55 protein-coding genes, 1 riboswitch and 1 other annotated feature (2 of these 57 running past the window's edge) are annotated in these 57,671 nt (G+C 49.5%); of the genes, 44 read left to right on the top strand and 11 right to left on the bottom strand.

Going from position 1 to position 57,671, the window contains the following annotated elements:
- Window positions 1-190, bottom strand: the 5' portion of a protein-coding gene (locus MHI45_RS06915; protein WP_076108981.1) for an MBOAT family O-acyltransferase. Its footprint begins 1,175 nt before the window's first position; the window shows 190 of its 1,365 coding nt (coding positions 1-190); its start codon is at window positions 188-190; its stop codon lies off the left edge, out of view.
- A gap of 191 nt (window positions 191-381) precedes the next feature.
- Between MHI45_RS06915 and mscL the strand changes: the two genes are divergently transcribed.
- The 12 genes from mscL to MHI45_RS06855 all read left to right on the top strand — a co-directional run bounded on the left by mscL (window position 382) and on the right by MHI45_RS06855 (window position 10,512).
- Window positions 382-780 carry a large conductance mechanosensitive channel protein MscL gene (gene mscL, locus MHI45_RS06910; protein WP_076108982.1) on the top strand — a complete coding sequence of 133 codons (399 nt, stop codon included), beginning with the start codon at window positions 382-384 and terminating at the stop codon, window positions 778-780.
- A gap of 101 nt (window positions 781-881) precedes the next feature.
- A riboswitch (FMN riboswitch) is annotated at window positions 882-1,051 on the top strand.
- A gap of 223 nt (window positions 1,052-1,274) precedes the next feature.
- Window positions 1,275-2,375 carry a bifunctional diaminohydroxyphosphoribosylaminopyrimidine deaminase/5-amino-6-(5-phosphoribosylamino)uracil reductase RibD gene (gene ribD / locus MHI45_RS06905; protein ID WP_076108983.1) on the top strand — a complete coding sequence of 367 codons (1,101 nt, stop codon included), beginning with the start codon at window positions 1,275-1,277 and terminating at the stop codon, window positions 2,373-2,375.
- Window positions 2,376-2,447: 72 nt separating this feature from the next.
- On the top strand, window positions 2,448-3,116 hold the full coding sequence (locus MHI45_RS06900) for a riboflavin synthase (RefSeq protein WP_038594610.1): 669 nt from the start codon (window positions 2,448-2,450) through the stop codon (window positions 3,114-3,116).
- A gap of 61 nt (window positions 3,117-3,177) precedes the next feature.
- Entirely contained in the window at window positions 3,178-4,431 is a 1,254-nt protein-coding gene (locus MHI45_RS06895; RefSeq protein ID WP_076108984.1) for a bifunctional 3,4-dihydroxy-2-butanone-4-phosphate synthase/GTP cyclohydrolase II, read from the top strand.
- 39 nt (window positions 4,432-4,470) lie between these two features.
- A complete protein-coding gene (ribH, locus tag MHI45_RS06890) occupies window positions 4,471-4,938 on the top strand; it encodes a 6,7-dimethyl-8-ribityllumazine synthase (RefSeq protein ID WP_038600255.1) in 468 nt (155 codons plus the stop codon).
- A 141-nt stretch (window positions 4,939-5,079) separates the two neighbouring features.
- Entirely contained in the window at window positions 5,080-5,871 is a 792-nt protein-coding gene (locus MHI45_RS06885) for a segregation and condensation protein A (protein ID WP_038594609.1), read from the top strand.
- Window positions 5,840-6,457, top strand: coding sequence for an SMC-Scp complex subunit ScpB (scpB, locus tag MHI45_RS06880; protein WP_076108985.1), 618 nt, complete (start codon window positions 5,840-5,842; stop codon window positions 6,455-6,457). Before MHI45_RS06885 ends, scpB begins: the two co-directional genes overlap by 32 nt.
- Window positions 6,458-6,620: 163 nt before the next feature.
- Window positions 6,621-7,307, top strand: a complete 687-nt coding sequence (locus MHI45_RS06875) for a DUF2953 domain-containing protein (protein ID WP_076108986.1) — start codon at window positions 6,621-6,623, stop codon at window positions 7,305-7,307.
- A 117-nt stretch (window positions 7,308-7,424) separates the two neighbouring features.
- Window positions 7,425-7,913, top strand: coding sequence for a GerW family sporulation protein (gene ytfJ / locus MHI45_RS06870; protein WP_076108987.1), 489 nt, complete (start codon window positions 7,425-7,427; stop codon window positions 7,911-7,913).
- Between the two features lie 195 nt (window positions 7,914-8,108).
- The gene (locus tag MHI45_RS06865; RefSeq protein WP_341118930.1) at window positions 8,109-9,314 is read left to right on the top strand and encodes a D-alanyl-D-alanine carboxypeptidase family protein; all 1,206 of its coding nucleotides are present in this window, start codon (window positions 8,109-8,111) and stop codon (window positions 9,312-9,314) included.
- The gene (locus MHI45_RS06860; protein ID WP_038594599.1) at window positions 9,307-9,972 is read left to right on the top strand and encodes a nucleoside recognition domain-containing protein; all 666 of its coding nucleotides are present in this window, start codon (window positions 9,307-9,309) and stop codon (window positions 9,970-9,972) included. The genes MHI45_RS06865 and MHI45_RS06860 overlap by 8 nt, the downstream gene beginning before the upstream one ends.
- 51 nt (window positions 9,973-10,023) lie before the next feature.
- Window positions 10,024-10,512, top strand: coding sequence for a spore maturation protein (locus MHI45_RS06855; protein ID WP_052092630.1), 489 nt, complete (start codon window positions 10,024-10,026; stop codon window positions 10,510-10,512).
- Between the two features lie 30 nt (window positions 10,513-10,542).
- Here the strand turns inward: MHI45_RS06855 and MHI45_RS06850 are convergent, their stop codons facing one another.
- Window positions 10,543-11,907 (bottom strand): erythromycin esterase family protein, encoded by a 1,365-nt coding sequence (locus MHI45_RS06850; protein ID WP_341118929.1) that lies wholly within the window; start codon window positions 11,905-11,907, stop codon window positions 10,543-10,545.
- 241 nt (window positions 11,908-12,148) lie between these two features.
- Between MHI45_RS06850 and MHI45_RS06845 the strand changes: the two genes are divergently transcribed.
- From MHI45_RS06845 to glpK, 8 genes are all read left to right on the top strand, one after another.
- Window positions 12,149-12,493 (top strand): hypothetical protein, encoded by a 345-nt coding sequence (locus MHI45_RS06845; RefSeq protein WP_038594593.1) that lies wholly within the window; start codon window positions 12,149-12,151, stop codon window positions 12,491-12,493.
- Window positions 12,494-12,513: 20 nt separating this feature from the next.
- A complete protein-coding gene (locus tag MHI45_RS06840) occupies window positions 12,514-13,272 on the top strand; it encodes a pseudouridine synthase (protein WP_038594591.1) in 759 nt (252 codons plus the stop codon).
- Between the two features lie 110 nt (window positions 13,273-13,382).
- Window positions 13,383-13,907: a redoxin domain-containing protein gene (locus tag MHI45_RS06835; protein WP_341118927.1), complete on the top strand. Its 525-nt coding sequence runs from the start codon at window positions 13,383-13,385 to the stop codon at window positions 13,905-13,907.
- Entirely contained in the window at window positions 13,904-15,592 is a 1,689-nt protein-coding gene (gene resB / locus MHI45_RS06830; protein ID WP_341118926.1) for a cytochrome c biogenesis protein ResB, read from the top strand. Before MHI45_RS06835 ends, resB begins: the two co-directional genes overlap by 4 nt.
- A complete protein-coding gene (ccsA, locus tag MHI45_RS06825) occupies window positions 15,589-16,851 on the top strand; it encodes a cytochrome c biogenesis protein CcsA (protein WP_038594585.1) in 1,263 nt (420 codons plus the stop codon). The genes resB and ccsA overlap by 4 nt, the downstream gene beginning before the upstream one ends.
- 75 nt (window positions 16,852-16,926) lie before the next feature.
- Complete coding sequence (locus MHI45_RS06820) at window positions 16,927-17,643, top strand: response regulator transcription factor (protein ID WP_020427515.1); 717 nt, start codon at window positions 16,927-16,929, stop codon at window positions 17,641-17,643.
- Window positions 17,644-19,083, top strand: a complete 1,440-nt coding sequence (locus tag MHI45_RS06815; protein ID WP_341118925.1) for an ATP-binding protein — start codon at window positions 17,644-17,646, stop codon at window positions 19,081-19,083. It abuts the gene before it with no gap.
- 114 nt (window positions 19,084-19,197) lie between these two features.
- On the top strand, window positions 19,198-20,691 hold the full coding sequence (glpK, locus tag MHI45_RS06810) for a glycerol kinase GlpK (RefSeq protein WP_341118924.1): 1,494 nt from the start codon (window positions 19,198-19,200) through the stop codon (window positions 20,689-20,691).
- A gap of 141 nt (window positions 20,692-20,832) precedes the next feature.
- Here the strand turns inward: glpK and MHI45_RS06805 are convergent, their stop codons facing one another.
- From MHI45_RS06805 to MHI45_RS06795, 3 genes are all read right to left on the bottom strand, one after another.
- Window positions 20,833-21,705, bottom strand: coding sequence for a GNAT family N-acetyltransferase (locus MHI45_RS06805; RefSeq protein ID WP_076108997.1), 873 nt, complete (start codon window positions 21,703-21,705; stop codon window positions 20,833-20,835).
- Between the two features lie 8 nt (window positions 21,706-21,713).
- On the bottom strand, window positions 21,714-22,064 hold the full coding sequence (locus MHI45_RS06800) for a hypothetical protein (protein ID WP_076108998.1): 351 nt from the start codon (window positions 22,062-22,064) through the stop codon (window positions 21,714-21,716).
- A 297-nt stretch (window positions 22,065-22,361) separates the two neighbouring features.
- Window positions 22,362-23,612: a methyl-accepting chemotaxis protein gene (locus MHI45_RS06795; RefSeq protein WP_076108999.1), complete on the bottom strand. Its 1,251-nt coding sequence runs from the start codon at window positions 23,610-23,612 to the stop codon at window positions 22,362-22,364.
- 286 nt (window positions 23,613-23,898) lie between these two features.
- Here MHI45_RS06795 and MHI45_RS06790 point away from each other — a divergent pair, with 286 nt between their 5' ends.
- Complete coding sequence (locus MHI45_RS06790; protein ID WP_076109000.1) at window positions 23,899-30,546, top strand: glycoside hydrolase family 3 N-terminal domain-containing protein; 6,648 nt, start codon at window positions 23,899-23,901, stop codon at window positions 30,544-30,546.
- Between the two features lie 88 nt (window positions 30,547-30,634).
- Here the strand turns inward: MHI45_RS06790 and MHI45_RS06785 are convergent, their stop codons facing one another.
- The gene (locus MHI45_RS06785; RefSeq protein ID WP_076109001.1) at window positions 30,635-32,275 is read right to left on the bottom strand and encodes a helix-turn-helix domain-containing protein; all 1,641 of its coding nucleotides are present in this window, start codon (window positions 32,273-32,275) and stop codon (window positions 30,635-30,637) included.
- Between the two features lie 3 nt (window positions 32,276-32,278).
- A complete protein-coding gene (locus tag MHI45_RS06780) occupies window positions 32,279-34,057 on the bottom strand; it encodes a sensor histidine kinase (RefSeq protein ID WP_076109002.1) in 1,779 nt (592 codons plus the stop codon).
- Between the two features lie 128 nt (window positions 34,058-34,185).
- On the opposite strand from MHI45_RS06780, the gene MHI45_RS06775 reads away from it, so the two are divergent.
- Window positions 34,186-35,520, top strand: coding sequence for an ABC transporter substrate-binding protein (locus MHI45_RS06775; protein WP_076109003.1), 1,335 nt, complete (start codon window positions 34,186-34,188; stop codon window positions 35,518-35,520).
- Here the strand turns inward: MHI45_RS06775 and MHI45_RS06770 are convergent.
- Window positions 35,504-36,487, bottom strand: a complete 984-nt coding sequence (locus MHI45_RS06770; RefSeq protein ID WP_076109004.1) for a helix-turn-helix transcriptional regulator — start codon at window positions 36,485-36,487, stop codon at window positions 35,504-35,506. The two genes, MHI45_RS06775 and MHI45_RS06770, sit on opposite strands and share 17 nt — an antisense overlap.
- 369 nt (window positions 36,488-36,856) lie before the next feature.
- Between MHI45_RS06770 and MHI45_RS06765 the strand changes: the two genes are divergently transcribed.
- Window positions 36,857-37,702, top strand: coding sequence for an SDR family NAD(P)-dependent oxidoreductase (locus MHI45_RS06765; protein WP_076109876.1), 846 nt, complete (start codon window positions 36,857-36,859; stop codon window positions 37,700-37,702).
- A gap of 99 nt (window positions 37,703-37,801) precedes the next feature.
- Here MHI45_RS06765 and serA read toward each other — a convergent pair whose 3' ends face one another.
- Together serA and MHI45_RS06755 are read right to left on the bottom strand one after the other, a co-directional pair.
- The gene (gene serA, locus MHI45_RS06760) at window positions 37,802-39,394 is read right to left on the bottom strand and encodes a phosphoglycerate dehydrogenase (protein ID WP_076109875.1); all 1,593 of its coding nucleotides are present in this window, start codon (window positions 39,392-39,394) and stop codon (window positions 37,802-37,804) included.
- 238 nt (window positions 39,395-39,632) lie between these two features.
- Window positions 39,633-39,859, bottom strand: a binding site (T-box leader).
- Window positions 39,860-39,973: 114 nt separating this feature from the next.
- Window positions 39,974-40,882, bottom strand: a complete 909-nt coding sequence (locus MHI45_RS06755) for a hypothetical protein (protein WP_076109874.1) — start codon at window positions 40,880-40,882, stop codon at window positions 39,974-39,976.
- A 65-nt stretch (window positions 40,883-40,947) separates the two neighbouring features.
- On the opposite strand from MHI45_RS06755, the gene MHI45_RS06750 reads away from it, so the two are divergent.
- The 3 genes from MHI45_RS06750 to MHI45_RS06740 all read left to right on the top strand — a co-directional run bounded on the left by MHI45_RS06750 (window position 40,948) and on the right by MHI45_RS06740 (window position 42,760).
- Entirely contained in the window at window positions 40,948-41,541 is a 594-nt protein-coding gene (locus MHI45_RS06750) for a CPBP family intramembrane glutamic endopeptidase (protein WP_038594558.1), read from the top strand.
- Window positions 41,538-41,912 carry a hypothetical protein gene (locus MHI45_RS06745; RefSeq protein WP_076109873.1) on the top strand — a complete coding sequence of 125 codons (375 nt, stop codon included), beginning with the start codon at window positions 41,538-41,540 and terminating at the stop codon, window positions 41,910-41,912. Before MHI45_RS06750 ends, MHI45_RS06745 begins: the two co-directional genes overlap by 4 nt.
- Window positions 41,913-41,974: 62 nt before the next feature.
- Complete coding sequence (locus MHI45_RS06740) at window positions 41,975-42,760, top strand: metallophosphoesterase (protein ID WP_179091703.1); 786 nt, start codon at window positions 41,975-41,977, stop codon at window positions 42,758-42,760.
- Between the two features lie 134 nt (window positions 42,761-42,894).
- Here the strand turns inward: MHI45_RS06740 and MHI45_RS06735 are convergent, their stop codons facing one another.
- The gene (locus MHI45_RS06735) at window positions 42,895-43,812 is read right to left on the bottom strand and encodes a polysaccharide deacetylase family protein (protein ID WP_076109872.1); all 918 of its coding nucleotides are present in this window, start codon (window positions 43,810-43,812) and stop codon (window positions 42,895-42,897) included.
- A gap of 85 nt (window positions 43,813-43,897) precedes the next feature.
- Between MHI45_RS06735 and MHI45_RS06730 the strand changes: the two genes are divergently transcribed.
- The 18 genes from MHI45_RS06730 to spoIVA form a co-directional block, all read left to right on the top strand.
- Entirely contained in the window at window positions 43,898-44,269 is a 372-nt protein-coding gene (locus tag MHI45_RS06730) for a hypothetical protein (protein ID WP_076109871.1), read from the top strand.
- Window positions 44,270-44,490: 221 nt separating this feature from the next.
- Complete coding sequence (locus MHI45_RS06725; protein WP_038594550.1) at window positions 44,491-45,105, top strand: genetic competence negative regulator; 615 nt, start codon at window positions 44,491-44,493, stop codon at window positions 45,103-45,105.
- A gap of 99 nt (window positions 45,106-45,204) precedes the next feature.
- Window positions 45,205-45,900, top strand: coding sequence for a glutamic-type intramembrane protease PrsW (prsW, locus tag MHI45_RS06720; RefSeq protein WP_076109870.1), 696 nt, complete (start codon window positions 45,205-45,207; stop codon window positions 45,898-45,900).
- A 77-nt stretch (window positions 45,901-45,977) separates the two neighbouring features.
- Window positions 45,978-46,124, top strand: coding sequence for a hypothetical protein (locus MHI45_RS06715; RefSeq protein ID WP_179091702.1), 147 nt, complete (start codon window positions 45,978-45,980; stop codon window positions 46,122-46,124).
- Window positions 46,125-46,235: 111 nt separating this feature from the next.
- Window positions 46,236-47,594, top strand: a complete 1,359-nt coding sequence (ypeB, locus tag MHI45_RS06710) for a germination protein YpeB (protein ID WP_076109869.1) — start codon at window positions 46,236-46,238, stop codon at window positions 47,592-47,594.
- Window positions 47,595-47,756: 162 nt separating this feature from the next.
- Window positions 47,757-48,410, top strand: coding sequence for a flagellar brake protein (locus MHI45_RS06705; RefSeq protein WP_038594544.1), 654 nt, complete (start codon window positions 47,757-47,759; stop codon window positions 48,408-48,410).
- A 213-nt stretch (window positions 48,411-48,623) separates the two neighbouring features.
- On the top strand, window positions 48,624-49,334 hold the full coding sequence (cmk, locus tag MHI45_RS06700; RefSeq protein ID WP_038594542.1) for a (d)CMP kinase: 711 nt from the start codon (window positions 48,624-48,626) through the stop codon (window positions 49,332-49,334).
- Window positions 49,331-49,918, top strand: coding sequence for a lysophospholipid acyltransferase family protein (locus MHI45_RS06695; RefSeq protein WP_076109868.1), 588 nt, complete (start codon window positions 49,331-49,333; stop codon window positions 49,916-49,918). Before cmk ends, MHI45_RS06695 begins: the two co-directional genes overlap by 4 nt.
- Window positions 49,919-50,086: 168 nt before the next feature.
- On the top strand, window positions 50,087-51,391 hold the full coding sequence (gene rpsA / locus MHI45_RS06690) for a 30S ribosomal protein S1 (RefSeq protein WP_076109867.1): 1,305 nt from the start codon (window positions 50,087-50,089) through the stop codon (window positions 51,389-51,391).
- 171 nt (window positions 51,392-51,562) lie between these two features.
- Window positions 51,563-52,888 carry a ribosome biogenesis GTPase Der gene (gene der / locus MHI45_RS06685; protein ID WP_076109866.1) on the top strand — a complete coding sequence of 442 codons (1,326 nt, stop codon included), beginning with the start codon at window positions 51,563-51,565 and terminating at the stop codon, window positions 52,886-52,888.
- A gap of 12 nt (window positions 52,889-52,900) precedes the next feature.
- Window positions 52,901-53,518, top strand: coding sequence for a glycerol-3-phosphate 1-O-acyltransferase PlsY (plsY, locus tag MHI45_RS06680; protein WP_076109865.1), 618 nt, complete (start codon window positions 52,901-52,903; stop codon window positions 53,516-53,518).
- Window positions 53,511-54,551, top strand: a complete 1,041-nt coding sequence (locus tag MHI45_RS06675) for an NAD(P)H-dependent glycerol-3-phosphate dehydrogenase (RefSeq protein WP_076109864.1) — start codon at window positions 53,511-53,513, stop codon at window positions 54,549-54,551. Before plsY ends, MHI45_RS06675 begins: the two co-directional genes overlap by 8 nt.
- Before the next feature lie 66 nt (window positions 54,552-54,617).
- Window positions 54,618-54,893, top strand: a complete 276-nt coding sequence (locus MHI45_RS06670; RefSeq protein WP_038594530.1) for a stage VI sporulation protein F — start codon at window positions 54,618-54,620, stop codon at window positions 54,891-54,893.
- Between the two features lie 161 nt (window positions 54,894-55,054).
- On the top strand, window positions 55,055-55,234 hold the full coding sequence (locus MHI45_RS06665; protein WP_038594528.1) for a DUF2768 family protein: 180 nt from the start codon (window positions 55,055-55,057) through the stop codon (window positions 55,232-55,234).
- 76 nt (window positions 55,235-55,310) lie between these two features.
- Window positions 55,311-55,931 (top strand): hypothetical protein, encoded by a 621-nt coding sequence (locus MHI45_RS06660; protein WP_076109863.1) that lies wholly within the window; start codon window positions 55,311-55,313, stop codon window positions 55,929-55,931.
- A 28-nt stretch (window positions 55,932-55,959) separates the two neighbouring features.
- Window positions 55,960-56,328, top strand: a complete 369-nt coding sequence (locus tag MHI45_RS06655; RefSeq protein ID WP_076109862.1) for a 2Fe-2S iron-sulfur cluster-binding protein — start codon at window positions 55,960-55,962, stop codon at window positions 56,326-56,328.
- A gap of 23 nt (window positions 56,329-56,351) precedes the next feature.
- Entirely contained in the window at window positions 56,352-57,131 is a 780-nt protein-coding gene (locus MHI45_RS06650; RefSeq protein WP_256718061.1) for a DUF3939 domain-containing protein, read from the top strand.
- Between the two features lie 444 nt (window positions 57,132-57,575).
- Window positions 57,576-57,671, top strand: the 5' end (the start) of a protein-coding gene (gene spoIVA, locus MHI45_RS06645; protein ID WP_038594524.1) for a stage IV sporulation protein A. It continues 1,383 nt past the right edge of the window; only the first 96 of its 1,479 coding nucleotides appear in the window; the start codon lies at window positions 57,576-57,578; its stop codon lies off the right edge, out of view.

Raw genomic sequence — 57,671 nt, 5'->3', positions numbered from 1 at the left:
TATAGTTGAACAGAATGGACAAGAGGATCAGCGGGATGTAGCGGATATTCCACCAGCCATAGAAGACCAGAGAGGACAGCGCAAGCCACAACTTGGCGTACTTAAACAGGCGGATGCGGTTTAGTGCAAAGTAGCCGGCCAGCACAACAGGCAGGAAGCCGAACATAAAGATGTACGAATTAAATAACATATGACCCCTCGCTTATAACAGATTTGGTATAACAATCACTTTAAGACTCAGTTCTAAAGACTTACCGGCACTAAATCTAATGATTTTCTTAAGAAAATTCTCCTTTTCGTGAGAACAAGGCCGGAGATTTATTGTCATCCGCAGGGGAAATGCTATAATAGTTTAAATTCGGAGTTTTGGAGGGAATCGCAATGTGGAAGGAATTCAAAAGTTTTGCCATGAAAGGAAATGTGCTTGATCTCGCTGTTGCTGTCGTCATCGGGGCAGCTTTCGGTAAAATCGTTACCTCTCTGGTCGCCGACATTATTATGCCACTGGTGGGGATGCTTAGCGGAGGGATTGACCCTTTGAAGAAGCTTAGCTTCACTTTCCGAGAGGCAACGGTGAACTACGGCTTGTTCCTGCAGGCAGTGGTAGATTTCTTTATTATTTCTTTCTCCATCTTTTTGGTGATTAAGCTGGTAGGCAAATTTAAACGCAAGGAAGTCGTTAAAGTCGAAGTGGTCGAAACCCCGGCACCAGATCCGGAAATTGCCCTGCTGACAGAAATCCGCGATTTGCTGCGGGCGGAAAAACAGAGTGAAAGCTAGAAGTAAGTTACATAAATAAAGTAAATATATTAAATGCACTTGCTTTTCCTGCCGCTAAGTGATAATTTTGTTGTAGGCAAAACTTAATTTAATTGAATATATCAATCCTTCAGGGCAGGGTGTAATTCCCTACCGGCGGTGATGCTGCTGTATATGGCCGAAATGCCAATATCAGCGCTTAGTCCGCTACCCGCTTCGTATGTTGCATACGGACGGTGGACCCGGTGTAATTCCGGGACCGACAGTATAGTCTGGATGGAAGAGGGAGAGATTGACGTTCTGTGCTTTGTATAGGCAGGCGTACTGCAGTGTTTTCGAATATTATGTGCGAACTTTCACAATGCCATGTTAGTGGCGTTTATTTACGCACCATTTTATTGGACTGCCGGTAAACTCTCGTATAACCCGTCTTGAACTCCTCCTGGAGATTGAGGCGGGTTTTTCTGTTTTGGACTGGAAGCATGAATACAAGGCATTGGGATTGGAGGCAAGGCATGGATACAATGAACGACCAGTTTTATATGGCGCTGGCACTGGATATGGCGGAAAGAGCACAGGGACAGACAGGCATCAACCCGGTGGTGGGCTGTGTTGTAGTGAAGGACGGCGCGGTGATCGGCCTCGGCACTCATTTGCAGCGCGGAACAGGGCATGCCGAGGTGCATGCGCTGAATATGGCGGCCGGCAAGGCGCAGGGAAGTACAGCGTATGTGACCCTTGAGCCGTGCAGCCATTACGGCAAGACGCCGCCCTGCAGCCAAAGACTGATTGATGAAGGCGTAGCTCGTGTAGTGGTAGCGTGTGAAGATCCCAATCCGCAGGTAGCAGGCCGGGGCATAGCCATGCTGCGCGATCAAGGGATCGAAGTTGAAGTGGGGCTGCTGCGCAGCCGTGCCCTGCGGCTGAACGAGAAGTTCATCAAGTACATTCTGACGAAGCGGCCTTTTGTCACGCTGAAGAGCGCCAGTACACTTGATGGCAAAATCTCTACCCGGACCGGGGACAGCAAGTGGATATCTAACGGGCAGGCACGGGAGATTGTACATACCCTGCGGCACCGTCATCAGGGGATTATGGTCGGCGTCAATACGGTTATTGCCGATAATCCTTCCCTGACCACAAGAATGGTGGTACCCGGACTCAACCCGGTCCGGATTGTGATCGATTCATCGCTGCGTATCCCGCTGGATTCCGCCGTTGTTACCGACGGGCAGGCACCTACAGTTGTGGTGACTACAGAAGCTGCCGATCCGGTCAAACATGAGGCGCTTGTGGCGGCAGGGGTTCAAGTCATTATCTGCGGCGCGGGGCCGCGCGTGGATCTGCAAAGTGCCATGACTAAGCTGGGCGAGATGGAGATCGGCTCCATACTGCTGGAAGGCGGAGGTACACTGAACGGCTCCATGCTGGAGAGCGGACTGGTTGACCGCGTAGTACTGTTCTTCGCTCCCAAGATCGTCGGCGGCGGGGCCGGAGCGGCCGGAACCTTCGAATTCCCGGGTGTCGAGCTGATGAAGGATGCTATCACGCTTGAGGGATTGGAAGTGGAAGTGCTCGGGGATAATGTGTGTATCAGCGGCACTCCAATCCGCTAAGTAACAGCAGATGCTAACAAAGCTTAAGCATATGCTTGCAGTGATCCTAACCAAACTTGTAGGAGGGGTTCTATGTTCACCGGCTTAATTGAGGAGATCGGCGTGCTGCGCAGCGTCTCCAGCGGAGGCGAGATGATGGTGCTGAATATCGGCGCTTCTCTCATTATGGATGACCTGAAGATCGGCGACAGTGTATCTGTCAACGGGGTCTGCCTGACCGCAACGTCTTTAGGCGACCATTATTTTACCGTCGATGTGATGCCCCAGACCTACCGCAACAGCAACCTGAAAGAGCTGCGGACCGGCGGCAAAATGAATCTGGAACGGGCAATGGCCGCCGGAGGGCGTTTCGGCGGGCATATCGTTCAGGGGCATGTCGACGGCACCGGTGAAATCCGGAGCGTGAAGCGTGACCAGAATGCGGTTGTGTTCGAGATTGCACCGGACCGCAAATCGCTGTTCAAATACATTATTCCTAAAGGCTCCATCACGATTGACGGCATCAGCCTGACGGTCGTAAATACGACGGCTGCAGCGTTTACCGTGTCGATTATTCCGCACACGCTTGGAGAAACTGTACTTACGCACAAACGCTCAGGTGACAGCATCAACATTGAGTGTGACGTGCTTGGCAAGTATGTGGATCATCTCCTGCATTACAGTGCGGGCGCAGGACATGAGGAAGATGAGAACAGTTCCCGGATCAGCCGTGATTTTCTGGCGGCCAACGGGTTTGTATAAATAAGACTAAGCTTACGGATAGCCTGTGAAGGCAACGTAAAGTGATCAGGAGGACAGAAACATGAGCCAAGAATCCAAGCAAGACAGCGTCCTGGACCCGATTGAAGACGCTATTTATGATTTGATGCGCGGCAAGGTGATCATCGTAGTCGATGATGAGGACCGCGAGAATGAAGGGGACTTCATTGCTCTTGCCGAACGTGCTACACCGGAAGTAATCAATTTCATGATTAAGGAAGGCCGGGGGCTGGTCTGTCTGCCGATTACGGCGGAACGTGCGGAGGAGCTGGATCTGCAGCCGATGGTCAGCCAGAATACTGACAATCATGGTACTGCTTTTACCGTGTCCATCGACCACAAAGATACCACAACCGGTATTTCCGCAGGTGAAAGATCCATGACCATCAAAGCGATTATGGACCCCAACGCCAAACCGTCTGATTTCCGCAGACCGGGGCATATGTTCCCGCTGATTGCCAAGAAAGGCGGCGTACTGCGCCGTTCCGGCCACACTGAGGCTGCTGTTGACCTAGCCCGCATGTGCGGCGCATATCCGGCAAGCGTCATCTGTGAAGTGGTCAAAGAAGACGGAGAGATGGCCCGGCTGCCGGATCTGATCGAGATCGCCAAGAAACATGATCTGAAGCTGATCAGCATCAAGGACCTGATCCATTACCGCAACGAGAAGGAGCATTTAGTCACCCGTGAAGTTTCAGTGAATCTGCCTACGGATTTCGGTCTTTTCCAGACGATTGCCTACACGAACGAAGTGGATGACAAAGAGCATGTCGCGCTGGTCAAAGGCGATATTTCCGGCGGGGAGCCGGTGCTGGTCCGCGTGCATTCCGAATGTCTGACCGGTGATGTGTTCCATTCACACCGCTGTGACTGCGGGCCGCAATTTGAAGCAGCGCTGCGCCAGATTGAAGCGGCTGGCAGAGGAGTGCTGCTCTACATGCGCCAGGAAGGCAGAGGTATCGGCCTCATTAATAAGCTGCGTGCCTACAAGCTGCAGGAGGAAGGTCTGGATACAGTTGATGCCAACTTGAAGCTCGGCTTCCCGGCAGACCTGCGCGACTACGGTATAGGGGCACAGATTCTTAAAGATCTTGGCGTTCGACAGATCAAACTCCTGACCAACAACCCGCGCAAGATCAAGGGACTGGAAGGCTACGGCCTTGAGGTTGTGGAGCGTGTGCCGATTCAAATGCCGGAGAACAAGGACAACACGAATTATCTTCATACAAAGCAGGCCAAGCTGGGACATTTGCTGACTTTTGACAATATTGAACAAAATGAAGATTCCAAAATTTAACCATAAAATTAACTTACTAATGAAGGGTTGATGAGCACAATGCCGAATTATTTTGAAGGACATTTAGTATCCGAGGGTTTAAAATACGGGGTAGTCGTAGGACGTTTCAATGAGTTCATCACAAGCAAGCTGCTGTCCGGCGCTCTGGATGCGTTCAAACGCCACGGTGTTGCCGATGAAGAGGTGGATGTGGCATGGGTTCCAGGCGTTTTCGAAATTCCGCTGATTTGCCAAAAGATGGCCGAAAGCGGCAAATATGATGCCGTCATCGCGCTGGGTACCGTCATCCGTGGCTCCACTACGCATTATGATTATGTATGCAACGAAGTGGCTAAAGGGGTGGCCGCCATTAATCTTAAAACAGGTATTCCTACTATTTTCGGTGTTGTTACGACCGAGAATATTGAGCAGGCCATCGAGCGTTCCGGAACCAAAGCAGGCAACAAAGGCTGGGATGCTGCGACGTCGGCAATCGAAATGGCAAACCTTAACAAGCTCTTTAAGTAAGACAGCCTCTTGACGAATTGGCTATAATCGTGCTTATTTATAAGTATAAGAAGAAAGCATGGACTATAAAAACCCTTTCTACTTGTGTAGCGTCCCTATAGCGGCGCTGCACTTTACTTTTTTTTGGCGGGAGGAAACCGCGTGACTGTATTGTACAAGCTGGAGACGTTCGAAGGTCCGCTCGATCTGCTCTTGCATCTAATTGACAAAGCGGAAATCGACATCCAGGACATTCCGGTCAGCGTGATCACCGAACAGTACATGGATTACCTGCAAACGATGCAGGAGCTTGAACTGGATATCACCAGCGAATTTCTCGTTATGGCTGCAACCCTGTTGTCCATCAAGAGCAAGCTGCTGCTGCCGAAGCCGCCGGTCATTGAGATCGAGGATTTCGACTATTACGAGGATGATGGCTATGATCCGCGTGCAGAACTGGTTCAGCGGCTGATTGAATACCGTAAATTCAAGAACATCGCTGTACAGCTGCTGGATATGGAGAGCGAACGCAGTCTGATCTTTACGAAGGAGCCGGAGGATCTGGGCCCTTTCGTGCCGACGCAGATTGATAACACACTTAAAGGGTTACATACGTCTGACCTCATCGCCGCATTCCGTAAGGCGCTTAGCAAGGCGGCTCGAAGGTCCTCTTATCAGCGGATTACCCGCGATGAAATTTCAGTCAAGGACCGGATTCGGGATGTTTCAGAGGCGCTGCAGCGCAAAGGGGTAGGCGGCAGGCTGCGCTTCTCGGCGCTGCTGCATGATGAGATGGCCAGACATGAGATCGTGACTACCTTTCTGGCGATCCTGGAGCTGATGAAGATGAAGGCCATTTACTGTTATCAGGAAAAATTGTTTGAGGATATTGTGATGGAGTGGAGAGGAGGAGAGGAATTCAGTGGATTACAAAACGCTGAAATCGATTATTGAAGGGTTGCTGTTTCTGTCTGGCGACGAAGGGTTGTCGGCGCGTCAAATCGCCGAGATCACCGAGCAGCGTCCGGATCTGGCGACAAGTGCGCTGGAAGAGCTGAAAGACGACTACATCAACCAGGGCCGCGGGTTGCAGGTCGTGCAGATCGCCGGGAATTACCGGCTGGCTACGCTGCCGGAGCATGCGGCTTATTTTGAACGGCTGGCCTATTCGCCTTCAAGATCTTCTTTATCCCAGGCGGCGCTGGAGACGTTGGCCATTGTGGCCTACCGCCAGCCGATTACCCGGGTGGAGATTGAGGAGATCCGCGGAGTAAAGTCTGAACGGGCGATTCATACGCTGAACAATAAGGATCTCATTCATGAGGTCGGGCGTGCCGAGGCAGTAGGCCGTCCAATCCTTTACGGAACGACCAAATCGTTCCTTGACAGCTTTGGACTGGCCAGCCTGAAGGAGCTGCCGGAGCCGTCTAACTTCGATAACTCCGACGGGCTGGAAGAGGAGACACAGCTCCTTTTCAGCAAGCTGGACAGCCAAATGACGTTCGATGATGTTGAGCAGCCTCAGGGTATGGAGGAGTAAAGCATCTTCATCATACGGATCGGCTTGAGCTGTAAATTTATGTTGAAATGCCGTTGTCTCTTAGGAGAACAACGGTTTTTTTGCGTCCATCCGAATTTTTTCCAGCCAAGTTTGCCATACTAAACCAAAGGTTCCTATTATAAGGATGCTTGGAGGGTAATCCGTGACGTTATGGCTTGTTATACCTTTGGCTCTTCTGCTGGTTATCATTGTACTGGTCCTGTCTTCTTCCATACATTTTCACTTCCGATTGTGCAGACTTGGCAAGGATGACCGGGTGGAATTTGACATTAAGGCTTTATATGGGTTAGTTAAGTTTCATTATGAACTGCCAGCACTCGTATTTGAGGGTATGGAGCGGGGAGTGAGGGTGAAGCTGGAAGAAAGCGGGATCGCACCCGTGAAGAAGGACTCTGATAAAGAGGAGCAAATTGACAAGGAGGCTGTGTCAAGCTGGATCGATAATTTTAAGGCAGCGCTGCGGGCGACACGGGGATTGAAGAAGTGGCTGAAAGGACTGATGGCCCATGTCAAAATATCAAAGCTCGACTGGTCGACGGATTTCTCGCTTGGCGATGCAGCCTATACAGCGACAGCTGCGGGGGCGCTGTGGGGAATGAAATGGAGCCTTATTGGCTGGGTTTCACAATTCGTCCGGCTGCAGCACGCTCCGCGTCTGTTTGTCGCACCGGTGTTCCGCGATGAGCTGTGCTACTCCACAGAGGCAGTATGTGCCGGCAAACTGTCCTTAGCCTACACCCTTTACGCGGGGATACTGCTGCTGCGCCGGATCACCAAAGTGAAGGGGGGACTGGCCCGGTGGAAACAGCTATTGAGCCACAAGCAGTAAGGGAAGCTCCAACTGCCCGGAAGATAGAAACGACTTACATACAAATGTAGTGATATGGGAATGATATACGCTGTGGAAGAAAGAGTATTTCCCTAGAAGTTAAAGGAGGATAACAATATGAGTGACCATCCGATTCAAGGTCTGATGCAGACCGCGATGGAAAATATCAAAGGCATGGTGGATGTTAATACAATTGTCGGAGATCCTGTAGAGACACCGGATGGCAGCGTCATTCTGCCGATCAGCAAAGTGGCATTTGGTTTTGCCGCAGGGGGCAGCGACTTCCGGGTGGAGGATGATGCGCCGGGTGTGAACGGCAGCGGCTCCGGCGTTAAAATGCTTCCATTCGGAGGCGGTAGCGGGGGTGGCGTATCCATTCGCCCGATCGCTTTTCTAGTAGTGGGCAGGGAAGGTGTGCATATTGTGCCGCTTGATAATCAAACCCATCTGTTCGAGAAAATCATTGACGCCACTCCAGGGCTGATCGACAAAATCCAGAATATGTTCCAAAATGGTGCTCCTGTCGGGGCGGAAGTTGTGGGTGTCCCTGCTGCAAAGCCAGCAGTTAAAACAGATCCTGCAGCCAGCAACTCGTCGACACACTAGAGGAGAAATCAGGGATATCGCCTTACCGGGGCGGTATCCCTTTTTTTGAGATTTACGTAGTCGGTGTCCGATCCTCATACATAGAGAGGACTTAAGAGAGGGACATACCTGTCCGTCATGCTGCATACACTTGTACAACATAGCGTGATCCGAACCTTAACCTGACTTAAGAACTGAGAAGAAAGAAGCCGGAGGATGAACATGAAGAGATTAACTTTTAAATCGACTTTGATCCTGATATTGTGCCTGCTGCTAGTTGGGTTGCGTCCGTTGCCTGTACTCCGGGCCGAAAACAGCTCCATCTCCACCCATGCCAGGGCTGCGGCGCTGATTGACGTGGAATCCGGAAGGCTTCTGTACAGCAGCAGGGGAGATGAGCCTATGCTGATCGCCAGTCTGACCAAAATTATGACTGCCATAGTGGCTATAGAAAATGGGGATTTGACCTCCAAGGTCAAAGTAGGTAAAAACGCTTTTGCCAAGGAAGGATCTTCACTGTTTTTGAAGCAAGGGGAAGAAATGAAATTGGAGGATATGCTGTACGGGATGATGCTGCGTTCGGGAAATGATGCAGCAACAGCAATAGCCGAGCATGTCGGCGGTTCTGAACAGGGTTTTGTCTACCTGATGAATCAGAAGGCGGAGGAGCTCGGTTTAACCCACAGCCATTTTGCCAATCCGCATGGTCTGGATGCCGAAGGCCATTATTCCAGTGCCAATGATCTGGCAGTGTTGACCGCCTATGCGCTCCACAATCCTGTATTCAAGGAAATCGTGAAGACGCAGGAGAAGACGGCGGACAATCCTTATGAGAAATGGGACTACAAATGGAGCAACAAAAATAAAATGCTGCGGCTCTATGAAGGAGCAGACGGCGTAAAAACAGGCTATACCAAAAAAGCGCTGCGCTGCCTTGTCAGCTCTGCCACAAGAAACGGACAGCAGCTGGTTGCGGTCACAATCAACGACGGAAACGACTGGAATGACCATGCATCTCTGCTGAATTTCGGTTTCAATCATTATCCCCTCAAAACGTTAATCGAACGCGGTGAAGGGATCAGCGGATACAGCTACGTGACCAGCAAATCCTTTGCCTACCCGCTTGGACAGGGAGAAGAGGCGAGGCTGTTTACCAAGCTTGAGCTGAAACGGGAAGCAGCTGTGCCGAAACAGGCGCGCAGCAGCGATTTTGGCTTAAAAGGCGTGCTAGTCCTGCAGCTGGGCGGCCAGGAAATCGGCCGGGTGCCCGTTTATGAGCCGGAGCAGCTCCCCCCGGAACAATCGGCTTATACCAAGAAGTACAGCGCGGCCCTAGCCCCTGCTTATCCGGCGGGGAACTGGCTGCAGGCGCTTGGCAGCGCGCTTCGGGCACTTTTTCAGCGGGGGGATACACATGATTAATGGAATCTGGCTCGGAATGATCCTGATCGGCTTCGTATTTGCCGCTGTGAACGGGCGGATGGACGAGTTTACAGCTGCCGTGTTTGACGGTGCCAAAAGCGGGGTTACGGTAAGCTTCGGCCTAATCAGCGTGCTGGTCTTCTGGCTAGGAATTATGCGGGTGGCCGAGGATGCCGGATTGCTCAGGAAAATCGCCAAGGTACTCGGACCCGTAGTCTCCTTTCTATTTCCCGATGTTCCGAAAGGCCATCCTGCGATCGGCTATATCCTTTCCAATATGAGCGCCAATCTGCTTGGCCTTGGCAATGCCGCAACCCCTATGGGCATCAAGGCGATGCAGGAGCTGCAAACGCTGAATCCGGATAAGGAGACCGCCACCCCGGCGATGTGCACCCTGCTGGCGCTGAATACAGCAAGTATTACACTGATCCCGGCTACGCTGATAGCAATCCGGCTCAACTACGGTTCAGCCGACCCTGCCGGTATCGTCGGTACGACCCTGGCGGCGACCGCAGTGGCGACGATTGCTGCCATCGCCGCCGATAGGCTGTTCCGCCGGCTGACACTAATGCGCAGGCCGCCGAAACCGCCGGCGGTAAAGTCCGGCGATTCAGCCAGAGGCAGCACAGCGCTTCCGCATTCTTCACTGAAAGGGTGAGCTTCCGTGTTCCAGTTAATTAGCCTCATCTCGGCCTGGGCGATTCCGGTTATGATCACCTTTATCCCGCTATACGCCTATTCGCGCAAAATTCCAGTCTATGAGTCCTTTGTGGAAGGGGCCAAAGACGGTTTCGGCACGGCGATAGCCATTATCCCGCATCTTGTCGGCATGCTTGTCGCCATCAGCGTGTTCCGCGCCTCCGGTGCGCTGGATTTCTTCATGGGCTTCATCGCCCCAGCCCTCAAAGGCTTGGGCGTGCCGCCGGAAGTGCTGCCGCTTGGCCTGCTGCGTCCGCTGACCGGGACAGGCTCCCTCGCTTACACCACCGACCTGATCCGTGTCCATGGCCCGGACTCCCTGATCGGCATGATCGCCTCCACGATCCAGGGCAGCACAGATACCACCCTGTATGTCCTGACCGTCTACTTCGGCGCCGTGGGTGTCCGCAACGGCCGCTATGCCCTTAAAGTCGGTTTGTTCTCAGACGTCATTGGTTTTATCGCTGCCATCGCCGTATGCCTGCTGGTGTTTGGGTAGCAGGCAACCGGATCCCGCAGGATTGTCCGCTTAATAGGTACGGGTTGGCGGGGATACTTTATCAATGAGAATCAGGCCGTCGAACTGTTCCTTCGGAACGAATTTCATCACCATCGGAGCAATGAACGCACTGGTGAGCCCGTCCTCAGCAGCATATTGAGGTTGAAACATCCATTTGTTGTCTGCGTCTGCTTTGGTATGCTTGCTGAGGTCAACGAAGGTACGGGAGTATCCGCTTTGCAGGATTCTTCCTTCCAATGTGCCTTTTGGCATCGGTCCGATAGAGAATTCCTTCAATGTTATAAGATTAGTTGCTTTGCCCCTATTCATATAAAAGCCGACCACATACATCTTATCCTTCAACTTCTGATGCAGCAGTTCGCCCATGCTGGTAAAGCTATTCTGCCATTTCCCTTGCCCTAAGATGCGCATGTCCGAGGTGTTTTTAGCCAAATGGTCGTTGTGGGCCCACAAAATAATCTTTTTGCCGGGGTATCTGACCTTCATCAGCCATTCCACATGCTCAGCCATTATTCTGTCCCGGGCCTCGTAAACTTCCCGCACATTGGCTACCTGCCCTTGCGTGAAATATTGCACACGGTCTTCCAGTCCTTTCAGAATCGTATCTGCTGTGTGGGGCGCACCGGGATAAAAAGCGTCGAACTGTTGCCGGTGTTCCTGGATGTACCTGATGTATTCTTTATATTTAGGAACATACTTTTGAATGATTTTTCCTATTTGCTGCTGGTAAACTGGATTGCCTTTGTTCTCCAGGGCGTATTGTTCCGTTAGCCCAGAATATGTTTTATTGGCTTCATTATCCAAGTCCATAAAGGCTTTGCCATAGTCCTTATTCACCTTGGAAATGAAACTGCGCGTAGCCACTGCAAACAATGGGGAGGTATACTGCATATCATACCCGGCCAGCTGTAAAGGCCTGTCCGTCTGGCGCGATTGTTTGATGTAGTTGAACAGCTCCAGGGTTTCTGCGGATTTCCAGACGTCAAATATTGAATTATCCATCATCTCTGCTGCGGTTAATTCATCAGCAACATCGTTGACGACGGAAGCTTCAGCCAGACCTGATTCAAAAGCGATGACCTCAAATCCCAGTTCCTCATGCAAATATTTTACCAGCCTCGTCTTCATGCTGGCGTATTCGCCTACCCGGTGAAAGTTCTCGCCAAGGCTAACGACCGTCTTGTCCTTCAGCAGCGGCTTCAGGAAAGAAAGATCGCTGTAATCCCCGCTTGTCAGTGATTTAATCTCATGCGCGTATGGCAGCGGATTCGGCGCCGGCTGTGCGGCAGACACGGGAAGGGACACTCCAAGCAGCAGCCCAAGTACAGATGCAACCGTGAGCGTTCGGATTTTCCATGATCTTTTAATCAACATACGTATTCCTCCATTGCTAGATATAGTGTAATTGCTGTCCTTTTAAGCCTAAGGTGGCCAGGCCTTTGTAACAATCGATTTACATGACTAATTCCTTACATGCAAATCATGTTATGTTCGCATGCACTGTTCGCTATGAACGGACGATTTCTCTGCGGCGCGAAAATTAGCACCAATTTCTCACCCTGCTCTCCTCCACTTCATATGCTATTGCAGCAATACGGAGGGAGGCCACAATGGGATGGAATATAAAGGTTTTATTCTGCATCATTCCCGCTGTCCGTCCATTAACGGCAAGGGCTTTGACTTTTGGGTCGGGGCAGACGGGGGGATTTATGCCGCCCCGCTGCTGACAGATCCGGATTATATCCACGTCTGTCTCGAAGGGGATTTCGGAGCGGAAGACAGTGTTCCGCCGCTTCCGGGGCGCAAAGAGCAGTTGTTTGCAGCAGGGAAATTGATTCTGGAGCTGGCTGCCCGTTACCACATTTCCCCTTTGCTGGTGGAACCGCACAGCAATTCTTGTCCCGGAGCATTTTTTCCATGGAATGAACTTGTGATTTATGCCTCTGATGGTTATCATTAACCTGAGGTGAGTAGTCGAAAATGGAAAGATTACAGAAAATATTGGCGCAAGCAGGTGTTGCGTCCAGACGCAAGTGTGAAGAAATGATATTGGCCGGTAAAGTGGAAGTCAACGGGGAACTCGTAACTACGCTTGGCACGAAGGTGGACCCCGAACAAGATATTATTAAAGTTTCCGGGCGTTTGATCCGGGGAGAGAACAAGATTTACATTATGTTTAACAAGCCCAAAGGTGTCATTACAAGCGCATCTGATCCCAAGGGCCGCAAGGTGGTAACGGATTACCTGAAGGGCATTAACGAGCGCGTATACCCTGTAGGCCGCTTGGACTATGATACGGAAGGATTACTGCTGCTGACGAATGACGGAGAGTTTGCCAACTTGCTCACGCATCCGAAGCACCATGTACCGAAGACGTATTTGGCCACGGTCAAGGGTGTGCCGCATGGCACTGCACTGGACAAGCTGAAGGCAGGCATTAAGCTGGAGGACGGTATGACCGCTCCGGCGGAAGTCGAATACAAAGATGTGGATGAAGTCAACAAAGAAACCGTAATCAGCATTACGATTCATGAAGGGCGCAATCGTCAGGTCCGGCGGATGTTTGAAGCAATTTCTCATCCTGTAATCCGTCTGAAGCGGATTTCCTTCGGGGATATTTTGCTGCAAAATCTCAAACGCGGCTCTTATCGCCACCTGACCAAAGATGAAATCAATCATTTGCAGCAAATGGCCAAGGCTGGAGCGCTAAAAGCAAATACGACACGCAAGGACACATAAAGTTCACATTTCCCCCTCCTAAAACTGTGACAATATTCGGTATAATGTTCATAGGATGTTCACACCTAACAACTAAAGTATGAGTTGCGTCACAGAAGGGGGCTTCGCGTGTGGGCAAAGCGAGAAAGCCGATTCAAATCGTAATTCTGTTTTTGATACTTTTGCTTGGAGGTTATGCAATCGGTTCCTCCGTATTCGGAGGAGACGGAAAACCCCGGGAGGGCGGAAGGGCGCCGTCCTTTGAACTGTTGGGACTAGACGGTTTGACCCATACGCTCGAAGAGTACAAGGGCAACGCGGTTGTACTTAATTTTTGGGGCTCATGGTGCGGCCCTTGTGTGAAGGAAATGCCTGCTCTGCAGGCGCAGTGGGAGAAATGGAAAGATCAAGGTGTAGTGGTCGTGGGGGTTAACGTCGGCGAGGATCAGATGACAGTGGAGAATTTTGTTAAGCTTGTCGAAATTGATTTCCCGGTTGTCATGGACACCGGACGGGATGCCGTCCGCAGCTATGGCGTATCCCCATTGCCCACCACCTTCTTTATTGATAAGAAGGGCAAAGTGGACAGCATTCATATCGGACAGCTGGATCTGAACTCGCTGGAGTCCCAGATCGGAAAGCTGGTGAACGAATGAAGAAACGGACGCCGCTGATCAGCAATACCAAATGCGAATGCGGGCATCAGAATCCGGTAGGTACCGTTCTGTGCGAAGCCTGCGGCAAACCGCTGGAGGAGAAGGGAAGTTCCTCGGGAGAGAATCTTGAAATGCGCTACGATGGAGTTGCCCGCCGTTCACAGCGTGTGAATCCCGGAGTGATCGACCGTGTGTGGAACTTTTTTTCCTCTGTCAAAATAGCGATTTACCTGATTGTGCTGACGCTGCTGGGCTCCATGCTGGGTACGATTTTCCCGCAGGAGAGCACTTTTCTGAACATTGATGCCTCAACGTATTACAAAGAAACGTACGGAACAGCCGGGAATATTTATTATAGACTCGGCCTTTCGCACACCTATGAATCCTGGTGGTTCGTAACCCTGCTGGTAATGATCGGAGCTTCACTGGTGATCTGCAGCCTGGACCGCGTACTTCCGCTGTACAAGGCGCTGACCCGCCAGAAGATCCGCAAGCACCGGCAGTTTCTGACCCGCCAAAAGGCTGTTCTGGTCACTGATGTACAGGAAGATCCGGAGACTTGGGTGGCCGGAATTGTAGAGCCGCTTAAGAAAAAAGGCTACCGTGTAAGGACAGAGGGTGGCGCTCTGCTGGCAGAGAAGCACCGTTTCAGCCGCTGGGGACCCTATGTCATACATATCGGCCTGATTATTTTTTTGCTAGCCGTACTGGCGAGAGGACTGCCGGGACTGAATATGGATCAGCATCTCGCTTTTCCGCAAGGGGAAATGACTAGGATTCCGGATACCACTTATTATTTACTCAATGAGAAGTTTACAGTGGAATTTTACTCGGAAGCAGAAATGCCTGAGGAATTCCGCGGCAGGAAAGTGCTGCCGAAGCTGTATGAGACAAAGGCCAAGCTTTATGAATGCACCGCCGATTGTGTCGATCCTTCGAAGGAGCCGCAGCTCGCAGAGGTGACCTCCCATGATATCCGTGTGAATTCACCGCTCAGCTACAAAGGTTTGAAAGCGTATCAGTTTGATTATGACCTGACCCCTGTACTGCGCTCAGTACAGCCTGAGCTGGTGAATTCAGCTACGGGTGAGGCATTCGGCAAGTTCAAGCTGGAGATGAAGAACTCTCAGCGCATCTTTCAGGTCGGTCCCTACACCCTGGAGCTGAAAGAGAAATATATGGATTTCGGTCTGAACGAGGAGGGGCAGCCGGTATCCAAATCGCCTAATCCGAATGCGCCTGCATTCCTTTTTCTGATTACGGGGCCGGACCTGCCGGCGGAAGGGCAGCAATATTTCTATTTTCCGAAGGCGATTGACAAGGATCAGTTCCAGCAGCAGACGATCAACGATAAGCTGGGAGGCGGCAGCCGGTTTCTGGAGCTTGAAGTGAAGAGCATGAGCGATGTTGATTTTGCAGAGTCCACCTCCTTCCTCAATGTGCGTGTGGACCGTGCAATGCCCTTTGTCTGGATAGGTGCCGGGATCGTAATGCTTGGGCTCGTGCTTGGCTTCTACTGGCAGCATAGACGCATCTGGCTGACGCTGGAGAACGGAGAACTTGTACTGGGTGGCCATACGAACAAGAATTGGTTCGGCTTCCGCCGTGAGATCGTTTCTATTCTGAAGAAGATAGACATGACAGTCGATGAAAAATCATTGGACAACGGAGGAGGCATGGCATGAGCTTGCTCGATTTCAGCAGTGATGTCTTTATCATCGCATTTTTCTTATACAGCGGTGCGTTTATGTTGTTCACAATCGCTATTATGGGGCGCAGGTGGTCCGGCAGAAAACCGGAAGAGCATACCGCGCGCTGGGGCAGAATTGCGTTTATAATTTCCTCTTTGGGCCTCATTTGCCACATGGCTTATTTCATCACCCGCTGGATGGGATCGGGTCATATTCCGGTCAGCAATATGTATGAGTTCATGACCTTTTTATCCATGATGGTGATGGTTGCCTTCACAGTAATCTTCGCCATCTACCGCAAGATCATTCTCGGCGTCTTTGCGGTACCGATCTCCATCATCGTTATGGCTTATGCGGCAGTATTTCCGCAGGAGGTTCAGCCGCTGATACCTTCATTGAAATCCATCTATCTGAACATTCATGTTACCCTGGCCGCCTTGGGCGAATCATTCTTCGCAGTCGGCTTCGCAGCCGGTCTGATGTATCTGCTGCGCACAGTGAATTTCGACAGCGCGGAGCGGAGCGACCGCAAGCAGCAGCGGCTGGTCGAATTTACTCTCTTTTCGATCATTGTTATAATAGGGTTTCTCGGGAGCGTCTTTGCTTTTCGCGGCGCCGGATACGAAACTGTTTTCGTTCGTTCCAACGTTACGATTGACAGCCCTGGGCAGGAAGATAGTACAATAGAAAGAGTGAGCTATAAAATGCCGCCGATTGTGGCGCCGTATCATAGCGAAATTGAGCAATTTCAGTCGTTTCTTGGTATGAAGGAGCCTCTCTTCGAAGCGCCTTCATGGATGAATGGTGTCAATGCGGGACGGAAATTCAACACGGTTATCTGGTCGCTGATCTCCGGCGCGCTTATCTATGGACTCCTGCGCCTCATTGTCCGTAAGCCGCTAGGCAAGGCCATACACCCGGTACTGGACGGAATCGATGAGAATGACCTCGACGAAATTACGTACAGGGCTATAGCCATTGGATTCCCGATCTTTACACTGGGTGCGCTGATATTTGCCATGATCTGGGCTCAAGTGGCCTGGGGCAGATTCTGGGGCTGGGATCCCAAAGAAGTGTGGGCTCTCGTCACCTGGCTGTTCTACAGCGCCTATCTCCATTTGCGGCTGGCCCGCGGATGGCAAGGGCGCAAATCCGCGTGGCTCGCCGTACTCGGCTTTCTGGTCGTAATGTTCACCTTGGTGGGCGTTAATCTGGTCATCGCCGGGCTTCATTCTTATGCGGGGACGGACTGAGCAACTTTGTTTACTAACGCAGCACTTGGTTTTAAGATAACGTTCTACTGTATTTGATGAAGGGGTTGTTGTGAAATGGCAGAGCATTTGAATAGAATTCTGGTGGTGGATGACGAAGAGCGCATTCGCCGCCTGCTAAAGATGTACCTTGAAAAAGAAGGCTACGAAATCGACGAAGCGGAAGACGGTGAAATTGCTCTGCGCAAAGCAACGGCCAATGATTATGGCCTTATTTTGCTGGACGTCATGCTGCCGGGCATCGATGGGATTGAAGTGCTGACGAGACTCCGGGGGGTTAAATCTACTCCTGTTCTGATGCTGACCGCCAAGGGCGAGGAAATCAACCGGGTTCAGGGCTTTGAAATGGGTGCAGACGATTATGTGGTTAAACCGTTCAGCCCGCGAGAAGTGATCTACCGGGTCAAGGCCATTATGCGCCGTTCTTCGGCAACGGCCTTTTTATCCAAAGAGAGCAATTCCAGCAACAATATCGTTTTCCCGCATCTTATTATTGAGCATGATGCACACCGGGTAACTGCAGGCGGCCAGGAAGTAAGCCTGACCCCGAAGGAATATGAGCTGCTGCATTATTTGGCTATCTCGCCTGACAAGGTTTTCTCGCGCGAAGAGCTGCTTAAGGATGTGTGGAATTACGAGTTTTTCGGAGATTTACGTACAGTGGATACCCATGTCAAACGGCTTCGCGAGAAACTGAATAAAGTTTCACCGGAATCAGCAGCGATGATCACCACAGTATGGGGCGTTGGCTACAAGCTCGAGGTACCTAAATAAGTGAATTTCTGGAGAAGTCTTGTCGGCAAGCTGTGGATCACGATCATCTGTCTGGTTGCTGTCGTGCTCATTACGGTGGGGCTGTCTCTGCTGCCTTATATCGACAGCAACTTCGCCAATTCCGGGGCGATTAAACGTTTGTTCATGTATGCCTGTATGATCGGGTTCTCGTTGACGACATTTTTTGCCTTGTTTTTATTTACTAAGATTACCCAGCCGATGCAGCAGGTCATTGAAGCGGCCAACAATATCCGCAAGGGTGAATACGGGACAAGGCTGACACTTGTGACGAGCGACGAAATTGGTCAATTAGCCACTTCATTCAACCATATGGCTGAAGAGCTGGAGGAGAATATCCGCAGTTTGAACCATGAGAAGGGCCATCTGTCGAGTGTTCTGCGCAGCATGAGCGATGCTGTTATCACGTTTGACATCGAAGGCCGGATTATATTGACCAACCCGCACGGCCAAAAACTGCTTCATGCCTGGAAGGATTTAGACCACGAGCAGGAAAGCGATTCTGAGCTTGATCCTGATGCGGTTGCTTCAGGCGATGTGCCGCCGCCGCTACGCCCGCTGTTCTTCAGCACGCTGAAACAGGGAAGCGACGAGCGTTCTAATGTGCATGTCCGCCAGGGAGTCTGGTCGGTTCATATGGCTCCGCTCTATTCGGAAGGGAATATCCGCGGCGCTGTAGCGGTTCTGCGTGATGTGACTGAAGAGGTGCGCCTGGAGAAAATGCGCACGGACTTTGTGGCCAACGTATCGCATGAAATCCGTACACCGCTCTCGATGATGCAGGGCTACAGCGAGGCGCTGCTGGATGGTATGGCCTCCTCGCCGGAGGAGAGCAGCGAGCTGGTGCAGGTTATCCATGACGAATCGCTGCGTATGGGACGGCTGGTTAAGGATTTGCTGGATCTTGCCCGCATGGAGGCAGGACATACGGATATGGCCAAGGCGCAGGTGGATATGGATGAGCTGCTGGAACGCATATACCGCAAGTTTTCCGTACGGGCCAAGGAACGGGAGATACATCTGGAGCTGACCAAGTCTGGCGATATACCGCTCCTTAAGGCTGCCGACGAAGATAAGCTGGAGCAGGTTCTGACAAATCTGCTGGACAATGCATTCCGCCATACACCCGCAGGCAAGCACATTACCATTGTTACCAGCACGGTGATTCTGGAGGGCCGCCGTTACCTGGGGATTGAAGTCCGGGATGAAGGAGTCGGCATTGCGCCGGAGGATCTTCCTTATATTTTCGAACGTTTCTACAAGGCGGATAAAGCGCGTGTCCGGGGGGAATCCGGGGGAACGGGATTGGGACTGGCGATCGTTAAAAATATCGTCGAGTCGCATCAAGGGCAAATTACCGCGTACAGCAAGCTTGGCGAGGGGACAACCTTTACGCTGCGGCTTCCTGTCGAAAAACAGTAAACGCTTGACCCAGCATGACAGCGCCTCTGACAGCAGAGGTGCTTTTTGTTGAAACTAGCACTTTAATCTTGTTCATCGTGGAACATCTTGCAGCAAATCAAGGAGGCATCTATCATGATTTTATCGTTGGACCAAGGCACGACCAGCTCACGGGCGATTATGTTTGATCTGGAAGCGGGCATGCTCTCCCAGGGTCAGTATGATATTAAACAATCTTTCCCCCGTCCAGGCTGGGTTGAGCATGATCCGGAGCAAATCTGGGAAAGCCAGCTTGCTGCAGCCAGAGATGCTATCAGCGGAAGCCGGGTCCCGGCTGCGGAGATTTTGGCCATCGGCATCACCAATCAGCGGGAAACTGCGCTCATTTGGGACAGGGTTACAGGTGTGCCGATTTATCCGGCCATTGTCTGGCAGGACCGGCGCACGGCGGAGCAGTGTGAGGACATTAAGCGGCAAGGTCTTACCGCAGAGATTGCCGAGAAGACGGGACTTGTCGTCGATGCCTATTTCTCGGCAACAAAGCTGGCCTGGATTCTGGACCATGTGCCGGGCTCAAGGGAACGTGCCGAGCGGGGAGAACTGCTTGCCGGAACTATTGACAGCTGGCTGATCTGGAAGCTCACCGGAGGCGCTGTGCACGCCACGGACGTGACCAATGCTTCACGTACGATGCTGTTTAATCTGCATGAGCGCAAATGGGATGAGCGGCTTATCAAAGTTCTGCGCATCCCCCGCGCCATTCTCCCGGAGGTGCGGATGTCCGGTGGGGAATTCGGCGTAGCCCAGGCACAGTGGTTCGGTGCGGAAATTCCTATCCGCTCTGTCCTTGGCGATCAGCAGGCCGCATTGTTCGGCCATACCTGTCTGGATGCCGGCAGCGCCAAAAACACATACGGCACAGGCTGCTTTATTCTGATGAATACTGGTACGGAAGCAGTCGTCTCCACTCATGGGCTGCTGACCACAGTAGCCTGGGGTATGGGCGATGAATTGTATTATGCGCTCGAAGGCAGTGTCTTTGTGGCCGGTGCAGCCGTCCAGTGGCTGGAGGAAGGACTGGGGCTGATTACCGGCCCCTCGGACTCGGAGGACAAAGCAAGGGAAGTGGAGGACAGCGAGGGTGTCGTGGTTGTACCGGCCTTTACCGGCCTGGGGGCGCCTTATTGGGATATGTACGCCCGCGGCGCGGTGTTCGGACTGACCCGGGGGACTACGGCAGGTCACCTGGTGCGGGCCACGCTGGAGTCGCTGGCTTTTCAGTCCCGGGATGTGATTGGGGCGATGGAAAAAGACGCCGGCATGCCGCTGACCGGACTGCGCGTGGATGGCGGCGCTGTCCGCAATGATCTGCTGATGCAGTTTCAATCAGACATTCTAGGCAGTGAGGTGACCCGCACCACCTATGCGGAGACGACGGCTCTGGGTGCAGCGCTGCTGGCCGGACTCACCTCAGGGATTTGGTCAAGAGAAGAGCTGGAGAGCTTCAACAAGGCCGAGAAGGTGTTCTCGCCGCAGATGGAGCAGGAGGAACGGGAACGCCGCTACGGCGCCTGGAAAGATGCTGTAGCGCGTACCATGGGCTGGGAGAAGCATGAGGGGCGTCAGTAAGCAGGAATGTAATCATGTACCGATTTGGAAACGAGTTTCACGATCATCCTATCACGCAAACGGCGCTCAAGAAGAGTGAATTCTTCTTGAGCGCCGTATTTGTTCTGGCGGGCTTTAGCATTCCTATTTATAACTTTTGATTTACCGGCAAGACACCGGACCTGTGAAATATTGAAACTCGCCCATAACGGCAAAGCCGACGCTCAGGTAGAGGTCCAGAGCATGGGCATTCTCAGTGACGACACCTAGACGTATATGCGTATCGGGTTCCTGCAGCAGCAGGTCTTCCACTGCTGCTGCAAGGATATCGCGGCCAAGGCCTTTTCCCTGGCAAGACGGAAGGACGCAGAAATCGTGGATAACCGCTGTCCGGGAGTCAACTTTATTAACTCTTATCAGTCCAACCGGCATGTGATTATTCTTGGCAATATAGGTGATGCGCCCAGGCTGGCGGGTATGGGCCCAATAATCCCGTGTCCATGACTCTGAATCACCGAAAGCCTGCGATGAACACATCACCGTAAATTCATAATCATCCGGCTGCTCTACTTGCAACGTTAGTTCCGGGTAACGGGGCTCACGGGCGTGGTACTGCTTGAGACTCAGGGAATACTCGGAGCTGGTCAAGTTTGCTGCCAATTGTGCCGCACAACCAGCTCCTGAAAGAGACCCCGAAGGGATGCGGTAACGGAGCGTTTGGATGCCTTGTGCTTCCATCTCTTGCCTCGCGAGATCCAGCAGTCTGCGGAACACCTGCTGCAACCGGTATTCGGGATGCACCATTCCATTGATGTTGGCTTGTGTTCCGTCCGACGTATACCAGCTCAGAAAACCGATTAACTGTTCCCCGGCATGGCAGAGGAAAGCTGCATCACCGTTCTCAGGCCCCAGACTCTCAACGCCAACTCTCAGATTGCTCCCATCGGAATTTTTGCAGAGCAGCTCCAGCGACTTCACAGCCGCAATAGATCTCTCCGAGAAATCAGTCATTTTCTTAATTACATGTTCTCCCATAACTGCTGCTACACTTCAACCGCGGATATGATCTCTAAATTCTCAAGACCAGCCTTGCGGCCCAGCCGGGCCAGCTGCATTTTAAGGATCGGATTGTTTTCCAGCGTCAGCTTGACCTTCACAAATCCGTCGCTCTTGAACATCACGAAGCAGCTTTCCAGCAGAGGCACCACATCTGGAGCGGTTACATTCAACTTTATACAATCAATTTTCAGTTCATAGTCGGCTGGGTTAATAGGATTGATCGTTTGCTGATAAGCTTGGATGGACCGGAGACCGTCCTCTTCAGAGAAGGTGCCTTCCAATTCGATTTCGATTACTTTCTGTTCCACATCTGTCTTTAAAATAAATTTCCCCATCTGTACATCTCTCCCGTTAGTGGATTGCTGAACATGAGGGGGCAGCTAAGCTTGCCTCTGTGGTCCTCATGTATATCTGTTCATATAGATAACCATGAATTTCATGTATATGCAATAATAAAGTCGAAACATGTATTAATTTGTCACAAAAGATCAAATGAAACCCGGTGATAAAAGCGGTTGCTAGCGCACTATATAGTGATTTTTAACCATATTTCAATAAAAAAAACCTCTTCAGGATACAGCTGATAATCAGCCATAATCCATAAAGAGGTCTCGGAGCAGGATACGCTTAATCTAGAATTTGAAGATGTGAATGGTCTTTTGCAGCTGGAATACGGCTTGTGTCATTTTATCTGTCTCTTCGGCTACGGATTGCAGGGCATTAATTTGCTCATTCATGGCTGCGGATACCTCTTCGGTTCCGGCTGCCGTCTGCTGGGTAATCGCGGAAATATTCTCAATGGCGCTGGAGATTTTGAGTGCACTTTCCAGCATGAGATCACTTTCAGCAGAGAAGGAGGCGATTTGCTCGGTTATGTACTGAACACTTTGCACAATTTGCGCGAAAATATGAGCGGTCTCGGTGATCATCTCATTCTGAACCTGTACGACCTCTTCGTTGATGGCAATATTGTCGATTGCCTGCTTGATGTCAGCTTCGATACTGCGTACCAGCCCGAATACTTCCTTAGTAGAAGCGGTGGATTCCTCGGCAAGCTTGCGGACTTCCTGGGCTACCACGGCGAACCCCCGGCCATGCTCGCCTGCGCGCGCGGCTTCAATGGATGCGTTCAGCGACAGCAGGTTGGTCTGCTCGGCAATTTCGGTGATGGTCTTCGTAATCATGGTAATGCCCCGGGCATTTTGTGAAAGGGCATCAATCGTATCGGCCACCTTTTGCGTAGCCTGAATATTCTTGCGCATGCCTTCTGCCTGAGTGTCAACGGACACACGTCCTTTTTCGACCAGCTCCAGCGTATGTATAGAACGTTTATTCATTTCTTTAGTTGAGCTTGTGTAGTTAGAAACTTTGGTTTCTATGTCTTTGATGGATTCCGTCATATCTGCAATATCCACGGATATCTCATTGGCGCCGAGGGCCAGCTCGTTGGAAGAAGAGGCAACCTGTGCCATGACAATCTTGAGATTCTGGTTCTTGTCTTCAATACCCCGGCTCGCGTCCATTACCTGGCGGGTAATTCCCGAAGCTTCCGTCAGAATCTTCTTCAGCTTCTCGATCATCGTGTTGAACGAGCGGCTGATGTCGCCCATGGCCCCGCTTTCGTCCGCACGGCTTGTGAAATCTCCTTTGGCGATCGTGTGCGTCACATTGGAAATGTCGTCAAATGAAGATGTAAGCGTTCTCTCAATAAATCGTGAAAGAGGATAGGTCAACGCTGACAGTACCACAACAAGAATAATTCCGATCAAGATCTTGCCCATGATCAATAAAGTAATCAGAACAGGAACTGCGAATAATGCGGCAATCAGATAACAACCGGCAACTATTCTCTGTTTTAACGGAAGCTTGTTCATCCAGTCCATAATAACTAATTCCCCCTAATAAATATGTTGTGTATTGTAATATTATAGGTGATTATAGGAGGTTTGGTCTATTGTAAGAACTGACATAAATTTAAGACAGGAATAATCTAAAAAACGCTGCAGGTTATCTAAAAAATGACTCCTATATTTTTGTGGATGCTGAAATTATGATTATAAATGATTACGCTTTCAATCGTTATATAACAATTGCCTAAGGAGGTTCTGTTCGAAAGGGAAATTTGTATTCGATTTCAATGCTCACTACTTTTGAAGGAGGCAATATGAAATGTTGAAACGCGCAATTTCCTCGGCCACCGCTTTACTCCTTTTGTGGTCAACACTTGCAGGAGCAGCACCTGCAACTTCCTATGCAGCAGCGTCAACTACGGAAGCCCTGGTTCCCTATTATAAAGCCTCACTGCCTGTGGATACCCGAGTGGCAGATTTGCTGGGACGGATGTCTCTGGATGAGAAAATCGGGCAAATGGTGCAGGCGGAGCGTGCATCTGTCACACCGGAAGATGTCAAGAAGTATCACTTAGGTTCGGTTCTCAGTGGCGGAGGTTCTTTCCCGAACGGGAAGCAATTAGACAGTACTCGTGAGAAGTGGGAGGCGCTTATAGATTCCTATCAAGCAGGTGCCTTATCTACACCACTTGGTATCCCGCTTCTCTATGGGGTTGATGCGGTACATGGTCAGAACAATATCATGGGTGCGACCTTATTCCCACATAATATAGGTTTAGGAGCCACACGAAATACAGAACTTGTCGAACAAATTGGGATCGCAACCGCACAGGAGGCTAAAGCGTCTGGAACGAATTGGATCTTTGGTCCTACCATTGCTGATCCGCAACATATAAATTGGGGCCGGACGTATGAAGGCTTCAGTGACAACCAGTCCCTTGTAGCTGAAATGGCCTCTGCGTACATAAAGGGACTGCAGGGAAAAACCATTGGCGAGTTGAAGAATAGTGATCGGGTGATCGCCTCCGCAAAACATTTTCTTGGAGAAGGGTTAACGGATAATGGAGTGAATCAGGGCGATATCACCGGGATGACTGAGCAGGAAGTGCTCGACCTGAATCTGCCGATGTACAAAAAGGCTATAGAAGCTGGGGCAAGGACGGTAATGGCTTCCTATAACAGTATCCAAGGATTGAAGATGCACGCGAACAAACGTATTCTCACCGATGCGCTGAAGGGTACAGGCGAGGGCCAGCTTGGCTTCACTGGCTTTGTTATTACGGACTATAATGCCGTGCAGCAAATCAACAAGGATTGGGATGGAAATGCAGTCAGTGGATTGAAGAACCAGATTAAAGTATCTGTGAATGCCGGCGTTGACATGTTGATGATGCCAGCCGATTGGAAAATTACCATCACTCACCTGAAGGCACTTGTAGAGGAGGGGGCAATTAGTCAAAGCCGTATAGATGACGCAGTAACGCGTATTTTGCGCGTTAAGTTTGAGTCGGGTGCATTCGAGCATCCGATGACGGATCAGAGTCTTGAGACTACCTTCGGCTCTAAATCACACCGTGCACTTGCCCAGAAGGCAGTGCGCGAATCCCTCGTTCTCCTGAAAAACGATAAGGTAAATGGTCAGCCGATCCTTTCCCGGCTTAAGAATATGAATAAGATTTTTGTCGCAGGCAAAAGTGCGGATGATATCGGCATACAGTCAGGTGGCTGGTCCATCAGCTGGCAGGGTCTATCCGGAAAAATTACGGAAGGAACCACGATCCTTCAGGGGATTAAGAACACAGCTGGTGAATCAAAAAAGGTAACCTACAACAAACATGGCCGTGGCGCAGCGGGCAATGATGTCGCGATTGCTGTTATCGGTGAAAAGCCGTACGCCGAATCAAACGGTGATGGCCTGAACAGTCTCAAATTGGATAAGGAAGATATTGCCACGTTAAATAATATCCGTAAATCTGGGGTTCCGACGATTGTTGTCCTCGTATCCGGAAGACCTTTGATCATAAATGATCAATTGAAAGATATAGCAGGGCTGGTTGAAGCTTGGCTGCCGGGAACGGAGGGGCAGGGAGTAGCTGATGTCCTTTTCGGTGATTACGAATTCACAGGGAAATTACCGATTCGTTGGCCTTTCTACACTGAGGCATACTCGGCATTGAAGGCAGGCACCTCGAATTTAGAACAGCAATATATTCTGTTTGATTATGGGTATGGATTGACTAAAAACGAACCAACACCTGTTTTACCTGCTCTTCCGCAAAAACCGGGCAACGCTCTCTACGCGAAAGTAGAGGCGGAGAGCTTCATACAACAGCAAGGGATACAGTTAGAGGGCACTGCTGATGTGGGTGGAGGCCAAAATATTAGCTACGCAGATGCAGGGGACTGGATGGAATATCTGATTGACGTTCCAACAGATGGAGTGTTTGATATAGATTTCCGCCATGCCGGTGAAGGTGATAATACCGGATTTAACATTCTAAATGAGTCAGGCGTGAAACTCGGTGAGTTATCTGTAAACCGCACAGGAGCCTGGCAGAACTGGAAGACGACTACAGTTCATGACATTGCCCTTACAGCAGGTGTTCAGAAGATTAAGTTAGTGCTTAAGGCGGGCGGACTAAACTTAAACTGGTTTGGTTCCAAAGGCTTCTCCCCCGCAGCGCCAGAAATTGATAGTGGGGGAATTGTAACCCCGGCACCGGTCATACAGGCGAACGCAGTAGAGAACTGGGTGACCACTGAACGGGATTCCGGGGATATGGGATGGTATTACGATCCTCGTTGGCAGGATGGCGACAAGAAGCTTGAACAGCAAGCTAATATCGACTTAACTGAGGTTGGAACGGCTGTTGACCCTAAAGTTACAACGATTACTATTGATCCAAACAAAGAATATCAGTCGATGATGGGGATTGGAACATCGATGGAAGAATCGACTGTTTACAATCTGCTCAAGATGTCACCAGCGAAACAGGACGAATTACTGAAGAAGCTAGTGAGCAAGACTGAAGGCATTGGCATGAGTATGATGCGCGTTACGATTGGTTCGGCTGACTTTACAGCACAGAAGTTTTATTCCTATGATGATATGCCAAAAGGTGAAACGGACACAAGCTTAAGTCATTTCTCAATTCAGAAGGATATCGACTTCGGTATTATTCCGGCATTACAGAAAATGGTGGCGATCAATCCGGAACTCAAATTTTTTGCTTCACCATGGAGTCCTCCAGGCTGGATGAAGACCACTGACAGCATGGTTAAAGGGCAGGTTAAGGATGAATATCTGCCTGTACTCGCGGACTATTATGTCAAATTCATTCAAGAGTATAAGAAGCAAGGGATTGTTATTGAGGCGATGACCTTACAGAACGAGCCTCTTCTTGAAATCGAATATCCCAGTACGAAAATGCCCTGGCAACAAGAAGCGGAGCTTGCCAAGCTGCTGAAGCAGAAGCTGACAGCAGCAGGACTGGACGTGAAGTTATGGATATTCGACCACAACCCGGGCGACACGATGTCTTATCCGGCTCCAATGCTGGCTGATTCTGAGAACTACGCAGCGATCGACGGAACGGCTTTCCATGATTACGGCGGCGATCTTGGGCTTATGTCTCAGCTGCATGATATGTACCCCGAGAAGAACGTTTACTTAACGGAACGTGCAGTATGGGGAACATTAGGTACGGATCGGATTGCACAGTATTTCAGAAATTGGGCAAGAAGCTATAATTCATGGGTCCTTATGCTTGATAGCGATATCAACACCCACCAATGGGTTGGAACACCGGATCCGACGATGTTAATTCAGGATTCGTCGAATACCGATAATTATTGGCTGACGCCGGAGTATTACTTCGTGGGCCACTTCACGAAGTTCGTGAAACCAGGCTACACTCGAATCGACAGCAACTACGGTAATAAGGATAGTGTAACGAATGTATCCTTCATGAGTCCGGACAAGAAAACGATCGTTACGGTCGTTATTAACCAGACGGCATCAACACAAACGTTTAAGCTGGTGACTGACGGAACACAAATTGCGGCAACATTAGCACCCAAGTCAGTAGCCACTTACCGTTGGAACCGTGACATTCAAACGGTACCTGGGGAGGAGAAGGTGCTAAGTCTTACTCCGGCTGTTTTGGATTATGACGTTAACGGCAAAGAAGTAACGTTGAATCTTAGCGGAGGCACCTTTAATAGCTCCAAAGTAAATGACATTTCATTATCTGGTGAGGCAACGGATAAGGGTGTGACAGTAACCTCTGTTACCTACGCTACTTACAACCCGGATAAGGTTAAAGTAAAACTCGCATGGGATGGAACGCCTTATTATAATGATGTGAACCTGACCCTAAATATACCGGCTACCGCCTATTCTGATTCTACTGACGGTAAGCCGCTTTCAGCGCATGTGAAGCTGAAAGGGACTGCAAGACAGACACCGGCTACACCTATACCAGGTACCGTCAGCGCGGATGTTTACTATCAGTTCTCAGGAGTGAATTTTACGGAGGGATGGAAATTTACAGACATAGGAGCTGGGGATTGGGTAGACTTTAAGATTAATGTTCCGAGAGCCGGCAAATATGCATTTACGTTAAATGCTGTAGTTCCAAGTGGTGGAGGCAGTGCTTTCCAGATGAAATCTGATCATACAACGCTCGCCACATTTAACATTCCTTCCGGACCTAATAATTGGAATCTCATACGTACTTCGGCGGATTTGGAAGCAGGGGAGCAGATCATTAGAATTCTCGGCAGTGTGGGCACCTTTGAAATGCAGCATATTATCGTCGAAGAAGTCAGCCCTCATTCCGTGGACGGGGACGGCATCTTGAAAGTGGAAGCGGAGAGTTTCGTAAAAGCAGGTCAGAACGTGATCCAAGTAGGAGATCCAATTACTAACCTCGGTTATACAACTGCGGGAACCTATATGGATTACTTAGTTACAGTACCGAAGTCCAGCAACTACAAAATTAAATATAATTATGCGACTCCACAAGGCGGAGTTTCCGTATCGCTGCAGACGAATGGTCAAACAACCGGTACCACAAGCTTGCCAAGTACTGGTGGCTGGGTTGTCTATTCTGAAGCGGCTTCGATCCTTCCTTTAGTAGCAGGCACGCAGACAATTCGGCTTGTCATTAATGGCGACGGAGTAAATTTGGACCGGTTCCAGCTTGAGCCAACGGATTCCGCTCCGGCGCCAGTTTTTGAAATGGCTGCAGCGCCTCATGTCTTGTATGAAGATAGTCAAAGGGATGACGAGCAAATCGTAAAGCTCAATACGAATATCGTTGACGGGAAAATCCACTACACAACAGACGGTACACTTCCAACAAAGGACAGCGCATTATATACGGGTCCTGTCTCGGTGACAACGGCGAAAGTCCTTCGGGCTATTGTCGTAAAAGCGGGGATGGATGACAGTTATGTCTCCTTCTATGCAGCAGCAGCGGCATCACCACAAGCAAGTCCAGGTGCGGGAAGCTATAACAACCTGGTCAATGTGAATCTGACAAGTAGAACCAAAGGAGCAACTATTTATTATACTACCGATGGTACCGTACCGACGACGACAAGCCTCTTATATCAGGGACCGCTTACGGTTACTTCCGATACGACGATCAAAGCAGTTTCTATTAAAGACAGCTTGAATCATAGCGCTGTCGGTGAATTCACTTTCAATATTACTAATAATCCAAATCCGAATCCCGGGACGAACCCAGTAACAAATCCCGTAACAAACCCAGGGACTACCGCGGTTGATAATGGGCAAAAGGCGATGATCAAAGCTCCGAAGCCTGTAGTAAATCCTAACACAGGCCGCGCAACAACAACGATAGCAAGTGCAGATTTGAAAGCAGCGCTACAAGCTGCGAAGCCAGTCAAAGGAGTCCCAACGGTCTTTATAGAAGTTGAGGAATTAGCAGGACAAAAGGGATACGAAATACTTCTTCCTGTTGAGAATCTGACGACGGGGACTTTAACCTCGAAGCTGGAAATTGATACGGCCATTGGGAAGATAGTCGTGCCAAGTAACATGCTAAGCAGAACCGTTGCGAATGGTGTAGACAACATTGGATTAACGATTGCAGTAGCGGATATTACTGAGGATGGGGTAAAGCAAAAAATTGGGCAACATCCCGTCATCGGGCTGACCTTACGAGCCGGTAATCAGGTCATTGAATGGAATAATCCGAAAGCACCGGTAACGGTGTCTATTCCATACACGCCTTCAGCAACGGAATTGGCCCATAAGGAGCAAATCACTGTCTGGTATATCGATGGACAAGGAAATCTAATATCGGTTCCAAGCGGTCGTTACGATGAAAAAACCGGAATGGTTAGTTTCACCACGACACATTTCGGCACATTTGCTGTAGCGTATGTTAATAAATCTTTTACAGATATCAGTAAGCACGGGTGGGCAAAGCAGGCAATCGAGGTTCTGGCGTCCAAGGGAGTGATACAGGGCACATCAGATACGACATTTGCCCCTAATGCAAAGATTAAAAGAGCGGACTTTATCGTATTATTAGTCAAAGCACTTGGACTTACAGAAGCAGCAGGTGATAACTTTGCCGATGTTAAATCCACGGCTTATTATGCAGAGGCTATTGGCATAGCTAAGAAGCTCGGGATTGTCCAAGGAAAAGGCGGCAATGTCTTCGAACCGGAAGCAAACATCACGAGACAAGAAATGATGGCATTGGCCACCCGGGCATTGGGTGCTGCACAGATTCATTTGGAACAGGGATCAGCAGCGGACTTAACGCGATTTGATGATATTACGAAGATCGCCCCCTTTGCGGTTGAAGACATAGCAACGCTGGTCAAGAATGGAATCGTGTCTGGTAACGGGACCCTTGTGAATCCGCTTGGGACTGCAACCCGTGCTGAAGCTTCGGTTATGATTTATAAGATGTATAATTTGAAATAACTAAGTGCTGTTGTAGTTGAATGAAGATAAGGCCAATCGGAAGATTCCGGTTGGCCCTTTTTTGGTTTTTAAATACCCTTTTAAACTTTCAGTTTGTAGGTTCAAGGTAACCGATCATTTTCTGGTACTGTGTTGGAGTCAGACCCGTCCATTTTTTGAAAGTAGTTCTGAAATGCCGCTCCTCCTGATACCCGACTTGCTTGGCAACTGTATATATTTTGTAGTTTTGCTTCAATAGTTCCTTCGCTTTTTCCACACGGAATTGATGCAAATAATCCAAAAAGTTAATCCCTAGTTCTTGTTTGAATAAAGAGCTTAAGTAGGTATTGGATACATAAGTTTCCTTAGCGACAGATTCCAGCGAGATACTGGTGTTGTACTTCTGAATAATCCAATCAAGTGCAGCTTGAACCGTTCGGTGAAGAGGTTTCTGCCGGGAGTCAATTTCAACGATGCTTTGAATAATTTTTTGCATAATGGTAGCCAGCTCTCCTAATGTTTCGATAGAGGGGACTTTCTCCACCCAGTTAATGAGGTCATCCTTCCATTCGAAGGCGGCATGATTACGTTCCTGTGAGAATTTTTGCAGCTCTAGAATGAAGATCGTGGCCCGCAGATTGACTTCCATTTTGTCATATTGAGAGGTGTTGCGGATATAATTCAGCCAATGGTCCAGATGATCTAATGCTTGTTCATAATTATGATTTTCCAAGTTGAGCTTTATTTCCTTCTCCAGTTGCTGTAATTCTTCATTCTCTAAGATGGAGGTGTGAACCAGACCGCGCTGATTATATTCGGAAAAAAGAAATACCCCGCCTTTTCCTTTATAAAACCGGCCTGCCATGGCTTCCATGGCTTCCGCGTACGCGCTATGTACTTCATTCAGAGAGGGTTTTACAGAAGAGATGGCTATACTGATGGATATTTTCAAGAAGGTCTCCATATTCTTTTGGAGTTCTTCCATCTTTTTCTTCAAAGAGGTATCGGTCTCATGATCAGGGATGTTGGCCAGCCATAATATTTCCTCTCCGTAGCTAATCGGTTCTATAAATCCATGGAATAGAGGCAGCAATGTCTCGGTCAGAATATTACTGGCTGCGTATCGAATCAATGCCATATCCCGTTTATATAGTTTGGAGTCATTCCGGTGGTCCGGGGTGTCAATCCGCAGCAATCCAATATGAATCTTAAAAGGTTTAAGTGAGATTCCCATCTCTTCTATGATTTTCTGCCTGTCTCCGAGAAGGAGCGGGGGATTCGCAAGCCACTGATTTAAAATTTGATTTTTAAGCAGCGGAATATTTTTTGTCCAATTCTGATTGAGCTGTTGCAGCGTGGAGCCTTCCCTTTGTTCCTTATCGATCTTTTCCTTCACTGTAAGTATGGCTTGGAGAATATCTTCAGGTAAGCAGGGCTTTAACAGATACTCGCTTGCCCCATATCGGACAGCATCCCTCGCGTAATTAAAATCACTGTACCCCGTAAGCAGAATGGAATAGAAGGACAGCCCCTCCTCCTGCGCAGTCTGAATTAGTTCCAGTCCATTTATGTAAGGCATATGAATATCTGTTAATAACACCTCCGGCTTCCATTCTCTCATTAATGTCATAGCTTCTCGTCCATCCCTCGCTGCGCCCACAATCTCAATATCGTAAAAGGACCAATCGATCATCTGAATAATTCCTTGTCGGAATGATAATTCATCTTCGGCAATCAGCAACCTGAGCATCGTTTAGTTCCCCCCTCTATGGATTCGGATTTGGATACGCGTACCTAGACCTAAGGTGCTTTCAATGTGAAATTCCGTAAGCTCAAAGTACAGATTCAACCTTTCGCGAATATTACTTAAGGCGAGGCCCGAGTGTCCAATGGAAGGAGTAACCGGTTTAGGATGACATAAAATTTGCTCTACCCGTTCTGGAGTCATGCCCTTCCCGTTATCAACAACCTCCAGTACGATCCACGATTCCTCAGCATAACAGGCTACCGCAATCATTCCGCTTCCCTCTAAAGGTTCTATGGCATGAATGATGGCGTTTTCAACAAGAGGCTGCAATAATAATTTGGGGACTTGGAAATGACTGATCTCTTCATCCAGGGTGACGGAGAAATGAAATCTGGTAGTAAAACGTTTCTTTTGCAAAAATAAATAATTCTCGATGAATTCAACCTCCTGAAGCAGAGTGGCATTGTCTTGGCCGTTATTCAGACTTAACCTGAACACCTGGGACAAAGATTGAACCATTTCTGCAATATCCCGCTCATCCTTCTGCATCGCCGTCCAGCTTATCATATTTAAAGTGTTGTACAGGAAGTGAGGATTGATTTGCGATTGCAGTGTTTTAAGCTCTGCTTCTTTTTGCTTTAAGTGTGAAGTATATACATCATCGATTAGGGTTTTCACACGCTTAACCATCGTATCATACCAGTAACCCAGTTGGCCGATCTCATCATTCCCCGAAAAATTCACCCGCTGACTGAAGTCTCCAAGCTGCAGCTGCTTCATCGAGAGAATTAATGTTTTGACTGGGTTCGTAATGATTTTGGCGATTAACCAAGTACACAGTATCATTACCAGCGTAAACACTGCCATAATAAGAACAGTTATGGATTTGATATAATCGAGCTCTTTCAATAAATCCTTTTTATTCTGTATCACCAAAGAGTGCCAGCCCGTCAGCGGGGAAGTGGTCTGAGAGACAACCAAGTCATCTCTATCCAGCAGGTAGCTGAGCGCATCATCTTTTGAAAGTGCAGGTTCAGCAGATTGGAAATAAGGCAGATCGCCAATATGTTCACCCAAATTATCCAACTCCGTAGAAGCCAGAATCACACCATCGTCATTGATAACCAGTTGATATGCATTATTTTCTTTGCGGAAAAGATTATTGCTGAGTTGATCGGCATCGATCCCAATCATTAGCACACCGATTCGTTTATAGGTATTGAAATCCTTAAAGGGCTTGATCATCACGAGTTTATAATGTCTGTCACCATGCAGCAGGTGATCCTCAGGGGACAACATATCCCATATAGGCTCACCGGCAGATTTCATAATGTTCTTGAAAAACCGGGTTTCTTGAAACTCCGCGAAGGAGGCAGCACTGGCAATACCGGTTTGTGTAATGGCGAACGGCCCATTATCTTCTTGACCCGTAGACAAGCGATAAACAAGCAAGGATTGAAAGGATTCGCTTGAGACCATCAATGGGAGGAGGGATTTGTAGATTTGCTCTCTTACTTCGAGTGTATCACTGGTGGTCACCAAATGTTGTAAGGATGGATTAAGAAACAGGAAGTTACCTGTGCTAATAGTACCGCTGGTGATAAAATCAAGCTGGTTCGTAGTTTTGGCAGCCATGTGGCTTTGCGCTTGACGGATTTTATCGACGATTTCATTGGCGGCAATATAATAGGAATAAAGGCCAGTTAAACCTACAGTAAAGATCAGCAGAGGGATAACCCAGATCAGTAGTTTATACTGCAGTGAAATGTCTCGATACCGCGTCACGATAGGTTTAATATTGTCTCACCCTACTTTACATAGAATATCATCAGTATAACTACAAATAAGGTAATAATATATGTGCTGTCCCCTGAATTTTAGAAATAATAACTTCTCAAGAGGTGGGGAAGAGAATGAAAAAGAAATACCGTGCACTATCCATAATGATCATAACCGGTTTGACAGCTTGCGCAATATTTAGTATTACGAATATGAATTCCAAGAAACCTGCGATAAAAGATCAGAATAATACAGAGGAACCGGGAATTGTCACGCTGAAATTGTTCACAGCTCTTGCTGACCGCAAGAACGGGCAGGGGAAAATCGAACAGCAAATCATAGACGCTTATATGAAAGAACATAGAAATGTGAAAATAGAAGTCGAGGCATTGCAGGATGAGCCTTATAAATCCAAAGTTAAAATATACGCTACATCGAATGCTCTTCCGGATATTATTCAATCCTGGGGGCAGACCTCTTTTATCAAACCCTTAATTGATGCAGGTTTGTTGGCTAAGCTGAACGAGTCGGATTATACCTCCTACCATTTCGTCTCCGGCTCCCTCGATGGATTCAAGCAGCATGGTGAATTATATGGGTTACCTAGAAATACCGACTTCTTTGTGATGTACTACAATCAAAAAATATTGGCCGACACCGGTATCGCGGTTCCTGGAACAACCCAAGAATGGTTTAAGGCAAGCAAGATGTTAAGAGAGAAAGGCATTAATCCCATCACAACCAATGCCGTTGAAGGCTGGTCACTACCGATCTGGTTCGAGTACATCGCTCAGCGGCATACGGGCGATTTCAGCAAAATGGACGAGGTTCTCGCGGGCAGAGCAACCTTTACAGGTAATGAACAATTTCTTGCAGCGGCTGAAGAATTACAGCGGTTCCAGAAAGAGAAGACACTCGCGGACGGCTTCCTGACTGCGGATTACGGCGCAGCCCGCAACTTGTTTGGACAGGGTAAAGCGGCTTTCTTTTTGATGGGGAGCTGGGAATCCAGTCTTGCTACGGATGAGAATTTCTCGGAAGAATTCCGGAGTAATGTTGCAGCTGCACCGTATCCCGCTTCTGACAGGGGCAAGCTGACGGATGTCGCAGCCTGGTTTGGCGGGGGATATTCGATCTCCGCCCATTCGAAGAATAAAGAGGAGGCTGTACAATTTTTGAAATACTTCTACGATCCAGAGAATTGGGCGAAGCTTATTTGGCAAAGTGGAGCAGGGATACCCGCTCAAAAATTCGATCAATACCTGACTGGGGCAGAAAATAAGCTGCAAAAAGGACTGGTAGACATCTTTAGCTCCATTTCAACTTCCAGCGGGACCCCCCTCCAGGATCAAGGGAGTAATGAATTTAAAAATAAAGTAATGGAGGCCCATCAATCCTTAATGGATGGAAGATGCACTCCGGCAGAGTTTTTAAAGAAACTTGATGAAGCCGCTAAATTGAATCAGTAGCTGGAAGACGACTCACCCGACGACCCAATAGGACGGTTTCCAGTGCAGCCTTATATACTTTTATGCGCAGTTCCTCTGGTGACCTGACGATCACATGGGGACCCAAGGACAACATGATTCGGCAAGCTGCTTCTATGACGTTGAACTCAGCTTCGACCTCCAGCCATACAGAATCAGGAGATTCATCTATGGACAGCAATGTAACAAAGCGTTCCTGCCTTAACGCTTGAAGGGAGGAAGACTTTAGCGTGAATTTGGCTTGATAACTGGGTAGGGCGGATTTGAACGATGCTTTAGACAACTCCCAGTAACTTGTCAACTCAAAATCGTCAGGTCGTAGATACACTTCCTCTAAAATTTGGGCAGCAACGATTCTCGAAACCCGGTAGGTTCTGAACTGCTCCTCATGCTGCCCGATAACATACCATACCCCCCGTTTAGCCACCAAGCCCAGCAGTCCAATGATTCTGTTCTTTATTTCCCCATTGCGCAGATAAGAAATACTTACTTTCCGGTCTTCCCAAAGGGCTGCCTGTAAGGTTGAAAGAAAAGGGAAGCTTTCCTCGGATGAAAGCCATCCTTCACTGTCTATATGAATACGCTGGTTAAAATAGTTGGCGGAAGGGGATTTATTCCCTGAGGCAGCAGCTTCCAGCTTGCGCGATGCAATCGTGAAATCCTCATGAATACCAAGATCCCTCAAGATTGCCGAATCGGCAGAGAGCAGGAGAGCGCCTATTTCGTTGGGCTTCATTCCAGTTAAGGAAGTGCGGTAGCCTTCGGTGAGCATCCAGCCTCCCTCCCGGCCTCTTTCAGCCAGCACGGGTATTCCGGAGGCGCTAAGCGCCTCCATATCACGAAATATTGTCCGCTCGGACACCTCCAAGGTGCTGGCCAGCTCACGGGAGGTGACTTTTCCGCGGTTCTGCAGCAGAAGCAATATGGATAATAAACGGTCTGCTCTCATACGTCCTCCTCATAGGGGGGGATCCCCCTATATAGATTGAACTTATAATTCTTCTATTTTGGGATTGGCCGTGACTACAGAGAATGTTTGGACTTCCGGCCGCTGTTAGGTTTGGATTTCCTGAATTTAACCGCGAATCGCGGTAGAAATCCAAACCTAAAGGCGGACGCTATCGCTCCTCCAGTTCCAAAATTCCCCTCCGCCACTTTTCCCTACATGTAATTCTCATGTTCAATCTATATAATTTCAATCTATTTTCATTTTATCATATATATATGTCAGTTGATGTCATATATAGAGTTTATGATGAGTATAGCAAGCAGAAGAACCAATGATACTAAGATCAACAATGAAGAGAGGAGCGGTAGTATGACAAATCTGCAAGGGAAAGTGGCACTCGTTACCGGAGGAAGCAGGGGAGCCGGCAGGGGAATAGCTTTGGAGCTGGCAAAGGCAGGTGCGTATGTGTATATCACAGGCAGAAGCACGGGGCTTTCCCAAGAAGGAAGGCGTAAAGGAACGATAGACAGTGTTCTTGATGAAATCAAGGCGGTTGGAGGGCAGGGTGAAGCGATCCGCTGCGACCATACCCGGGATAGCGAAACGGAAGAAGTCATCCGGCGGATAGCGTCGGAGCAGGGCAGGCTGGATATTCTGGTCAACAATGTATGGGGCGGCAATGAGCTGTCCATCGAGAGCAAACCCTTCTGGGAGCTGCCTCTGGAACATTGGAGCCATATGTTCGATGCGGGAGTCAGAGCGCAGCTGATGACCAACTATTACGCGATTCCGCTAATGCGCAGCAACCGGCAGAGCGGTGGTATTATTATTCATACAACGTATTGGGACCACTACAAATACATTGACAACTTCTATTATGATCTGGCTAAAAATGCACTGGTTCGCATGGCCTATGGATTGTCGGTAGAACTTGCGGCAGACGGTATAGCCGTGATCCCGTTGTCGCCCGGCTGGATGCGGACTGAATTGGTGCTGGAGAGCCTCAATACAGATGAAGAGCATTGGCAGGAGGTGCCTGAGCTGCAAACCAGTGAGTCCACAGCCTATATCGGGCGGGCCGTGGTTCAGCTGGCTGCAGATCCAGAGGTAATGTCCATAACGGGAATCCCGCAGCAGGTAGGCAGCCTTGCGGTACAATACGGATTCACCGATGCTGACGGGCGGCTCGTCCCGGTCTTCAAAGTTCCGGAATAAACAAAAATCGCTCTTTTGAAATGGCTGCAGGATGCCTCCATTTTCGAAAGAGCGATTTTTTTGCTAATACCCAGAACTATAGATCATACGAATTGGCTTCTATAGCAGAACTACCTCTTCGGCGGTGTTGATTTCCGGCAAGCCAGCCAGCTTCACAAGCACATGCTGCGGCACCTCTTTATCCACGGTCAGAAGCATGATAGCTGCACCACCGACAATTTTACGTCCCACCTGCATCGAAGCGATGTTGACATCGTTTTGTCCGAGCAGAGTGCCGACGAGACCGATAATCCCCGGCTTGTCGTTGTGGGAGATTACAATTTGATGGCCTTCCGGAGCGATATCAACCGGGAATTTATTGACCTGGACAATGCGTTCACCGTAGCCCTGGAGCAACGTTCCGGCTACCAGGCGTTCTTCATCCGGTTCGGCCTTCAGCGTAACGGTGATAAGGTTAGTGAAGCCCTTAGTCTTGGAAGCCTTCGTCACGACAACATTCACATCACGCGTTTTCGCCAGATGCATGGAGTTGACGATGTTGACATCACTGCCGAAGTGGCGGGTGAACACGCCTTTTACAATATAGCGGGTCAGCGGCTGTGTATCCACATCCGAGAGATCCCCGGCATATTCAACATGAATTTCACGAATAGCGCCGTCCGTCAGCTGTGTTGCAAAGCTGCCAAGCTTCTCACCCAGTGTGAAGTAAGGCTGAAGCTTGTTCATTACGCTTGGCGCAACCGGAGGAATGTTTACAGCATTAATGAACGGCTCGTTGCGCAGAATATGCAGCACCTGCTCCGATACATCGATGGCTACATTCTCCTGGGCTTCTACGGTCGAAGCACCCAGATGCGGAGTCACGATGATTTTTGGATGGGAGAGGAACGGGTGATCCGCTTGTGGCGGCTCTTGCTCGAAAACGTCAAATGCTGCTCCAGCGACGATGCCGCTGTCGATGGCTTCAACCAATGCCATTTCGTCGATTACGCCGCCGCGGGCACAGTTGATGATGCGCATGCCTTTTTTCATCACTTCGAACTGCGGGCGGGAAATCATATGGCGGGTTTCAGGTGTCAATGGTGTGTGCACGGTCATGAAATCAGCGCCGCGGACAATGTCATCAACGGAGGCCAGCTTCACTTCGAGCTTCTCCGCACGGTCTGGAGTCAGGAACGGGTCATAAGCGAGAATGTTCATGCCGAAGGCTTTGGCCCGTTTGGCCACCTCGCTGCCGATCCGTCCCATGCCGAGAACACCCAGTGTTTTACCGCGTAGTTCTACGCCGAGGAATGTCTTTCTATCCCATACGCCGGAAATCGTTTTGGCATAGGCTTGGGGAATGTGCCGGGCGAGTGCCATCATCATGGCAAAAGCATGCTCACAGGTCGTAATCGTATTTCCGTCCGGCGCATTGATGACCACAACGCCATGCTGCGTTGCCGCCTCCAGTTTAATATTGTCGACACCGACGCCTGCGCGGCCAATGACCTTCAGGTTTGTGCCTGCGGCAATAATTTTCTCGGTAACAGTGGTTTGGCTGCGTACGAGCAGGCCGTCATATTCGCCGATGATTGCAATTAGCTCTTCTTCACTAAGTCCAGTCTTCTTGTCTACAGTCACGTCGTTTGCGTCCATCAATTGCTGAATGCCCAAATCACTGATTGGATCCGATACTAATACTTTAAACATGGTTTCTTGTCCCCCTTAAAGTGATAAAGCTTAATATGCCAAGGATGCCCTGATAAGGCAATCCACAGTACCTGAAGCATCAAAACGGGTAAAAAGCATGTCGGAATAACGGAGTAACGCGCTGTCGCATAAAAGAAAGAGAGTGTAGGAGGACGGTCTTCTGCCAATTTTGGGCCTTTTAGGCCAAAAGACGGATTCCGGGTAACAAAAAAACTCCCAACCCCATACTACTGCCGTAGTAAGGGACGAGAGTTGTCGTGGTACCACCCTAATTCACTGCAACGTTGAAGAAGCAGCCTCATTGGCCTGCAAAGGCCACACTGGTAACGGAGATGATCCGATTGCATCTACTTATAGTTCGATACAATATCTCAGGAGCGCTAAAGATATCTGTATGCCACCGGTTTGCACCATCCACCGGCTCTCTGAAGGCTTCCAGCATCCTTGTTCCATCATCGGTTTTGCTTGATTAATTTTTTCATAATGTAACATGGTGGCACCAAAAGTGTCAATAGGCTTATTACAACCTGCCTGCCTTGAAGTAGGCTTCATTTTTCGTTATGATGCAATATACTAGTCTTATTCATAGAAAAACGGAAGCTGCGGCATCGTTTCTTTGCCATAATATTGTTCCCGCCACTTCATGAAGTCCTGCTCCTGTATAGCTCCGGTAGAAATAAGCAGTGTAACAGAGGATTGGACATCCTGCAGCTTCAGGGAGCTGGCCATGCCGGAGTAGATCATGTCGTCTATTTTGGCCGTGATATCCTGCGGATCATAGCCGGCGTAAATTCCCCGGTTCAGCATCATTTCGGCAATGGAAGCATTTTTAAGCAGGAGCGGCATCTTCTTCCATTGGATGAAGGACAGCGTCTTCAGTTCACTGGGTACCGCCGGGATTTTGCTGTTGGTCTTGGAACCCCACTTCAGCATGGAATCATAGAAATCCTTCTGGGCAAGCAGCCCGAATTGCATGGCACTGGCCGTGAAGTTATCGTTCTTCAGCGCTTTGGCTGTTTCTGTGCCTGATGATCCAGCAGACACCTTGTTGGAGGCCTGGGAGAAGAGCGTCAGGCTCTTAAGTATGTTAAGCTGGGATTGATACAGGAGTGGCGAGCCACTGAAGATGGAATCCTGGTTAACCTTATCATATTGCTTGTCCGCCAGAATACTGAGATTTTTCAGTGTGGCTGCGTTCTCACGGGCATCCGTGCTGCGTGACAAACTGTCTACCTCGTTGTTCCAATTTCGCTTGAATTCACGATACGGCAAAAATACGTTATGATAGAAGGTAACAAGATCCTGCTGCTGGTAAGAGCCGGAGAATTCCTCCGATGCGCCGTCAGCTTCAATCAGGTGGGAATATTTAGCTTCTGTCTTGTCTGCACCTACTTTCACTCCCGTAAAGAAAGCGGCGAAAGCGCATATCAGGAAAAATACAAAACCTAGTGTGTATAACATTTGAGTGCGGGAGGTACGACTGTTCATAATTAGTGCTCCTTCTTCTATGGAAATTATCTTATGTAAAAACAATATAGAACAGGCAGGTTACAATGAAAAAATTCAAATTAGGTGACATAAAGATTAAAAAAGCCGATCCTCAAGCGTTAACCGACAAGCTGCTGCTGATCAATCTCTACATTACACAGGGCCTTACCTTATTTATCGGTTTGATATGGATATTATTGCAGAAAAGAAATCCGTTTGACATATTAAATTTTCCTAACAGTGTAAATTTTGTGTACTGGGGCCTTGGTTTGGCAGGAATTATGCTGATTGTGGATTTTATTCTGACTTATATTGTACCAGAAGAAAGCATGGATGACGGAGGAATTAACCAGTTGTTATTCGGCAACCGCCCTTTGTGGCATATTGTCGTCATCGCAGCGGTTGTTTCAGTTTGCGAGGAACTCCTGTTCCGCGGTGCCATTCAGCATGGACTGGGTCCCTACTGGACGAGCATTCTTTTCGCAGTTATTCATGTGCGTTATCTGCGGCACTGGATTCCGACCGGTTGGGTATTCCTCAGCAGCTACGGTCTTGGCTATATATACATCCATTCCGGAACGATTTGGGCACCGATTTTATGTCATTTCTTCATCGACCTGTTCTCAGGTCTGGTGATTCGCTACAGGAGGGTATCATGAGTGACGACTTAAGCCGGGTGAAATCCCGCCAGAAAAAAAATAAAGGCGAAGGCCAGGCTCCGGTCAAAGGTAAAAATAGAAAGCAAGCTGCCGTATCTCCCCCCAAAGAGACGGAAGTGCCTGCTCTTGTGTCCGGTACGCTGTCAAGGAAGGCCCGGCATTCCAGCACCGCAGCTAAAACCTCTGTAAAGCATGATAAAGCAGAGCAGGAGGTGGAGGATACGCCTTCCCGTGCGCAGACCTACCCTTCGGAACGTATCCGCCTGAGTAAAATCTTCGTCAACTCGTTGATCGTAATGTTTGTCATGCTGCTGGCTTCGCTCTTTTGGTGGGGATTTGAAGGAGCTCCTGAATTGAGGACTCTATGGTAACCGGCTGGGTCATAATTATTATGGCGCCCCTGCTCCTGTTGCTGGGCATAGGAGCTGCAATTATGGTATTTTCGGCATTTAAAAAGAACATTATTGCCGAGGAAATATCTCTCGGTTCACTTCCTGCGGAATTTGACGGTTACCGGATTCTGTTTATCACGGATATTCATCGCCGCCGGCTTCCCAAAAAACTGCTTGATCCCTTACGTGGAAAAGTGGATGCTGTTTTTCTGGGAGGTGACTTGACCGAGAAGGGGAGTCCCATAAACCGCCTCGTTGATAATATGGCGCTTGTGGCTTCACTTGCACCTGTGTATGCCGTTCACGGTAACCATGATTACCGGGCAAATATTTCACTGGTGGACAATATTATCCGCGGCAGCGGGGCCAGCCTGCTGATCGATGAGAATATAACACTTGAACGGGGAAATGAATGTCTGCTGCTGACCGGTGTGGATTTCCCGAAGAAAGGCGGCAAAAAAGCATATGCCCCTCTGGCTCCGGTCCCTGAGTCACTCTCTTCATGCTGCCGGATTATTTTAGTTCATGATCCGCTTTGGGTGTCCCCGCAGCCAAGCTTGCCCGCAGATCTTATTCTGGCCGGTCATACGCACGGTGGACAGGTGGTTCTGCCATTGATCAGGCAGAGGCATACAGATCCGTTCTACCAACAATATAATGCCGGAATGTACCGGCTTGAGCGGAAGGACGGCTCGGGAGCATTCGTCAAAATGCTAATCAGCCGCGGCTTCGGCACCGCTCATCTGCCGCTGCGCTGGGGCAGTCCGGCAGAAATGCATGTACTGACCCTGCGCAAAGGGCGGGAGCAGCTTGAGCAGTCAGGTTAAGAGAGCCGGATTAGCGGCTGCTGGCCTGCACTGGATCGGTTTATGTATGCAGATAAACAAGAGGTATCCTCCGCAACATGCGCTGGATACCTCTTGTTTATTGTCTTCTATATAGAACAGGGACGCAGCAATACTCAGCGCATCTTCAGCTCAATGCTGCGCGGATCTACGAAGCTGTAACCCTTGGCTTCCAGCTTCGTAAGCAGCGTATCCAATGCTTCCACGGTCCAGGGAAGCTCATGCATCAGGATGTTGCTTCCGGAATGAAGCTGGTCGGTAACATTCGTAATCAGCTTCTCCGTTTTATTGGCATCCTTTTCTTTCATTTCCCAGTCAAGTGATCCTACGGACCAGGTCATATAAAGCAGTCCGTTCTCTGCCGCCACCTTCTTGCCGACATCGCCGCCTGCTCCATGCGGGGGACGGAAGAAATGCGGGGTTTCGCCTACAACTTCCTTAACAATTTTCTGCACATCCTCGATCTGTTTCTTCACTTCGGTATAGGGTTCGTCCTTCAGCTTGATATGATCCCAGCTGTGATTACCGATAATACCGCCCCGGCTATGGATTAGCTCCAGCAGCTCGGGATGTTCTTTGACGCGGTAGCCGTTCACGAAGAAGATCGCTTTAGCCTTGTGTTTGTCCAAGGTATCCATCAGCGGATTGATCATTTCGGCTTCCTTCGGGCCATCATCGAAGGTCAGCAGGATGACTTTCTTGTTGGTGCCTTCTTCATTCGGAACAATGTCGTAATTTTTGTTCATATGGTACAGGAGCGGGATTTCTGCTGGATTTGTCTCTCCGCTTGGCTGAGCGGTCCCTCCGGTGTTTGAAGAGCCGGCTGGTGTCGCCTGAGGTGAGGCACTTGCCTCCGCAGCATCATTCCCCTGAGCGGCTAGAGCTGTAGCTGATGGCGATGCTGTTTCAGTTGCGGCCGCTGTCGGCTGAGCATTGTTGTTCACTGTCTTGCCGCTGTTGTCGCCGTTGCTGCAGGATGCCAGCAAAATGGCGGTCAGCAGCAGTGCTGATGTCGCTTTAACCACTTTTTTCATCTCGCTTTCTTGTAACTTTGCTGTATGAGTCGGAATCTTTCCGCGAACACTAAGCATGATTTTACCATACAAGGAGGTTAGAGATATGAATACTTCGTCATTTTTATGCGGAGTGGTGATGGGTGCAGCCGCCAGTATGATTATGTCCAAAAAACGCAGCGCCATGATGTCCTCCCTCGGATCAAGAGGTTCGATGCAAGGAGCCGGTGAAAAAGCGAAGGACAAAATTCTGGGCATGGCCATGACCGGATTCGGAAATACCGCCGCCGGCGGCAGCTCCCAGGACAAGGGCTCGCATGAGCCGAAGAGCAGTGCCGATCACAAGGGGGAGTCCACGGTTAAATCCAAGGAAGCCAACCTCAACATGCTGAAGGATTTCATCCGCAGCAACCCTGATGTAAAGCATGAAGTAGAGCAGATTCTCAAAGAAACACATACAGCGATACCGGGTTTGTAACCGCAAAGCAAAGTGCTAGAATCATTTTGGGGAGGATTCCATCCGCAAAATGATTCTTTTTTTATCAATAAACCGGCACAATTGGGTGATTAAATATATTTATTTACGTGCATTTATGGCAGCAAAATGATAACATACATACATAGTAACCATTTTTGGCTCATTACTCGGGACTCATCATACATTAATATCAAATGAGCTTGCAAAAGGAGGATCCTGTCATGAGAATAGAGCGATTAAGTCAAGATAAGATACGGATTTTCCTCACTTTTGACGACCTGAGCGAGCGGGGCATCCAGAAGGAAGATATGTGGCAGGAAGTTCCCAAGGTGCATGACCTTTTTACGGAAATGATGGATCAAGCGTATAGTGAACTTGGTTTTGACGCTACCGGTCCGCTTGCCGTAGAAGTGTTCGCAATGCCCGCGCAAGGTATGGTCGTTATTGTGACCCGGGGGAAATATGATCACCATCAGTACGGTGCGCCCGGAGAAGAAGAATTGCCTGAAGAGATTTATGAAATGGAAGTTACTCTTGAACAAAGCGACTCCATTGTGTATGCATTCCGCGATTTTGAGGTTCTGGTTGAAGCGGCACATGTACTCATCGGCAATATTACTTCCCAGGGGAAACTGTATTCTTATAACAATAAATGGTATCTTTACTTCGATCCGAAGGAATTTGAGGAGCCGGCATTGTCTGGACTTGTTGCCGTATTGGCAGAGTTCGGCGATTCTTCGCCGGTTACCGAGGCCGTACTGGATGAATACGGAAAGACGGTTATGGCCGAAAATGCGATCCAATTGTTGTGCACTCACTTTAAGCGCCAGGAATAACAATTGAGGAACGGCAGGACAGCGGGTGCTTTCTGCCTTCCTTCGACCATTGGAAGATAATGCAGGAGAAATGGGTTTAGTTTCAGGGGAGGTTATTCGGTGCTTTGGTTATCGGTTATTTCGTCGGCAGTGGCACCGGGACTTGCCCTGCTGACTTTTTTCTATCTGAAAGACAAGTATGATCAGGAACCGCTGCATATGGTGGTCAAGGTGTTTTTGCTTGGACTGCTGATTGTTTTTCCGGTAATGATCATTCAGAGAGGTCTTACGCTTGGGCTGGACAGTGGACCTTATGTCGATTCTTTTCTGATTTCCTCCGGGGTGGAGGAAGGGTTGAAGTGGTTTGTGCTGTACCATATGATTTACAACCATACCGAATTTGACGAGCCATATGATGGAATACTATACGCCGTGGCGATTTCGCTCGGTTTTGCAACATTAGAAAATGTAATGTACGCCTGGTACAGTCAAGCTTCAATAGGTTCAATGATTATGAGGGCGCTGCTCCCGGTGTCGGGACATGCAATGTTCGGGGTCATTATGGGCTACCACATGGGCAGGGCCAAGTTCTCGAAACCGGGCAAAGGCAGAGGAATATTGCTGGTATCTCTGCTGCTGCCTTGGCTGTGGCACGGAATCTATGATTTTATCCTCAGCACGTCGCCCAATTACTGGATTTGGTATATCGTACCTTTGATGGCCGTATTGTGGTACGGAGGAATGGGCAAGGTGGCGCGGGCCAACAACCGTTCGCCGTTTCGTTTTCTGAAGCGGGAGGAAGAGGTTAACCTGTAATAGAGATGGACACACTTAAACTTGAAGGGTAGTTCCCGTAAGCAAGGAATTCCAGAGAGGAGCGAGGTGTCTTTTTTTTGCGCGTAAAAGTTCGGATTGTCTGTAAGCAGTGCGGCGAGAGCTACATATTAAGAGGAAACAAGGAAGAGGGAGTCATCCAGACCGGCTTCAAGCAATGTCTGTGCAACAGCAGCAGCGGATTTCAGATCGAGGAATGTGGCTGAAATGCTGCTTGGAAGTATTCTCTTGATATTATCGGCCTGCCGGGTGCATAAGACTTCTCAGTTATTGTCAAACTAACGGCAATAAGCTACCGAAAGGAGTCTTGCAGCCCTATGTACAAAAGATTAAGTGCCATAATGTTCCCGCTTACCGCGCTTTTGCTGATTGGCGCACTGGTGTGGGGGTATCAGGAGAACCAGGAGAAAAATTCGATTCTGATTAAAGCGGAGAACCAGTATCAACGGGCTTTTCACGATCTCTCCTATCATGTGGAGCGGCTTCATGGAGAGCTGGGAAATACACTTGCCGTCAATTCGGCCTCTAACGGTGTGCACCGCAAAGGACTAGTCAATGTATGGCGGCTTACCAGCGAGGCGCAGAATGAGATCAACCAACTGCCGCTTACGCTGCTGCCGTTTAGCCAAACGGAGGAGTTCCTCTCCAAGATCTCCAATTTCTCTTACAAAGCTGCTGTCCGGGATTTCACCAAGAAGCCGCTGACCGAAGCTGAGATGGGAAATTTAAAGGCGCTCTATAAGAATTCGGGTGAAATCTCCAAGGATCTGCAGGAGGTACAGAACAAGGTCATCAGCAATAAGCTGCGTTGGATGGATGTCGAGTCAGCTCTTGCTACAGAAGAAAAGGCGGAAGACAATACAATTATTGATGGCTTCAAGACGGTAGACAAACGTGTGGCGGCCTATCCTGAGCTGGACTGGGGCCCCTCTGTTGCCAGTATTTATGACAAGCGTTCTGTCAAGAAGCTGGGCGGTAAACCTGTCACTGCAGCGGATATCAAAGCCAAGGCTGTAAAGTTTGCTGATAGTGGTGCTAATACCAAGGTGGATGTTAGGGAGAATGGTAAAGGAACCGAATGGGCTTCCTATACAGCTACTGTGACACCTCCAAATCACAAAGCTCCAATCAGTATGGACTTCACGGTGGAGGGCGGACTGCTGATTTCGTACAATGACAATCGCGAGGTCGGACCAGCCAAGGTATCCATGAAGCAGGCTGTCGCCAAAGCCGGGGAGTTTCTGAAGCAGAAGGGCTATGCCGGCATGACGGCAGTCAGCGCGGACAGATATGATAATTTGGGAAATTTAACTTTTGTAAGCAGCAAAGACGGTGTATTGATTTATCCTGAGAAAATGACGCTGCGCGTCGGGCTGGATACCGGAGAAACCGTTGGCTTTCAAGCCAGCGATTATGTCCGTGAGCATCAGGAGAAACGTGAAATTCCAAAACCTGAGCTGTCCCTCGCCAAGGCGAGAGAGAAGCTGAATCCGGAATTCAAGGAGCTGTACAACCGGATGGCCTGGATCGAGAATGAGGATGCCGTGGAACTGCTGACCTATGAATTTGGCGGCAAAATCAACGGTTCGCAGTATCGGATTTACCTCAATGCGGCGGATGGAAATGAAGAAGCGGTCGAAGAGATTCGCACCTCTTCGGGGGCTCAGGATAAATAAATGAAGCCTGTCTGCACGGGATAGAGGAGGGAGGGGCGGTTCCTTTAGGGGATGCCGCCTCTTTTTTTTCTTTTTGCTGTGCAATAATATTTCTAACCGGAGGGCAAACGGCCATGCTATAATCATGAAGAATTAATTACTAACTCTGTGGCGGTGACATGATTGTATCCCAAAATTAACGAATATCTATACATACAGATTGCTTCCAGCGATGCGGCTGAAGCAGAACTAGAATATAGATCCAGAATTGCAGATATGGAAGATGAGGCCTTACTGATTGAAATTCCAATGCAGGCCAGCAACGGGCGGCTGAAAAAGCTGTTTATAGGGGACGAGCTCTCTGTATATTTTCTTACCGAAGGCGGAATCAAAAATTATTTCAACACGCATGTACTCGGCTTTAAAGAGGATGTTATCCGGATGGTCCGGGTGCGCAAACCGGAAACGGATGCCATCTTCAAAATACAGCGCCGCAGCTTCTTCCGTGTAAATGCCGAGCTTGAACTGGCGGTGAAGGATTCGCTGGGCAGCCGTTTTCTGGTGCGGACCGATGATATCGGAGGAGGAGGAGCTTCTTTTCTCAGTGATCCCAAAGTAAAGGTGGAGGTGGGAGACAAACTGTTCTGTTGGCTGCTGGTCCCTTACCGAAACGGCAGCACCGAGCATGTGAACTTTGAAGGTGAGGTTGTGCGGATAAAGCAGCTGGAAAGCGGGCGTAATCTAGTCATGTTAAAGTTTGCCGCCATCACGGATTCTGAGCGTCAAAAAATAATCCGCTACTGCTTCGAACGCCAGTTTGATTTCCGCGACCGTTAATGTTAGGTCGCCTGAACGCCCGGAAAGGGCATCAAAATAGCCTTTTTTATGCTGAATTAATGCTATGCCATTTTGCACTGAGGTATAAACTGTGGTATAATTTTATAAGTCGCAGGCAATGCCTGCTTTTTTCTTGATAAGATCATCAAGTTCCTAGAGATACGTCGGTGGACGTATTTCTTAATGAAAGCGTGTTTGAGGAGGAATGCCCCGTTGGTTAGGCAGGGGACACATACTTACGACAGAATCAACGTCGCCATCGACGGACCTGCCGGGGCAGGCAAGAGCACTGTAGCCCGATTGGTAGCCCAGAAGTTGTCTTACATTTATGTTGATACGGGTGCAATGTACCGGGCCATTACCTGGGATATGCTCCGCAGAGGCATTCCGCCGGAAGATCATGAATCGGTGGATCAAAGTGTCCGCGATATGGTGATTGAGCTTATTCCGGAGCAGGACATCCAGAAGGTGCTGATCAATGGGGAGGACGTAACCCCGCATATCCGCAGTCTCCAGGTTAGCGGCCAGGTGTCGCAGTATTCGAAGATCGAGGGCGTTAGATCCAGACTCAGTCATTTGCAGCGTCAGATGGCGCTTCGCAAGGGGGTCGTAATGGATGGCCGCGATATCGGTACGACCGTGCTGCCGGATGCCGAAGTGAAGATTTTCATGACGGCAAGTGTGGAGGAACGGGCTCTCCGCCGTTACAAAGAGCTGAAGGAAACGGAAACAATAACTCTCCAGCAGCTTGAACACGATATTGCAGCCCGTGATCGTCTTGATGAAGGACGGGAGATTTCACCGCTGCGCCGTGCAGAAGATGCCATTCTTCTTGACACGACCTTTATGGATATCAGGCAAGCCGTGGAAGCCATTGTCTCCCACTGCAGATCTCATGTTGACGGGGAGAGAAATCATTCATGATTTATGCCATTTGCTGTGGGTTGCTTCGCTTGATTTATGCCATCCTGTTCCCGCTGAAGATTGTCGGGAAAGAGAATGTGCCGAAGGAGGGCGGGGTGCTGCTCTGCGCCAATCACATCAGCCTGCTTGATCCAATGACGATCGGCATTAAGCTGAACCGCCAGGTAAAGTATATGGCCAAAGCAGAGCTGTTCAAGGTTCCTGTGCTAGGCTGGCTCATTAATAAGTTGGGCGCTTTTCCGGTGAAACGTGGCGGCGTAAGCAAAGAATCCATCAAAACGGCCCTTAATACGCTTCGCGGCGGACATGTTATGGGCATCTTTCCGGAAGGGACGCGAAACTCTGATTCCGGTGTGGCTAAGAAGGGTGCAGCGAGTTTTGCGCTTCGCAGCGGTGCAGCAGTTGTTCCGGCCGCTATCGTCGGATCTTACAAACCCTTTCGCCGGATGACTGTCATTTATGGGGCTCCCATTGACCTCAGTTCGTTTGATGGAAAGGGAAGCGAGTCTCTTGAAGAAGTCACTGATGTAATTATGGGACGGATTCATGAGATGGCCAAGACCGGCAAGCCCAGTGCAAGATAAACGTTGAATCACGCCGCTTTTTGCAGATGCTGAGGAATAACGGCATAACCGCTATTTTTTGGAACATACTAACTTAAAAATGTAAGTGATATTTAGGTAATGCTTGTTTTGAACTCTGCTCTACGCGGGTTTAAATAAATGGGGTTTTGAATCGAGGAGGGTAATCACATGTCTGAAGAAACTAGAAATCAGGAAGCTGCGGCTAATGTTGAGAACAACGAAGCCGTGGAAGCAACAGAAACAGTGGAATCCGCTGTAGGTAACGAAGAAGAAGTGACAAGCCAAGAAGGTTTGGAAATCATTTCGTTGAAAAAAGGCGATACCGTGAAAGGAACAATCGTCAAAATCGAAGATAACCAAGCTTATGTAAGCATTGGATATAAATACGACGGCGTTATTCCTATTCGCGAATTGTCTTCCGTACAACTGGACAACGCTGCAGCAGCAGTAGAAGTTGGACAAGAAGTGGAATGCAAAGTTGTCAGCATCAACGACAACAAGGAAAGCCTGGTTCTCTCCAAACGTGCAATTGACAGCGAGAAATCATGGGAAGATCTGGAGAAGTATTTTGCTTCCCAGGAAGCGTTCGATGTTACTGTGGCTGACGTTGTCAAAGGCGGCCTCGTAGCTGATGTCGGCGCGCGCGGATTTATTCCGGCTTCCATGGTTGAACGTCACTTTGTAGAAGATTTCAGCGACTACAAAGGCCGCACTCTACGCGTGAAAGTGAAAGAACTGGACCGTGAGAACAGCAAGGTTATTCTTTCCGCCAAAGAAGTGCTGGAAGAAGAATTCGAAGCCAACAAATTGAAGATTATGGCTGAGCTGTCCGAAGGACAAATCATCGAAGGTACTGTGCAACGGCTGACACAATTCGGCGCATTTGTTGATGTAGGCGGCGTTGACGGATTGGTTCACGTATCCGAAATCGCTTGGAACCATGTCGAAAAACCTTCCGATGTTGTTTCCGAAGGCGACAAGGTTCGCGTAAAAGTGCTTAAGGTTGATCCTGAAAAAGGAAAAATCAGCCTCAGCATCAAAGCTGCTGCTCCAGGTCCTTGGGATTCTGCTGCCGGTAAAATCAACATTGGCGATGTAGTTACAGGCGAAGTAAAACGCCTTGTAAACTTCGGCGCATTTGTTGAACTGCTTCCAGGCGTGGAAGGCCTTGTGCATATCTCCCAAATCTCCCACAAGCACATCGGTACTCCGCATGAAGTGCTCAAAGAAGGACAAGAAGTACAAGTGAAAGTGCTTGACTTCAATCCATCCGAGAAGCGCGTCAGCCTGAGCATCAAAGAAACCGAAGAAGCTCCGGCTCCTACAGCAAGACCGGAACGCAGCAACAGCAGAGACAGAGCTCCTAAAGAAGTGCTGAACAATCCTAACGTATCGCTCAGCAACGAAGGACTCAGCTTCACGCTTGCTGAACGCTTCGGCGACAAGCTGGACAAATTCAAGGGTAACAACTAATCCTTTAGATTGTCATACCGGGTAAAGTAATCGGCGAGCCCTCGATAAGAGGGTTCGCCGATTGTGTTTTTACAGGCATGTAAGTCCAAAAGGGACAAGGTACAAGCTGGTTAGCCAATTTTATTGTTTTTTGCTATGATGAGTTACGTAAGGACGACAGGAGGAATGAATATGGCAAGACCCGTTGTGGCCATCGTAGGGAGGCCTAACGTCGGAAAATCGACGATATTTAACAGGCTGATTGGCGATAGACTGGCCATTGTAGAAGATAAACCGGGGATTACACGCGACCGGATTTATGGCGTTTCAGATTGGAACGGCAAATCCTTCAGTGTAATTGATACCGGAGGGATTGAAATTGACGGTGAAGACGCGATTCTGAAATCAATCCGTGTTCAGGCGGAGCTGGCGATTGAGGAAGCGGATGTTATCGTCTTTATGTGCGAGGCGAAAAGCGGACTGACCAATTCGGATGAAGAAGTGGCACAAATTCTTTTCCGTTCCGGCAAACCGGTTGTACTTGCAATCAATAAAGTGGACAACATGAAGCGCACGGATGATATTTATGAATTTTACACCCTGGGAATCGGCGATCCTATCGGCATCTCCGGCAGCCACGGTACCGGAATCGGCGATTTGCTGGATGCGGTAACCGAGAAGCTTCCAGAGCTAACTGAAGAGGAATACGACGAAGATGTGATTCGTGTGGCCCTGATCGGCCGGCCGAATGTAGGTAAATCTTCTTTAGTCAACGCCATTTTGGGTGAAGAACGTGTAATTGTCAGCGATGTCGCAGGGACTACACGCGATGCGATTGATACTCCTTTTGAACGGGACGGGCAGCGCTATGTTCTGATTGATACTGCGGGTATGCGCAAACGCGGCAAAGTATATGAAACCACGGAAAAATACAGTGTGATGCGCGCAATGCGGGCCATTGAGCGGGCTGATGTCGTTCTGGTGGTAATCAACGGTGAAGAAGGCATTATCGATCAGGATAAGCATATTGCCGGTTATGCTCATGATGCCGGGAAAGCTTCGATTTTTGTGGTCAACAAATGGGATGCTGTCGAGAAGGATGACAAGACGATGCAGAACTTTGAGACCAAAATCCGGGATCACTTCCTGTTCATGAGCTATGCACCTGTAGTGTTCTTGTCCGCATTAACGAAACAGCGCCTGCAGAAGCTGCTGCCGGTGGTGCAGCATGTCGCCCAGCAGCATGCTCTGCGGATTACGACGCATTTGGTCAACGATGTGGTGTCCGATGCTGTGGCCATTAATCCTCCGCCAACGGATAAAGGACGGCGCCTGCGCATCAATTATGTTACTCAGGTTGCTGTCAAGCCGCCGACGATTGTGGTATTCGTCAATGACCCGTCGCTGATGCACTTCTCCTATGAACGATACCTGGAGAACAAAATCCGCGCGGCGTTCAATTTTGAAGGAACACCAATCCGTCTATTTACACGGCGCAAATCCGAAAACGAAGGTTAGGGGAGAAGAGTAGTGGCGTTTGAACTTCTGGTGATCGTTGTAAGCTATTTGCTTGGCTCTGTCAGCTTCAGTGTATTGCTCGCCCGGCTGCTCAAAGGTATTGATATCCGTCAATACGGAAGCGGCAATGCCGGAGCGACCAATACGCTGCGTGTGATGGGGAAAGGACCGGCAATACTGGTGCTGGTTCTGGACGTACTGAAGGGAATTGCCGCAGTTTGGCTCGGAACCTGGGCTGGCGGCTGGGGAACCTGGATCGCGGTGGCTTGCGGGGTCGCAGCCATCATCGGGCATAATTGGCCGCTCTACTTTCACTTTCGCGGCGGGAAGGGCATTGCGACTACAATTGGCGTAATGGCTACGCTTTGTTTTTGGCCTGCGCTGATTGCAGGGGTCATTGCCATCCTGGCCATCGTTATTACCCGATTTGTGTCGCTGGGCTCCCTGATTTTTGTTGCGCTTACCCCGGTATTCCTGCTGTTTACCGAATTTACAACGCCTGAATTGTGGGGAAGCCTTATCATTGCAGTATTCGCTTTCTGGCGGCACCGCAGCAATATTGTGAAGATCTCCCAGGGAAGAGAGAATAAAATCGGCGCTAAAGTCAAGGAGGGGAATCGCGTTGTCTGATAAAGTAACCGTGCTGGTCGCGGGCAGTTGGGGAACTGCGCTGGCTACTGTGCTGGCGGCTAACCACTCGGAGGTTTATCTATGGACACGCAGGTCCGAACAGGCTGCCGAGATTAATGAGGCTCACACGAATGAGCATTTCTTGCCCGGGATTTCTTTGCCCGCTAATATCATCGCAACTACGGATATGGAGACAGCGGTCTCCGGTTCCAAGGCGGTGGTTATTGTTGCCCCGTCCTCCGGAATGCGCCAGGTCGCCCGCAGCCTCAAACCTTTCTGGAAAGAAGATATGCTCTGTGTACATGCTACAAAGGGCTTCGAGACGGAATCCATGAAACGGATGTCCACCGTCATTTCCGAGGAGCTGGGCTGTGATGAAGGCCAGGTGGTTGTTCTGTCCGGACCTAGCCACGCCGAAGAGGTGGTGCGCCTGTGTCCTACAACGGTTGTGGTAGCTTCACCGGACGACAGACGCGCTACAGAAGCACAAAGTTTATTTATCAACAATGATTTCCGTGTGTACACCAATCGAGATCAGGTAGGTGTTGAACTGGCCGGAGCCCTGAAGAATATCATAGCGCTTGGGGCAGGTCTGTCTGACGGTCTGGGCTTTGGCGATAATGCCAAGGCGGCATTGCTCACCCGCGGTCTTGCCGAGATTTCCCGCGTCGGTGTCGAGCTGGGTGCCAATCCGCTGACCTTTGCCGGTCTGGCTGGACTCGGTGACCTTGTGGTAACAGCCACGAGCCAGCATAGCCGCAACTGGCGTGCAGGTTCTTTGCTTGGCCAAGGGAAACCGCTCTCTGAAGTGCTGGAGTCCATGGGCATGGTCGTTGAAGGGATACGCACCACGGAAGCCGCATACGCTATTTCGCTTAAGCTGGGCGTGCAGATGCCAATCACTGATCAGATCTATCATGTGCTGTTCAAAGGCAAAACGCCGCGCAGCGCCGTCGAGGCCCTGATGGGACGCGACCGCAAGACGGAGATGGAAACGATCTCGCAGGAAACTTGGGAGCAGTGGCATTCCTGATCACGTTCACCTTTTGACGGGGATCCTCATATGTTGTAATGGGGATTGACGGAGGAGGGATGAAAAGTGAGCAAAGATTTTTCCAAGGATGCATTGAACGCCATCAATAAAAAAGCGGGCAAAAACATCACACCAGGTGCTGTCCAAAAGCTGGCCAGTACGGTCAAACCGGGAACAATGCAGAATGAAGCCCAGCTCCGCCAGTTAATTAAGCAGGTGTCATCAATGGCGAAGGTACCGGTCAGCGAGGCTACGGTGCAGGATATCATCAACGCTGTCAAAAAAGGCGGCGCGAATTCGGGCACCATGGAGTCTTTAATGAAAATGATGCTGAAAAAATAGCATTAATCTTCGCGGAGCAAAGAGCAAATGATCCGGAATCAGTCCTGATTCTGTGATCTTTTGCTCTTTTTTTTGAACCCTTAGACTTAGTAGGTTTCATGCCGTAGTCTTCATGATATAATAGTCGCAATCAAATATTGCCGGATGGAGGCGGTTTGTCCATGGATCCGATGACGAAAATGTGGTTGTCGCTAATAGCGATTCTGGTAATGGGATTGTCCGTATTTCTGATAACCTTTGCGCGCAGCAAGACAAAAGGCCTGCTGAGAGCTATATTATCAATAGTTGCTTTTGTCATTATGCTGATCGGGCTGTTGGGCGGAGCCGCTTCAATTATGTAAGCATTTACAATAAATTCAGGCAGAATGTTCTTGGAAGAATCGCTGGACTTTTTTTGCAGGAATAGGACGTGAGTAGATGGCAGATTCGGGAATTCCCTACATATTGGAGGCAGCGCTAGCCTCTATATCCGAGGTGTTAAGCCTGAGCTGGCTGGAGAAGCCGCCTGTATGGCTGCTGGGAGGAAGCTGCGGGCTTCTGCTGCACGGAGTGCAGCTGAATGCCCCGCCGCGCGACATCGACCTCTACGCCGATCTGGAGGATGCCGAAGTACTTCATTCGGCTCTGAGCAGTTATTCGGTGGACGGAGGTCCGGAAGAAGATTATAGCGGAGGCTGCTATTCGCTGCGCAGCCGCTATCGTATCGGTGATGCGAGGGTAGAACTGGTATGCGGTTTTCAGATCGGCTCCGGCACGCGCCGGTATGCCGTGGATGTTCAGCTGCTTCTGCCGCATGCACTCATCCAGGATTTTAACGGTATCGGCTATATGCGCCTGATGCCTGCGGCTCACGAGCTGGTGTTTAACCTGCTGCGGTGCAGGGGAGACCGGTGCAGTGCTATTGCCAATTTTATGAAAGTCAATCTGGCTGGTCATTTACCACTGCTGCAGCAGCTAGTTCTGGAGAATGGACTGGATGAAGCCTTTGGGCTGCAATTGGAGACACTGCTCGGAGTGTCGACGTCGATAGAGATTTAACAAGAAAGCAAAGGAAGGAAGCTATGTCATGAAGCCGCAAAAAGGATGGACTGTCACCTTCCAGCCTGAAGGACGAAAAACAGTAGTGCAGCACGGGGTAACCCTGCTGGAAGCTGCGCGCAAAGCGGGAGTGGTCCTGCCTACACGCTGCGGAGGCAAAGCCGGTTGCCTGATGTGCAAGGTGACGGTCCCACAGGAAGAGGCTGCTGCCCTTCGGCCGCCGGGGGATGCCGAGCGGCGGAAGCTTGGCGGCTTGCTGGATTCAGGCGTCCGTCTGGCGTGCCAGGCAGCCGTCTGGAACGATTTGAGCGTCGTCGTTCCCGAGGACCCGCTTAAAGCCGCAGTGCGGCGCAGACTGGAAGCAGCGCGTCGTGGAGAAGAGGACGGGCTGTGGTAATCTTGTGAAGTAACTTTCGGAGAATGCTGGAGCAGAAAGGGGCGGACGGAGTGCTCTTCACAGATGGGCTTAAGACATCCGGAATCAGAATGGGCTTGCTGCTGGGAATAAGCTTGCTGCTCTTTGTTCTCACGGGCTGTATGTACCGGGGAGAACAGAACCAGCCTGCGGGCAATTTCCGCGAGAGTGTCAAGCGGGTTCAGGCGGCAGTGGATGATTATCAGCAGGAGGAAGGTTTGCTGCCGATCCTAAATAGCGAGGAATCTACTCCACGCTATGAGAAATTCGTAATTGATTTGGAGAAGCTGCGCCAAAAAGGCTATTTGGATGAAATTCCGGCTGCTGCCTTTGAGAAGGGCGGCAGCGCCTATTTTCTTATCTTGGATGAAGAAAGTGATCCTACCGTGAAGCTGATGGATCTCGTTACCGTGCAGAAGGTAAATGATGTCTCCCGCCAGGTTAACCGCTACAAATCAGCGCATGGAGGTGCACTCCCGGCAGGGGAGGAACGGTATCCGGGCTTCTTCACCATTGATTCCAAAAAGGCGGGAACGGCGTCTATAACGCTGAAGAGCGTCTATTCCGGACAGCCGCTGGAGTTTATCATGGACAAGAACGGTGACGTGTATGTCGACTACAGCTTTGATATTATGTCTGCCATCGACAAGGAAGGCGCAACACCTGCGGCCAATCAGGATCTGCGGATTGAGCTGGAGCAGGCTTCTTATTATGTACCGGTGAAGTCGTTGCCGTATTTGTGGATTGAGGGACTGCCAGTTCCTCAGCCTCCGGACAGTCCATAGACGTTTCAAACCGATAGCAGTTCCAGAAGTTATTCTGGGGCTGCTTTTTTGTATTTTCCGGTGCTTCTGTGGCAGCGGCCACATGAAAGGAGATAGGTAGTTCTACTTGCTACTCCGCGCTCATATGATTGATGAGAAGACTTCCGGGCGTCGTGACGCCCTGCGGGGGTGCAGAACCTCATTTCGCAAATTACTATACAAATTGCGCAGCTGCGGGTCATAAATCCGTTCCGGATACATATGATGATACTAGTCCAAATGCATGTCCGAGCATTCGGAGTTTAGCGCGGGGCAAAAGTGTTCCGCCCTTAAGCAGCAGCTAGGCTTCGGGCGGACATACGAAAGTCCGGTGGATGTCCTGCAAGGGTCAGATTGCCGGCGGAACGCGAAGTCGATGCTCTTCAGGCATTTTTTCTTCGGAGTAATATGAGGAGGGGATCTCTTTTGGAAAAAGTGGATATTTTCAAGGACATTGCCGAGCGTACCGGCGGAGACATTTATCTTGGCGTCGTCGGCGCGGTTCGCACGGGGAAATCGACG

This window comes from Paenibacillus sp. FSL H3-0321 (genome assembly GCF_038002865.1).
Classification (GTDB): domain Bacteria; phylum Bacillota; class Bacilli; order Paenibacillales; family Paenibacillaceae; genus Paenibacillus_AQ.
Note: the sequence above shows the minus strand (reverse complement) of the source record. Positions and strands in the feature narration are given on the sequence as shown.

What these genes read in the sequence shown, in the direction of transcription:
- mscL (WP_076108982.1), top strand. Translation starts at nt 382, where the DNA reads ATGTGGAAGGAATTCAAAAGTTTTGCCATGAAAGGAAATGTGCTTGAT.
- ribD (WP_076108983.1), top strand. Translation starts at nt 1,275, where the DNA reads ATGGATACAATGAACGACCAGTTTTATATGGCGCTGGCACTGGATATG.
- MHI45_RS06900 (WP_038594610.1), top strand. Translation starts at nt 2,448, where the DNA reads ATGTTCACCGGCTTAATTGAGGAGATCGGCGTGCTGCGCAGCGTCTCC.
- MHI45_RS06895 (WP_076108984.1), top strand. Translation starts at nt 3,178, where the DNA reads ATGAGCCAAGAATCCAAGCAAGACAGCGTCCTGGACCCGATTGAAGAC.
- ribH (WP_038600255.1), top strand. Translation starts at nt 4,471, where the DNA reads ATGCCGAATTATTTTGAAGGACATTTAGTATCCGAGGGTTTAAAATAC.
- ytfJ (WP_076108987.1), top strand. Translation starts at nt 7,425, where the DNA reads ATGAGTGACCATCCGATTCAAGGTCTGATGCAGACCGCGATGGAAAAT.
- MHI45_RS06865 (WP_341118930.1), top strand. Translation starts at nt 8,109, where the DNA reads ATGAACATGAAGAGATTAACTTTTAAATCGACTTTGATCCTGATATTG.
- MHI45_RS06860 (WP_038594599.1), top strand. Translation starts at nt 9,307, where the DNA reads ATGATTAATGGAATCTGGCTCGGAATGATCCTGATCGGCTTCGTATTT.
- MHI45_RS06855 (WP_052092630.1), top strand. Translation starts at nt 10,024, where the DNA reads ATGATCACCTTTATCCCGCTATACGCCTATTCGCGCAAAATTCCAGTC.
- MHI45_RS06850 (WP_341118929.1), bottom strand. Translation starts at nt 11,907, where the DNA reads ATGTTGATTAAAAGATCATGGAAAATCCGAACGCTCACGGTTGCATCT.
- MHI45_RS06845 (WP_038594593.1), top strand. Translation starts at nt 12,149, where the DNA reads ATGGAATATAAAGGTTTTATTCTGCATCATTCCCGCTGTCCGTCCATT.
- MHI45_RS06840 (WP_038594591.1), top strand. Translation starts at nt 12,514, where the DNA reads ATGGAAAGATTACAGAAAATATTGGCGCAAGCAGGTGTTGCGTCCAGA.
- resB (WP_341118926.1), top strand. Translation starts at nt 13,904, where the DNA reads ATGAAGAAACGGACGCCGCTGATCAGCAATACCAAATGCGAATGCGGG.
- ccsA (WP_038594585.1), top strand. Translation starts at nt 15,589, where the DNA reads ATGAGCTTGCTCGATTTCAGCAGTGATGTCTTTATCATCGCATTTTTC.
- MHI45_RS06820 (WP_020427515.1), top strand. Translation starts at nt 16,927, where the DNA reads ATGGCAGAGCATTTGAATAGAATTCTGGTGGTGGATGACGAAGAGCGC.
- glpK (WP_341118924.1), top strand. Translation starts at nt 19,198, where the DNA reads ATGATTTTATCGTTGGACCAAGGCACGACCAGCTCACGGGCGATTATG.
- MHI45_RS06805 (WP_076108997.1), bottom strand. Translation starts at nt 21,705, where the DNA reads ATGGGAGAACATGTAATTAAGAAAATGACTGATTTCTCGGAGAGATCT.
- MHI45_RS06800 (WP_076108998.1), bottom strand. Translation starts at nt 22,064, where the DNA reads ATGGGGAAATTTATTTTAAAGACAGATGTGGAACAGAAAGTAATCGAA.
- MHI45_RS06795 (WP_076108999.1), bottom strand. Translation starts at nt 23,612, where the DNA reads ATGGACTGGATGAACAAGCTTCCGTTAAAACAGAGAATAGTTGCCGGT.
- MHI45_RS06790 (WP_076109000.1), top strand. Translation starts at nt 23,899, where the DNA reads ATGTTGAAACGCGCAATTTCCTCGGCCACCGCTTTACTCCTTTTGTGG.
- MHI45_RS06785 (WP_076109001.1), bottom strand. Translation starts at nt 32,275, where the DNA reads ATGCTCAGGTTGCTGATTGCCGAAGATGAATTATCATTCCGACAAGGA.
- MHI45_RS06775 (WP_076109003.1), top strand. Translation starts at nt 34,186, where the DNA reads ATGAAAAAGAAATACCGTGCACTATCCATAATGATCATAACCGGTTTG.
- MHI45_RS06770 (WP_076109004.1), bottom strand. Translation starts at nt 36,487, where the DNA reads ATGAGAGCAGACCGTTTATTATCCATATTGCTTCTGCTGCAGAACCGC.
- MHI45_RS06765 (WP_076109876.1), top strand. Translation starts at nt 36,857, where the DNA reads ATGACAAATCTGCAAGGGAAAGTGGCACTCGTTACCGGAGGAAGCAGG.
- serA (WP_076109875.1), bottom strand. Translation starts at nt 39,394, where the DNA reads ATGTTTAAAGTATTAGTATCGGATCCAATCAGTGATTTGGGCATTCAG.
- MHI45_RS06755 (WP_076109874.1), bottom strand. Translation starts at nt 40,882, where the DNA reads ATGAACAGTCGTACCTCCCGCACTCAAATGTTATACACACTAGGTTTT.
- MHI45_RS06750 (WP_038594558.1), top strand. Translation starts at nt 40,948, where the DNA reads ATGAAAAAATTCAAATTAGGTGACATAAAGATTAAAAAAGCCGATCCT.
- MHI45_RS06745 (WP_076109873.1), top strand. Translation starts at nt 41,538, where the DNA reads ATGAGTGACGACTTAAGCCGGGTGAAATCCCGCCAGAAAAAAAATAAA.
- MHI45_RS06740 (WP_179091703.1), top strand. Translation starts at nt 41,975, where the DNA reads ATGGTATTTTCGGCATTTAAAAAGAACATTATTGCCGAGGAAATATCT.
- MHI45_RS06735 (WP_076109872.1), bottom strand. Translation starts at nt 43,812, where the DNA reads ATGAAAAAAGTGGTTAAAGCGACATCAGCACTGCTGCTGACCGCCATT.
- MHI45_RS06730 (WP_076109871.1), top strand. Translation starts at nt 43,898, where the DNA reads ATGAATACTTCGTCATTTTTATGCGGAGTGGTGATGGGTGCAGCCGCC.
- MHI45_RS06725 (WP_038594550.1), top strand. Translation starts at nt 44,491, where the DNA reads ATGAGAATAGAGCGATTAAGTCAAGATAAGATACGGATTTTCCTCACT.
- ypeB (WP_076109869.1), top strand. Translation starts at nt 46,236, where the DNA reads ATGTACAAAAGATTAAGTGCCATAATGTTCCCGCTTACCGCGCTTTTG.
- MHI45_RS06695 (WP_076109868.1), top strand. Translation starts at nt 49,331, where the DNA reads ATGATTTATGCCATTTGCTGTGGGTTGCTTCGCTTGATTTATGCCATC.
- rpsA (WP_076109867.1), top strand. Translation starts at nt 50,087, where the DNA reads ATGTCTGAAGAAACTAGAAATCAGGAAGCTGCGGCTAATGTTGAGAAC.
- der (WP_076109866.1), top strand. Translation starts at nt 51,563, where the DNA reads ATGGCAAGACCCGTTGTGGCCATCGTAGGGAGGCCTAACGTCGGAAAA.
- MHI45_RS06665 (WP_038594528.1), top strand. Translation starts at nt 55,055, where the DNA reads ATGGATCCGATGACGAAAATGTGGTTGTCGCTAATAGCGATTCTGGTA.
- MHI45_RS06660 (WP_076109863.1), top strand. Translation starts at nt 55,311, where the DNA reads ATGGCAGATTCGGGAATTCCCTACATATTGGAGGCAGCGCTAGCCTCT.
- MHI45_RS06655 (WP_076109862.1), top strand. Translation starts at nt 55,960, where the DNA reads ATGAAGCCGCAAAAAGGATGGACTGTCACCTTCCAGCCTGAAGGACGA.
- MHI45_RS06650 (WP_256718061.1), top strand. Translation starts at nt 56,352, where the DNA reads ATGCTGGAGCAGAAAGGGGCGGACGGAGTGCTCTTCACAGATGGGCTT.